This window comes from Streptomyces sp. NPDC048644 (genome assembly GCF_043199105.1).
Lineage (GTDB): Bacteria > Actinomycetota > Actinomycetes > Streptomycetales > Streptomycetaceae > Streptomyces.
On sequence record NZ_JBICVO010000016.1, the window covers coordinates 1 to 57671 of the forward strand.

Sequence of the window (57671 nt, forward strand, 5' to 3'; positions counted from 1 at the left end):
GCGACCCGTTACGACAAGACCGCCGAGTCCTACCAGGCAGCCGTCACACTCGCCTCGCTCCTGATGTGGGCGTGACAATTGAAGACACCGCCTAGGGCGCCGTACCTGACCAGCAGTACGCACAGCGCCGGGCCGCCGAGGCCCGGCGCTGCGTGTGTTTGGGCACACATGTACCCCTTCCGGTTTCGGTGGGACCATCGAAACCGGACCGCACGCACGATTCCGTCCGCGGATACTCGCGAGCGATAATCGGACGTGGGCCGCCGCCCACGGAGAACCCTGGATGTCCCGGTGACGCGGGGCGGCCCCGGGTTCCCGTATGCGCGCGGCGCATCAACCGCACCGGTGCCGCAACTCCGGGGCACCCCTCGGGCCGTCGGCCTCCTCGTGGAGGGCCGGACGGCGGCCCGCGGTATCGGAACACGCAGTGAAGGACATGCATTCATGACGACGCCCACGATCGAGCTCAAGCCCTCATCGAACCCGCTGTCCGACACCGAGCGGGAACAGCTCCTGAAGGCCCCCGGGTTCGGCCGGCACTTCACCGACCACATGGTGACGATCAAGTGGACGGAGGGCCGCGGCTGGCACGATGCCCAGCTGGTGCCGTACGCGCCGCTCTCCCTCGACCCGGCGAACATGACCCTGCACTACGCGCAGACGATCTTCGAGGGCCTCAAGGCGTACCGCCAGCCCGACGGTTCCGTCGCCACCTTCAGGCCGGACGCCAACGCCCGCCGTTTCCAGGACTCCGCACGCCGCCTGGGCATGCCCGAGCTGCCCGTCGACACCTTCGTCGCGGCCTGCGACGCGCTGGTCACCCAGGACAAGGCGTGGGTGCCGGCCAGCGGCGAGGAGTCGCTCTACCTGCGGCCCTTCATGATCGCCACCGAGGTGGGCCTGGGCGTCAAGCCGGCCAACGAATACCTCTTCCTCGTCATCGCCTCGCCGGCCGGCGCGTACTTCTCCGGCGGCGTCAAGCCGGTCTCGGTGTGGCTCTCCGAGGAGTACGTCCGTGCCGTCCCGGGCGGCACCGGCGCCGCCAAGACCGGCGGCAACTACGCCGCGTCCCTGGTCGCCCAGGCGCAGGCCGCCGAGCAGGGCTGTGACCAGGTGGTCTGGCTGGACGCGCTGGAGCGCCGCTGGATCGAGGAGATGGGCGGGATGAACCTGTACTTCGTGTACGGGAACCGCATCGTCACCCCGGAGCTGACCGGTTCGCTGCTGCCCGGCATCACCCGCGCCTCGCTGCTGACCATCGCCGCCGACCTGGGCTACGAGGTCGCCGAGGGCCGGATCTCGGTCGACGACTGGAAGGCGGCAGCCGCGGACGGCTCGCTGACCGAGGTGTTCGCCTGCGGCACCGCCGCCGTCATCACCCCCGTCGGCTCGGTGAAGTCCGCCCGCGCCTCCTGGGACGTGGCCGACGGTGAGCCCGGCGAGGTCACCATGAAGCTCCGCAGGGCGCTGCTCGACATCCAGACCGGTGCCGCCGCCGACCCGCACGGCTGGATGCACCCCCTCGGCTGAGCCGGGACACCCGACGACAGGACGCGGGGCCGCCACCGACCGGTGGCGGCCCCGCGTTGTGCTGTTCGGCCGGTCTTCGCGGACGGCATCCGGTGTGCCCGTACGGGCGGTGAGGAGGGGCGGTAACCGACCGTCCACGAATTAGAGCAATGCTCAATGTGATCCATGGAGTATCCCTAGTCAATACCTTCCCCCATTACCTTTCGGCCGTTAGAGTGCTGCTCTAAACGAGCTGGAGGTGCGAAGGATGCGGCTGACCCCGACGGAACGCGACCGGCTGCTGCTGTTCGGCGCGGCCGAGCTGGCGCGGGCCCGCCGCTCCAGGGGGCTGCGGCTGAACGTGCCCGAGGCGACCGCGCTGATCGCGGACACGGTCTGCGAGGCGGCGCGGGACGGGCGCCGCCTCGCGCAGGCCATCGAGGCCGCGCGCGGCGTGCTCGGCCCCGACGACGTCCTGCCGGGGGTGGCCGACGTGGTCACCGAGGTGCATGTGGAAGCGGTCTTCGACGACGGCTCCCGGCTCGCGGTGGTCACCGACCCGATACGCGGCGGCGGGGCGGGGGAGCGGGCGCCGGGCGCGGTGCTCCCCGGGCCCGCAGGACCCGAACCCGTACCGGCCCTGCGGCTCGCGGTGCGCAACACCGCCACCGTGCCGGTCAGCGTCACCTCGCACTTCCACTTCTTCGAGGCCAACCCGCGGCTGGAGTTCGACCGCGCCGCCGCCTACGGCATGCGGCTGTGCGTACCGGCCGGCTCGTCCGTGCGGTTCGACCCCGGCGGCGCGTCGGAGGTCGGCCTGGTGCCCATCGGCGGCGACCGGATCGCGATCGGCTTCGCCGGTCTCGTCGACGGGCCGCTGGACGCGCCGGGCGCCAGGGCCGAAGCGCTGCGGCGGGCCGCCGCCTGCGGCTACCTGGGAGCGGAGGAACAGGCATGAGCGAGCACTGCGCGCACACCAAGACCGTCAGCGGCGGCACCGACCCCCACGAGTACGCGTCGGTGCACGGCCCGCGGGCCGGCGACCGCGTCGTACTCGGCGACTCGGGCCTGGTCGTCCGCGTCGAGTCGGACTCCCAGAAGCCGGGCGACGAATTCCTGGCCGGCTTCGGCAAGACCGCGCGGGACGGGCTGCACCTCAAGGCCGCCGCCGTCCGCGAGACCTGCGACGTGGTGATCAGCAACGTCCTGGTCATCGACGCGGCATTGGGCATCCGCAAGGTGTCCATCGGCATCCGCGAGGGCCGGATCAGCGCGATCGGGCGGGCCGGCAACCCCGACACCCTCGACGGCGTGGACGTCGTCGTCGGCACCGGCACGTCCATCGTCTCCGGCGAGGGCATGATCGCCACCGCGGGCGCCGTCGACACCCACGTGCACCTGCTCTCGCCGCGGGTGATGGAAGCCTCCCTGGCCTCCGGCGTCACCACGATCATCGGCCAGGAGTTCGGGCCCGTCTGGGGCGTCGGCGTCAACTCGCCCTGGGCGCTGGGCCACGCGTTCGGCGCGTTCGACGCCTGGCCGGTCAACATCGGCTTCCTGGGCCGCGGTTCGTCATCCGGCGCGGCGCCGCTGGTCGAGGCGCTGGCCGAGGGCGGCGCCTGCGGCTTCAAGGTGCACGAGGACATGGGCGCGCACACCCGCGCGCTGGACACCGCCCTGTGGGTCGCCGAGGAACACGACGTGCAGGTGGCGCTGCACAGCGACGGCCTCAACGAATGCCTCTCCGTCGAGGACACCCTCGCGGTGCTCGAAGGCCGCACCATCCACGCCTTCCACATCGAGGGCTGCGGCGGCGGGCACGTCCCCAACGTCCTGAAGATGGCCGGCGTCCCGAACGTCATCGGCTCCTCCACCAACCCCACCCTCCCCTTCGGCAGGGACGCCGTCGCCGAGCACTACGGCATGATCGTCTCGGTCCACGACCTCAAGACCGACCTGCCGGGCGACGCCGCCATGGCCCGCGACCGCATCCGGGCCGGCACGATGGGCGCCGAGGACGTGCTGCACGACCTCGGCGCGATCGGCATCACCTCGTCCGACGCCCAGGGCATGGGCCGGGCCGGGGAGACCGTACGCCGCACCTTCGCGATGGCCGGGAAGATGAAGGCCGAGCTGGGGCCGATGGCAGGGGACGGCACGCACGACGACAACGCCCGGGTGCTGCGCTATGTCGCCAAGCTGACCGTCAACCCCGCCATCGCCCACGGCCTTTCGCACGAGATCGGATCGATCGAGGTCGGCAAGATGGCCGACATCGTGCTGTGGCTGCCGCAGTTCTTCGGCGCCAAGCCGCAGCTCGTCCTGAAGTCAGGATTTCCCGCGTACGGCGTCACCGGCGACCCCAACGCCGCCACCGACACCTGCGAACCCCTGGTGCTCGGCCCGCAGTTCGGCGCGCACGGCGCCACCCCGGCGGAGATCTCCGTCGCGTTCGTCTCCCGCGCCGCCGCCGAAGGGGGCGGCGACGGACTGCCCACCCGCCGCCGCCGGGTCGCGGTCCGCGGCACCCGCGGCATCGGACCCGGCGACCTCGTCCACAACTCCCGGGTCGGCGACGTCCAGGTGGACGCCCGCAGCGGTCTGGTCACCCTCGACGGCGACCCGATGCGCTCCGCGCCCGCCGACAGCGTGTCGCTCTCCCGCCTGTACTTCCTGTAACCCGCAGGACCCGCGCCCCACCCCCGTCACCGCGAACCCGTGAGGACCCCCGCATGAACACCCCCGCCGCCGACGGCTTCCGCATGCCCCCGGAGTGGGCCAGGCACGAGCGCACCTGGATGGCCTGGCCGGGCGCCAACTTCACGTTCGGCGATGAGGGCGAAGGGACGCTCGCCGACGCCCGCCGGGCATGGGCCGCGGTCGCCCGCGCCGTACGCCGCTTCGAACCGGTCACCGTCGTCGCGGGCCCCGGCCGGGCCGCGCACGCCCGCACGCTGCTCGGCCCGGACATCGAGGTCGTCGAACGGCCCCTGGACGACGCCTGGATGCGCGACATCGGCCCCACCTTCCTCACCGACGGCAACGGCGGGCTCGCCGCCACCGACTGGGTCTTCAACGGCTGGGGCGCCCAGGACTGGGCCCGCTGGGAGCACGACGCGGAGATCGGCTCGTACGTCGCGGGTCTGGCCGGCGCCCGCACGTACCGCACGCCGCTGGTCAACGAGGGCGGCGGCCTGCACGTCGACGGCGAGGGCACCGTGCTGCTCACCGAGACCGTGCAGCTCGACCCGGGCCGCAACCCCGGCCGCGACAAGGCGGCGGTCGAGGCCGAGATCCACGCGCACCTGGGCACCGCCAAGGCGATCTGGCTGCCGCGCGGACTCGCCGCCGACTACGGGCGGTTCGGCACCCGCGGCCACGTCGACATCGTCGCCGCCTTCGCCCGCCCCGGCACCGTCCTCGTGCACACCCAGCCCGACCCCCGCCACCCCGACCACGCCATCTGCCAGGACATCGCCGCCCTGCTGAGGGAAGCGACGGACGCCCGTGGCCGCCGCCTGGAGGTCGTCGAGGTGCCCGCGCCCACCGTCATCGAGGAGGACGGCGCCTTCGTCGACCACTCCTACATCAACCACTACCTCTGCAACGACGGCGTGGTCCTCTGCGCCTTCGACGACCCGCGCGACGAGCAGGCCGCCGCGATCTTCCGCGGGCTCTTCCCCGACCGCACCGTGACCCTGGTCGACGCCCGTACGATCTTTGCGTCGGGTGGCGGCATCCACTGCATCACCCAGCAACAGCCCGAGGTCTGAGAGCCAGGCCCGCACCACCAGCCGACCCCGGAGGCCCCCGTGCCCTCTCCCGCGCGCCGCCCGAGGCGGCGGCTCAGCCAGCCCCGCGAACAGGTGCTCGCCGCCGCGATGGCCACCATCGCGGCGGAAGGGCTCGACGGGCTGACGATGGCGGGCCTGGGCCGGGAGGTCGGCATGAGCAGCGGCCACATCCTGTACTACTTCGGCACCAAGGACGAGCTGCTGCTCCAGACCCTCCAGTGGAGCGAGGAGCAGCTCGGAGCCGAGCGCAGGGCCGCACTCTCCCGCCGCGTCCCGCCCCGCGAGCGGCTGGACGCGCTGATCGACCTCTACCTCCCCGACGGCCACCTCGACCCGCGCTGGACCCTGTGGCTTGAGGTCTGGAACCGCTCCAGGAACGCCGACGACGCGGCACGCCAGCGCCAGCTCGACCTCGAACTCGCCTGGCACCGCGACCTGGCAGCCCTCGTCGTCGAAGGCATCTCGCAGGGCGCGTTCAGGACCGTCGACGCCGAACGCTTCGCCACCCGCACCCGCGCCCTCCTCGACGGCTTCGGCACCCACCTCGTGGTCGGCCTGCCCGGTACCGACCGGGAGCAAGTACGGGCCCACGTAAGGGATTTCCTGGACGAATCGCTGTCCCTGCCGCCGGGCTGACCACCGGGGAAGGCCGCGGCCCGTGACCTCAAAGGACACAAGTACGCGTGATCGTTGCGGTGGCGGCTCTTGCCGAAGTCCCCCGCGTCCGCGACCGTGAGCGGCTATGGGACGAGAGCAATGGAAGAAGATCTGGGTCGGCTCGGCCGGCAACATGGTCGAGTGGTTCGACTGGTTCGTCTACGCCAGCTTCGCGGTGTACTTCGCGGACGCGTTCTTCCCGAAGGGAAATGACACCGCCAACCTCATGAACACCATGGGGATCTTCGCCGTCGGCTTCTTCCTGCGCCCGGTCGGCGGCTGGGTGCTGGGCCGGGTCGGCGACCGCAAGGGCCGCAAGGCGGCGCTCACGCTGACCGTCACCCTGATGTCCGCATCCGCGATCCTGATCGCCATCGCCCCCACATACGGCACCGCGGGCTACGGCGGCGTCGCGGTCCTGCTCATCGCCAGGATGCTCCAGGGCCTGTCGGTGGGCGGCGAGTACGCGGCCAGCGCCACCTACCTCACCGAGGCATCCGCGCCCGGCCGCCGGGGATTCGCCTCCAGCTTCCAGTACGTGTCGATGACCGCGGGCCAACTGCTCGGCCTCGGCCTCCAGATCGTGCTCCAGCGGACCCTGTCCGACGACGCGCTGCACAGCTGGGCCTGGCGCATCCCCTTCATCATCGGAGCGCTGGGCGCCGCCATCGTCTTCTACCTGCGCCGCACCATGCTGGAGACCGAGGTCTACGCGGCGGACGACCAGGCGGCGGCCGACCCCGACCGCGGCACCCTCAAGGCGCTGCTGGCCCACAAGCGCGAGGCGTTCCTCGTCATCGCGCTCACCATGGGCGGCACCGTCGCGTACTACACGTACACGACTTACCTCACCAAGTACCTGTCCAACAGCGCCGGGATGGACAAGTCGACCGCCTCGCTGGTCAGCTTCTGCGCGCTGTTCGTCTTCATGTGCCTCCAGCCGCTGGCGGGCAAGCTGTCCGACCGGATCGGCCGCCGCCCGCTGCTGATCACCTTCGCCGTCGGCTCGACCTTCCTGACGGTGCCGATCATGACCCTGCTGCGGCACGCCGGGACGTTCTGGCCGGCCCTCGGCCTGTCCCTGCTGGCGCTGGTCGTCGTCACCGGCTACACCTCGATCAACGCCTGCGTGAAGGCCGAACTGTTCCCCACCGGCATCCGCGCGCTCGGCGTCGCCCTGCCGTACGCCATCGCCAACGCCCTCTTCGGCGGCACCGCGGAATACGTCGCGCTGTGGTTCAAGAAGGGCGGCATCGAGTCCGGCTATTACTGGTACGTCGCCGGCTGCGCCGCCGTCTCGCTGGTCGTCTACCTCAGCATGCGCGAGACCCGCACCATCGACCTGCACCGGGTCGGCAAGGACGGCGGCGACGGCAAGGAAGGGGCCGGCGCACCGGGCGGCACGGAGACGGGCGCGGTGGCGGCCGGCTGACCTTTCCCCTCACACCCCGGGCCGGCGCCCCCGCAGCCGGCCCGGGGCACCGCCCGCCCGCATCGTGAGACCGGCTACCCGGCGCCGCCCCGGCCGTGCCAGACTGCGGCCGTGCTCTCGTTGGCCATGATTATTGGCAGCAGGCGCGCCGGTCCGCAGTGACCGCTCGTACGAACCGAGTACGACGCGGCCACCGTCGTCCCAGACCCGCGCGCAGACCTCTCGCACCCGCGAGAGGTTTTTTCGTTTCCGGCCCACCTGCCGCCGGAAGGGGAGCGCGAGGGAACATGGAGGGACGGTGGAGCCGGTCATTCCGGTAGACCGAGATCCCGACAGGAGTTCAGACCAGCATGACGGACGCACCCGAACCCGAATCGTCCCAGGACACCGAGGCCAACGGCCTGCCGTCCGACGACTTCCATGTGTTCGACACGACGCTGCGCGACGGTGCCCAGCGCGAGGGCATCAACCTGACCGTCGCCGACAAGCTCACCATCGCCCGGCACCTGGACGACTTCGGCGTCGGCTTCATCGAGGGCGGCTGGCCCGGCGCCAACCCCCGGGACACCGAGTTCTTCCAGCGCGCCCGCACGGAGATCGGCTTCCGGCACGCGCAGCTCGTCGCCTTCGGCGCCACCCGCAAGGCCGGTGTGCGGGTCGAGGACGACGCGCAGGTCGCCGCCCTCCTGGAGTCGCAGGCCCCGGTGATCACGCTGGTCGCCAAGTCCCATGTGCGGCACGTGGAGTTGGCGCTGCGCACCACTCCTGACGAGAACCTCGCGATGGTCGCGGACACCGTCGCCTACCTGCGCGCCCAGGGCCGCCGGGTCTTCCTCGACTGCGAGCACTTCTTCGACGGCTACGCGCTGGACCCGGCCTACGCCAAGCAGGTCGTGCGCACCGCGAGCGAGGCGGGCGCCGACGTCGTCGTGCTCTGCGACACCAACGGCGGCATGCTGCCCGCACAGGTCGCCGCCGTGGTGCGGACCGTCCTCGCGGACACCGGTGCCCGCCTTGGCATCCACGCCCAGGACGACACCGGCTGCGCGGTCGCCAACACCCTGGCCGCGGTCGACGCGGGCGCCACCCACGTGCAGTGCACCGCCAACGGCTACGGCGAGCGGGTCGGCAACTCCAACCTCTTCCCGGTCGTCGCCGCCCTGGAGCTGAAGTACGGCCGCGCCGTCCTGCCGCCCGGCAAGCTCGCCGAGACCACCCGGATCTCACACGCCATCGCCGAGGTCGTCAACCTCACGCCCTCCACCCACCAGCCCTACGTCGGCGTCTCCGCCTTCGCGCACAAGGCCGGGCTGCACGCCTCGGCGATCAAGGTCGACCCGGATCTCTACCAGCACATCGACCCGGCGCTGGTCGGCAACACCATGCGGATGCTGGTCTCCGACATGGCGGGCCGCGCCTCGATCGAGCTGAAGGGCAAGGAGCTGGGCATCGACCTGGGCGGCGACCGCGAGCTGGTCGGCCGGGTCGTCGAGCGGGTCAAGGAACGCGAGTCGCAGGGCTACACGTACGAGGCCGCCGACGCCTCCTTCGAGCTGCTGCTCCGTGACGAGCTGGAGCGGGACGGCGCGCTGGGCCGGGCCGCGAAGTTCTTCCGGGTGGAGTCCTGGCGGGCGATCGTCGAGGACCGCCCCGACGGCACCCACGCCAACGAGGCGACCGTGAAGCTGTGGGCCAAGGGCGAGCGGATCGTCGCGACGGCCGAGGGCAACGGCCCGGTCAACGCCCTGGACCGGGCGCTGCGCGTCGGCCTGGAGCGGATCTACCCGCAGCTCGCCAGGATCGAGCTGGTCGACTACAAGGTCCGCATCCTGGAGGGCCGCCAGGGCACAGGGTCGATCACCCGCGTCCTGATCTCCACCACCGACGGCAACGGCGAGTGGTCCACCGTCGGCGTCGCGGAGAACGTCATCGCCGCCTCCTGGCAGGCACTCGACGACGCCTACGCCTACGGCCTGCTGCGGGCCGGTGTGCAGCCGCAGGAGTAACGACCTGCACACGCCACGACCGCGGCCCCGCGCCACGGCCCCCGGGGGGAGGGGCCGGCGCGGGGCCGCGGTGTCCCGTGCCGCGACCGGTCAGCCCTGGGGGGCCGCCTTGACCGCGGAGATGTCGAAGGTGAGCTTGACCTTGTCGCTGACCATCACGCCGCCGGTCTCCAGCGCGGCGTTCCAGGTCAGGCCCCAGTCGGAGCGCAGGATCTCGGCGCGGCCCTCGAAGCCGACCCGCTCGGCGCCGTAGACGTCGGTGGCCGCGCCGTGGAACTCCAGGTCGATGGTGAGCGGCCTGGTGACGTCCTTGATGGTCAGGTCGCCGGTGATGCGGAAGCGGTCGCCCGCCACCTGCTCGGCCGCCGTGCTGCGGAAGCTCATCAGCGGGAAGGTCTCGGAGTCGAAGAAGTCGGCGCCGCGCAGGTGTGCGTCGCGGTCGGCGATGCCGGTGTCCACGCCGGCGGTCCTTACGTCCAGGGACGCGGTGGAGCGGGCCGGGTCGCTGCCGTCGAGGCGGAGGGTGCCCTCGTGCTCGCCGAAGGCGCCGCGGACGTTGGTGACCATGGCGTGCCGGACCGTGAAGCCGATGCTGCTGTGCGCGGGGTCGATGGTGTAGTCGCCGGTCAGCGCGGCGAGCGCGGGGTCCGCCTCGACGAGGGCGGTGGTGCCCGCGGTGGCGGGGGCTTCGGGGCGCTTGCGGTGGAACAGAGCCATGGCTCCTCCTCAAAGACGGTTTGTTTAACCTTCAACGAGATTCACCTTAGCCACATGTAGTTCAACATTCAACCTCTCTGCTCGATGCCGCTCCCCGCGCGCCCGTTGTCCCCGCCCCGCATGCCGTGCTAAACCGTCACAACACTCTCAAGTGCTCAGCGCCACAGGTCAGTTGACGCCATCGAGAGGACCGGCCGTGCCCCAGCCGCCCACCTGGTCCCGCAGAGGATTCCTCGCCGCCACCACCGGCGGCACGCTGCGCCTCACCGCCGCCCCGTCCCGCACCCCGGCACCCACCGGGCCCGCCGACCCCTTCGCCGCCCTGCGCGCCCGGTGGGCCGGCCTCATCCTCGGCACCGGCTTCGATCCGGCCGCCGAGCCGTACGCCACGGCCCTGAAGGAGACCGGCACCCTCGCCGCCGGATTCCGCGCCACGATGCGGCCCACCGCCACCACGCTCTGGCCCGGCCTGCCCCTCGACCCGTCGAGCGGCATCACCACGAGCTACGACCGCCTGCACACCATGGCCCAGGCGTACGCCCAGCCCGGCACAGGACTCACCGGTGACGCCGGTCTCGCCGCCGCCGTCGTCACCGGCCTCGACCACATCGACGCCACCGTCTACCACCCCGCCACCACCCCCTACGGCAACTGGTGGGACTGGCAGATCGGCAGTCCGAAGCTCCTCCTGGACACCGTCGCCGTCCTCGACGACCACCCCGCGGGCAGCCCGCTCACCGACCGGCGCCGCGCCCGCTACCTCGCCGCCGTCCACCACTTCGTCCCGGACTCCGCGCTCGGCGACTACACCGGCACCAGCACCGGCGCCAACCGCGTCGACCTGTGCCGCGTCGTCGCCCTCCGCGGCGTCATCGGCCGCGACCCCGCCCAGCTCGCCCTCGCCCGCGACGCGCTCTCGCCGGTCTTCCCCCACGTCACCAAGGGCGACGGCCTCTATGCCGACGGCTCCTTCATCCAGCACAGCTGGGTCGCCTACTCCGGCACCTACGGCTACGTCCTGCTGGACGGCATCGGCCGCCTCTTCACGCTGCTCGACGGGTCACCCTGGGCGGTCACCGACCCGGCAGGGCAGCTCGTCATCGACAGCGTCGAGCACGCGTACGCGCCGCTGCTGTACAACGGCCTGATGATGGACATGGTCAACGGCCGGGCCATCAGCCGCGGCGCCCTGCGCGGCGACGCACACGGGACACCGCGCAGCGACCACTACCACGGGCACGCCCTCATCGCCGCGATCACGCTGCTCGGGCAGACCGCGAGCCGCGCCGAGCGCACCCGCTGGCACGCCATGATCAAGGGCTGGGCCGAGCGGGACCGCACCCTGCAGGTCCGCACCGACCGGCAGTACCCCGTCGCCGACCTCGCCCGCGTCGCCGCCGCCCTCGACGACCCGGCCCCCGCCACCCCCGAACCCGTCGGCCACCGCCTCTTCCCCGCCATGGACCGCGCCGTCCACCGCCGCCCCGGCTGGGCCGCGGGCCTGGCCATGGCGTCCGACCGCATCACGTACTACGAGAACGGCAACGGAGAGAACCACCGCGGCTGGCACACCGGCGCCGGAATGCTCTCCTGGTGGGGCGCGGACTTCGGCGGCGGCCAGTACACCGACGCCTACTGGCCCACCGTCGACCCCTACCGGCTGCCCGGCACCACCGTCTCCACCAAGCGCCTCGCCGACGACGAGGGCGGCGGCTGGGGCGAGCCGAAACCGGACGTGCGCTGGGTCGGCGGCACCACCGACGGCACCTACGCGGCCGTCGGACAGCACCTGCGCGGCCTCGCCTCCACCCTCACCGCCAGGAAATCCTGGTTCTTCCTCGCCGACACCGTCGTCTGCCTCGGCGCCGGCATCACCGCACACGACGGCGTCCCGGCCGAGACCGTCATCGACAACCGCGCACTGGGCACCGACCTCCAGGCCACCCTCACCGTCGACGGCCGCGTGCAGCAGCCCCGCACCGGCCGCACCGCCACCTTCCCCGCCGCCCGCTGGGCCCACCTCACCGGCCACGGCGGCTACGTCTTCCCCGACGGCGCCCCGCTGCACACCCTGCGCGAGGACCGCACCGGCTCCTGGCACGACATCAACTCCGGCTCGTCCACCGCCGCCCTCACCCGCCGCTACCTCACCCTCTGGCACGACCACGGCACCGACCCCGCCGACGCAAGCTACGCCTACCTCCTCATGCCCGGCGCCACCCCACGCGCCATCGCAGCCCGCGCCGCCGACCGCCACTGGCTCACCGTCCTCGCCAACTCACGGGCCCAGCAGTCCATTCACGTCCCCACCCTCGGCCTGACCGCCGCCAACTTCTGGCAGCCGGGCCACGCGGGCCCGCTCACCGCCGACGGCCCGGCGAGCGTCCTGCTGCGCGAGACGCGCCGCGGCGACGCCCGCCTGTACCTCGCCGCCCCGGACCGTTCCGGCGCCCCGCTGGAGATCACCTGGCACCACCCGGTGCGCGCGGTGCCCGCCCACGACCCGGCCGTCGAGGTACTGGCCACCGGCCGCACCCTGCGGCTACGGGTCACCCCCGGCACCGCCTGCGCGACCCACAGCTGCACCGTCACCCTGCCCTGACCGCCAGGAACACCCGCCGACGCCGCCCCGCACAACCCGCGAGACCGCCACACCTCCCGTCGGGGATTTGTCGGCCCCATACAGACCACAGGCCCCCGGCACACCCGATCGGACGAGTGCCCGCCCCCACGTACAGGACGCTTCCCTTCCTCTTCTGTGCTGCCTGCCCACCAAATCGCACCCGACGTTGTGAGAATCCGACATCGGTCCCCGGGCCCTCAGCCACGTACCGTCGATACATGACCACTGTCGAAGATGTGCCCGCCGGCGCGACCGACGCCCGCGGGCGCGTCGCCGAGCTGCACGCCATCCGTGAGCAGGTTCGGCGAGGCCCCAGCGAGCGTGCCACCGAAGCTCAGCGTGCGAAGGGCAAGCTGACCGCCCGGGAGCGGATCGAGCTGCTCCTGGACGAGGGTTCGTTCAACGAGGTCGAGCCGCTGCGGCGGCACCGTGCGACCGGCTTCGGGCTGGAGTCCAAGAAGCCGTACACCGACGGTGTCATCACCGGCTGGGGAACCGTCCACGGGCGGACGGTCTTCACCTACGCCCACGACTTCCGCATCTTCGGCGGCGCGCTCGGCGAGGCCCACGCCACCAAGATCCACAAGATCATGGACATGGCCATCCAGGCCGGTGCGCCCCTGGTCTCGCTGAACGACGGTGCCGGCGCCCGCATCCAGGAAGGCGTCTCGGCCCTGGCCGGCTACGGCGGCATCTTCCAGCGCAACACCAAGGCGTCCGGCGTCATCCCGCAGATCTCCGTCATGCTCGGCCCCTGCGCGGGCGGCGCGGCCTACAGCCCCGCGCTGACGGACTTCGTCTTCATGGTCCGCGAGACCTCGCAGATGTTCATCACCGGACCCGACGTCGTCCGCGCCGTCACCGGCGAGGAGATCACCCAGAACGGCCTGGGCGGCGCCGACGTGCACGCCGAGACCTCCGGTGTCGCGCACTTCGCCTACGACGACGAGGTGACCTGCCTCGAAGAGGTCCGCTACCTCCTCTCCCTCCTGCCGTCCAACAACCGCGAGAACCCGCCGACGGTCGTCTGCGAGGACCCCGCCGACCGCAGCGGCGACGCACTCCTGGACCTCGTCCCGGCCGACGGCAACCGCCCCTACGACATGCGCAAGGTCATCGAGGAGATCGTCGACGACGGCGAATACCTCGAAGTCCACGAGCGCTGGGCGACCAACATCATCTGCTCGCTGGCCCGCCTGGACGGCCGCGTCGTCGGCATCGTCGCCAACCAGCCGCAGTCGCTGGCCGGCGTCCTGGACATCGAGGCGTCCGAGAAGTCGGCCCGCTTCGTCCAGCTCTGCGACGCCTTCAACATCCCGATCATCACCCTCCTGGACGTCCCCGGCTTCCTGCCCGGCGTCTCCCAGGAGCACGGCGGCATCATCCGGCACGGCGCCAAGCTGCTCTACGCCTACTGCAACGCCACCGTCCCGCGCATCTCCATCGTGCTGCGCAAGGCGTACGGCGGCGCCTACATCGTCATGGACTCGCAGTCCATCGGCGCCGACCTCACCTACGCCTGGCCCACCAACGAGATCGCGGTGATGGGCGCAGAGGGTGCGGCCAACGTCATCTTCCGCAAGCAGATCGCCGAGGCGGACGACTCCGAGGCGATGCGGATGCGCATGGTCAAGGAATACAAGTCCGAGCTGATGCACCCGTACTACGCGGCCGAGCGCGGCCTGGTCGACGACGTCATCGACCCCGCCGAGACCCGCCACACCCTCATCCGCTCCCTGGACATGCTGCGCACCAAGCACGCGGACCTGCCCGCCCGCAAGCACGGCAACCCGCCGCAGTAGCCACCGCACCCGCACTGCGCCCACCGCGACGACGGAGACACACGAACGTGAACCCTGCCGACACTCTCAGGAACGACCCGATCCGCGTGGAGAAGGGCCAGGCCAGCGAGGAAGAACTCGCCGCTCTGACCGCCGTCCTCCTGGCCCGCGCCGCCCACCAGCCGGCCACCACCCCGACCGGCCCCCGCGCCACGGCCGCCCGCTGGCGCCGCCTGGAGCGCCAGTACGGCTTCCACGGCGCCACCAGCTGGCAGCGCTGACCCACACCCGCACCAAGGCCCCGCATCCCCCGAGGAGGCGGGGCCTCGGCGTTCCCTCCCCACCCGCGCACGAGGCCCGAAGGGCGAGCCACAGGCCGGACCACCGCCCCGCAGCCCCCCCCCCGAGGCCCGAAGGGCGAGGTGAGGGAGCGCCCACCGGCGGTCAGCCGCGCACGATGCCCGAAGGGCGAGGCACAGGAGACGGGACTCACCGGCGGTCAGCCGCGAACGAGGCCCGAAGGGCGAGGCACAGGGGACAGGGCCAGGCCCACCGGCGGTCAGCCGCGTACGAGGCCCGGGTGGGTCGGGGGGGGGCCGCACCGGGTCGCTCCCCGCAGCGACAGGTGCCAACGCCGGCAGCTTCTTGACTGGTAGCCGAGGGCACATGCGTCGAGGAGACGACCCGGTGCGGCCCCTCCGACCCACCCCACCCACCAACCGCCCGCACACACCGAAGGCCCACCCGCAAAAGCAGATGGACCTCCGTACACACGCCCCACGGCCGGCCAAGAACCGTCAGGCACGCACCGGTTCCGCAGCCACCCCCGGCCCCGGCTCCGCAGCGCCCCCTTCCCCCTCATCGGGAATCTTGAGATACAACGTCAGCAGCGCAGCGACGACATACAGCGCAGCGAAGATGATCACGACACCGGACGGCCCGAGCGGCCCCAGGAAGATGCTGACGATGGCGGGCCCGACAAAGGCCGCCCCACCCGCCCCCAGGTTCAGCAGCGCCATAGCCCCGCCCTTGTTTTCGGGGGCGAGCGCCGGGATGAGGGCGGAGATGGACACGAAGCCGGCCAGCGTCACGCCGTAGAGCATGCCGACGACGATGGCGACCCAGTAGTGGCTGCCGACCGCCTTCGGCACGAAGTACAGGGTCAACGTCGTGACCGCACAGCCGACGCCGCCGAAGCTGGCGATCGTCTTGCGCCAGCCGATCTTGTCGCCGATCACGCCGAAGAGCAGGTTGCAGAAGACGTTGGTGCCGTAGATGACGGCGAGCAGGGTCAGCCAGCGGCCCTCCCCGAAGCCCAACTCCTTGGAGAAGAAGGTGGGGAGAAAGACCAGGAAGCCGAACTCCGGCGCGGTGTTGATGATCCGTACGACGCAGCCGACAGCGACCTTCGGGTGCGTCCAGGCGATCGAGAGGCTGGAGAGCAGCGACTGCACGGGCCGGACCTCGGCCGGGGCCAGCCGCGAGTAGCCGGTGCGCTCACGGACGCCCAGCATGCAGAACGCGCCGCCGATGGCGATGATGCCGAGCGCGACCCACAGCGTGCCGAAGCGGCCGAACATCGGGTTGGTGACGCCGGCGACGAGCGAGCCGAGGGTGGGCAGACCGCCGGTGAAGGCGACGTAGAACCAGCCGACGGCGGTGCCCATGCGGGCCTTCGGCGCGGTGGCGGTGATCCAGACGAGGAAGCCGAAGGCGAACAACGGATACCCGAAGCCGCGCAGACCGTAGAAGACCAGCATCAGCGTGTAGTTCTGCGGCCCGAGCGCCAGAGTCAGGAAGAGGATGTCGAAGACGACCCAGACGGCCAGGCCGAGTTGCATGACCCGCCGCGGGCCCCACAGGTCGGAGAGCGCGCCGGACAGCCAGGACGCGAGCATCACGGTCACGCCGTACGCGGTGATCACGTACGAGGCGTGCACCTCGGTGCCCGCGCCGTGATCGGCCATGTACGGCGCGATGAAGCCGGACTCGACGCCGTCGCCCACCATGAACAGCAGTACGCCGATGTAGCCGAAGACCAGCGGCTTGGGGATGCCGATCCGGTCGAGGAAGGGTGGTGGGGCCATGTCGCGCCTCCGTGGGGCGGGTGCCGTCGCCAGGGGCCGACGGCGGGTCGGGGAGGGGGTGGTGTCGGGACGGGGGGCTGTGATGCGGTAGGCGGGGGGCGCGGTGACGCTCCGGTATCGCGGGCGTGAACAAGGGTGATGCGAGCATCATGAATCCTGAGAACTTCACATGCAAGATGTGATGCCAGGGATTTTTGCGGGCCATTCTCACAAGCGGTGGTGAGATTTACGCCGCAAGGGGTGACGAATCTGTGATGTGCGTGTTAAATCAAACAGGCACGAAACAAAAGGAGTGTGCCCAGATGACCACCACCCCCGCCGGCCTCGGACACCACCCCGAGACCTTCCGTGAGGACTGGCTGGAAGGACTGGCCGACGCCTACGCGCGCACGGTCCGCCGGGTGCCGGGCGCCTTCGGCGTCGTCGGGCGCCACGCACCCCGCACCGGTAAGGTCGCCGTCGTCATCGGCGGCGGTTCCGGTCACTACCCCGCTTTCGCCGGACTGGTCGGCCCCGGCCTCGCCGACGCCGCGGCCATAGGTGACGTCTTCGCCAGCCCCAGCGCCGAACAGGTCTACCGCACCGCGCGGGCCGCCGACGGCGGCGCGGGCGTGCTGCTCAGCTACGGCAACTACGCAGGCGACGTCATGCACTTCGGCCTCGCCGCCCGCCGTCTCGCGGCCGAGGGCATCGACACCCGCACGGTGCTGGTCACCGACGACGTCGCCAGCGGCCCGCCGCCGGTAGAGGGCCAGGAGATCGACCCGTCCCGTGACCGCCGCGGGGTGGCGGGCGACTTCTTCGTCTTCAAGGTGGCGGGCGCGGCTGCCGAGCGCGGCGACGACCTCGAAGGCGTCGCGCGGGCCGCCGCCCACGCCAACGCCATGACCCGCACCTTCGGCGCCGCCTTCGCCGGCTGCACACTCCCCGGCGCCGCGGAGCCGCTGTTCACCGTCAACGCCGGCACCACCGAACTGGGCATGGGCATCCACGGCGAGCCCGGCCTGCGCACCACCCGCAGCCTGACCGCCGCCGAACTCGCCGACGAACTGGTCGACAACCTCCTCGACGAACTGCCCACGCCCGCAGGCGGCACCGGCCGCGTCGCTGTCCTGCTCAACGGCCTGGGGCGTACCAAGTACGAGGAGATGTTCGTCGTCTACCGGCAGGTCAACCGGCGTCTGCGGGCCGCCGGACTCCAGCCGCACCGCCCCGAGGTGGGCGAGTTCGTCACCTCCTTCGACATGGCAGGCGTCTCGCTGTCGGTGATGGTCCTCGACGACGAACTGACCGAGCTGTACGACGCCCCCTGCGACACCCCCGCCTTCCGCAGCCTGCCGGGCACCCACGTGGCCGCCGACGACGACCGCACGGACACCGCCGTCGTGGCCGAGGCCCGGGAAACGGCGGCCGGTGACAGCGACCTGCCGGCGACCGCCGCGCTCCAGGCCGCGTTCGACCTCGTCGCCGCCAACGAGGACGAGCTGGGCAGGCTGGACGCGGTGGCGGGCGACGGCGACCACGGCATCGGCATCGTCCGCGGGCTGCGCGCCGCCGTCGCCGCGGCCCGCGCGACCGAGGCGGGAGCGCCTGGCGACCCGCGCGCGGCGGGCGGCGCCCTGATGACCGCGGGCCTCGCCCTCGCCGACGCGTCAGGCGGCGCGTCGGGCGCCCTGTACGGCGCGCTGCTCACCGAGACCGGCGCCGTCCTGTGCAAGGCCGCGGCCAGGCCGGGCGGCGCGTACGCCGAACGGCCTTGTGACACCGCGCTGTTCGCCGAAGCGGCGGACGCCGCCCAGCGGGCCGTCGCCGAACTGGGCGGCGCCGAGGTGGGCGAGAAGACCATGCTCGACTCGCTCGACCCGTTCCGCCGCGAGCTGCGGGCACGCGCGGGCGAAGGGCTCGGCAAGGCGTGGCGGGCGGCGGCCGAGGCCGCGACCCGGGCCGCCGCCGACACCGCCGAACTCACCCCGGCCCGGGGCCGCGCGGCCCGGATGGGCGCGCTCGGCTACGGCCACCCCGACGCCGGCGCCGTCTCCCTCGCTCTCATCCTGACCGCGGTCGGCGACACCCTGGGCGACTGACCCGGCGCCTCCCCGCGCATACCGAAGGCCCCCGCACCTGGCAGGTGTGCGGGGGCCTTTCGGTATGGCGCGGACGCGAGGCGCGTCCCGGCCTGGTCAGCGCAGCCGTGCCATCAGGGCGTGCTCGACGAGCGTGATGAGCGCGCTCTTGGCCTCGCTGCGGTGCCGGGCGTCGGTGGTGATGATCGGTGCGTCGGGGCCGATCTGCAGGGCCTCGCGCACCTCGTCCGGCGTGTAGGGCTGGTGTCCGTCGAAGCCGTTGAGGGCGATGACGAACGGCAGGCCGCTGTTCTCGAAGTAGTCGACGGCCGGGAAGCAGTCGGCGAGTCTCCGGGTGTCGACCAGTACGACGGCGCCGATCGCGCCGCGTACGAGGTCGTCCCACATGAACCAGAATCGGTCCTGCCCCGGTGTACCGAAGAGGTACAGGATCAGGTCCTGGTCCAGGGTGATCCGGCCGAAGTCCATCGCCACGGTCGTGGTTGTCTTGTCCGGAGCATGCGTGAGATCGTCGATGCCCGCCGACGCTGACGTCATGACGGCTTCGGTGCGCAGCGGGTTGATCTCTGAGACGGCCCCGACGAACGTGGTCTTGCCCACGCCGAAGCCGCCCGCCACCACGATTTTCGCGGAGGTGGTGGAGCGGGCTGCACCGCTAGAGCTTGCGAAGTCCACTGAGCACCCTTTCGAGCAGTGTCACATCTGGCTGTCCGCCGGCGGTGTCGTCCCCGCCGGGCTGATGGATGGCGACGAGCCCGGCCTCTGCCAGGTCGGCGACGAGGATCCGGGCGACGCCGAGGGGGATGGAGAGAAGCGCGGAGATCTCGGCGACTGACTTGATCTCGCGGCAGAGGTGGCAGATGCGCTGGTGCTCCGGCAGCTGGCCCTGTAGCCGGGAAGGGTCGGCGGTCGTGCTGACCAGCGCCTCGATGGCGAGCTGGTAGCGCGGCCTGGTCCGGCCTCCGGTCATGGCGTACGGGCGCACCAGCGGGTTGTGCGCGCCGCCCACGGGCGACGGCTCAGGTGCCTGCCGCTGCGGCTGCACCGGCTGGATGCGCGGTGCCTGCGGCTGTTCGTACACCGACGGCTCGTACGGCTGGGAGTCGTACGAGCGGTGCTGGGGCCGTTCGGGACGCTGCTGCTGCGGCGGCTGGGGCCGCTGCGGCCGACGGCTCGGCGCGGACGGGAAGTTGAAGCGGTTGTGATGGGTCTCGCCCTGTGGCCCGGACTGCTGTCCGGAACCGTACGGGTATCCGCTAGGGGGCGTAGCCACGTCTCCTCCTCCAACTTGCCTGTCTGACGCCGGTCGCGCCACCGAACCCTAATGGGCGGGCGGCGGGAAACGCACTGCTTGTCTGCTAGTTGAGAAGGCTGCCCTGGAGTTCGGCGCGCAGGTCCGGCGTGAGGACGCTGCCTGCGCGGTCGACGAGCAGGGCCATCTCGTAACCGACGAGGCCGATGTCGCACTCGGGGTGCGCGAGAACGGCCAGCGACGATCCGTCGGAGACGGACATGATGAAGAGGAAGCCGCGCTCCATCTCCACCACGGTCTGGTTGACGCTCCCGCCTTCGAAGATGCGGGAGGCGCCGGAGGTCAGCGAGGTCAGGCCGGAGGCCACCGCCGCCAACTGATCGGCTCTGTCCCGAGGGAAGCCCTCGGACATGGCGAGGAGAAGACCGTCCGCGGAGACCACGACCGTGTGGGAGACACCGGGGGTGTTGTCCACGAAGTTGGTGATCAACCAGTTCAGGTTCTGCGCCGCCTGGCTCATCGGGCTCACACTAACGCTCCTGATCGTAGGTGCTGCCGGGGCCGAAGCCCTGTTGGTCATTGTGGGGGACCTCCGAGCGGTCCGTCCCCGCGTTGCGGCCCTGCTGGACACCACGGCGCAGATTGCTCAACCTGCCGCGGACGTCCTCCGGAGCCCGGGAGACCTGGGGGCCGCCCTGCGAGGTCTGCTCCGCCGTGCCCTCGACCAAATTGGCCTTGGGCACCCGTCGCGGGAGGCCGGACGGGGTGACCCCGCCAGCCTTCGGCTCGCGCAGTGCTTCCGCCCGCTCCCAGCGCTCGTCGTTGGAGCTGCGCCATTCGGAGCCGTCCTGGCCCGATTCCGATGTGCTCCGCTGCTGCGGAGGCGCCACCGGCTCCTCGGGCTGCGCCCACTGCTGATGAGCCTGCTGTGCCTGCTCGGTGCGGCCTCCGCGGCGCGGAAGGCCGGCGTCGGTCAGCGAGTGGATGTCGCTCGGGGAGGGGCCCGGATGGTCGAATGTTACGCGCTCGGACGCATCGGCGGGAGCGGCAGGTGTATTCCGGTCAGATTCCGCTTCGGTGCCGAAGTGCCCATCGTACGCGGTGGGTTCGTACCCGTCGCCGTGCGCAGCCGGATCGAAGGCGGCGTACGGCTGCTGGCCGGTGGCCTCCGGACCGGTCGGCGGCTGGAAAGCATCGGTACCGAACGAGCGGTCGTCGTACAGCGGTTGATCGGCTTCCGCATATGCCGTCGGCGCGGAGCTGCCGGCAAATCCGTCACCGGGCGTCAACTCGTCGCGGAACAAGGGGCGCTCGTCCGGCTGCCCGCCGCCCGACCTGTCGTCGGGCGCCGCACGGTGCTCGCCGCGCGGCAGCGGGCCGCCGCCGGCGGAATCGGCGGCCTGGCCGTGCCGGAACTCGTCGAAGCCCAGCTCGGCAGCGGTGCGGTGGCCGGCCTCGTACGCCGCCTGCTCGTGCTCGGGAACGATCCGCGACACCGTGAAAGCGTCCTGGAACTGCTCCTCGCCGCCACCGCCGTGGGTGAGCGCCTCGGGCAGCATGACCAGCGACGTGGTGCCCGCCTGCTCGCCCGACGGGCGCAGCTGGACGCGGATGCCGTGCCGGTCGGAGAGGCGGCCGACCACGAACAGGCCCATGCGCTGGGAGACCGTGACATCCACGCTCGGCGGGTTCGCCAGCTTGTGGTTGATGTCCGCGAAGTCCTCGGGGGTGAGCCCGATGCCCTTGTCGTGGATCTCGACCATGACGCGGCCGTCGGGCAGCCGGGTCGCGGACACCCGCACCTTGGTCTGCGGCGAGGAGAACGTCGTGGCGTTCTCCAGCAGTTCGGAGAGCAGGTGCACGAGGTCGGTCACGGCGGTGCCGTGGATCTCGCTCTCGGGGACGCCGGTCAGCTCGATGCGCTCGTAGGACTCCACCTCGGACGTGGCCGCGCGCAGCACGTCGATCAGCGGCACCGGCTGGGTCCAGCGGCGGCCGGGCTCCTCGCCCGCGAGGATGAGGAGGTTCTCGCCGTTGCGCCGCATGCGCGTGGCGAGGTGGTCCATCCGGAAGAGGTTCTCCAGCTGGTCCGGGTCCGCCTCGTTGTTCTCCAGGTCGGTGATGAGCGTCAACTGCCGCTCGATCAGGCCCTGGTTGCGGCGCGAGAGGTTGGTGAAGATCGCGTTGACGTTGCCCCGTAGCAGGGCCTGCTCGGCGGCGAGCCGGACGGCCTCGCGGTGCACCTGGTCGAAGGCGCGGGCGACCTCGCCGATCTCGTCCGTGGTGGCGATCGGGATCGGCTGCACCCGGGTGTCGACCCGGCCGGGCTCGGCGCGCGAGAGCTGGTCGACCAGCATCGGCAGCCGCTGCTCGGCGATGCCGAAGGCCGCGGTGCGCAGCGTGCGCATGTTGCGGCTCATCCGGCGGGCCATCAGACCGGCGACGAGGAAGGCGACGATCAGGGCGGCGAGCACGATCGCCGAGTCGGCGAAGGTGGACCGCTTGGCGTCGGCGGAGATCTGCGCCGCTTCGTTCACGGCCTTGTCGGCCAGGTCCTTCTCGATGGACCGGTACATGTCGAATTTGCCGGTAGCGGCGGCGAACCAGGCATCGGGTGTGATGCCCTTGGCGGCCAGCTGCGCCGGTGTGGCGCCGGAACCGATCTCGGTGGCCATGGCGTCCATGGAGGGCGGGGCACGGAACTCCCGTCCCGCCGCTGCCGCTTCCTGCCCGGCCCGCTCGGACTTCGCCTTCGCGGTCTTCTCCAGCTTCGCGGCGTCCTGCTTCAGCCGCTGCACGTCCTCGGGGGTGCCGCCGGACGTGTACTCACCGATGGCGATGCCTTCGAGGTACTTGTACGAGGCGAACGCGGTCAGCTGGAGCTTGTGCTCCTTGCCGCCCTGCGGGGACGCCGGGTCGACCAGCAGGTGGGTGCCGATCGAGCGCTCCAGCGACTCGGCGGCCTTGGCCAGCGAAACGGCGTAGACGGTACGTCCGTAGGAGGTGATGTTGCCGGTGCCCAGGCCGAGTTCGTTGGCGAACTCCATCAGCGCGTGCTGGATCTCGACGTAGCCCTCTTCGGTCCGCACGCCGTGCAGCTTCGGGGTGTAGGCGGCCTCCCGCAGCTCGCCGAGGCCGGGCTCCGCCTTCCGGAAGGCGGCGAGGCGGCGCTGCAGGCCCTCCTTGGCAGGCATGGACTTCACGGCGTCGTGGAAGGCGTCCGCAGCGGAGTCGGTCGCCGAGCGCGCCTCCTCGACGACCGGGTCGTCCTTCTTGCCGTTCAGGAGCAGTTCCGCGGTGCGGTCGCGTTCGTCGATCAGGGCGTTGCTGTAGGAAAGGGCCGCGCGCACGAGCTTCGCGGTCTTCTCGGCGTCCTGGGCGTCCTGCCAGGTCGCGAACGAGCTGTTGACCCGCAGCCCGCCGAAGACCAGGGCGGCCAGCACGGGGATCAGCAGGATGGCGTTGAGGCGGGTGGCCACCCGCCAGTTGCGCGGCGTGAACCGTCCGCCGCCGGCGTCCGGAGTGACGACCGGGTGTGCGGGCGCGCCGGAAGCCGGCGCCGTACTTCGCGACGGCGGGGTGAAGTTGCCCCGCCGCGGTTCCTGCGGCTCGGGGCTCGACGTGCTTCGCCTCACTCGACCAACAACCTCTCGGCGCGGCACGGTCTGCTGTGCCGTTTCTTCTTGGCGTCACTACTCCGGAGTTCAGCGAATTTCAGCACGTCAGGGTGGTGCGTTCCAAACACTGAGCAAAACCTGAGCAAGACCTGAGAGGCGTCACATAAAAGGGGCGTTAAGGGCGAGCCGCGGCAAAAGGCGGGGTGAAGGTGAGCGCAGCGAAACCGGGCGTGCGCAAGGGGTGTTGACGGCGGGCCGATTCACTGTCGAAACGTTATGAACGCCATCGACAGCGTGTCCAAGGACACAGATCCACTGGGGAACCGTGAACCGGCCCGCCCGTTGAGCACGCGGCGCGGACGGCTACCGCAGCCGTGCCATCAGGGCGTGCTCGACGAGCGTGATGAGCGCGCTCTTGGCCTCGCTGCGGTGCCGGGCGTCGGTGGTGATGATCGGCGTACCGGGCCCGATCTGCAGCGCCTCGCGCACCTCGTCCGGCGTGTAGGGCTGATGGCCCTCGAAACCGTTGAGGGCGATGACGAACGGCAGCCCGCTGTTCTCGAAGTAGTCGACGGCCGGGAAGCAGTCCGCCAGCCGCCGGGTGTCGACCAGCACGACGGCACCGATCGCGCCGCGTACGAGGTCGTCCCACATGAACCAGAAACGGTCCTGCCCCGGCGTACCGAACAGGTACAGGATCAGGTCCTGGTCCAGGGTGATCCGGCCGAAGTCCATCGCCACGGTCGTGGTCGTCTTGTCCTGGACGTGGCTCAGGTCGTCGATACCGGCCGAAGCGGAGGTCATCACGGCCTCCGTGCGCAGCGGGTTGATCTCCGAAACGGCGCCCACGAACGTGGTCTTGCCCACGCCGAACCCGCCCGCCACCACGATCTTGGCGGACGTGGTCGAGCGGGCCGCGCCCTCGCCCGAGCCGCCGTCAGAGCTTGCGAAGTCCACTGAGCACCCTCTCCAGCAGCGTCACGTCGGGCGTGCCGCCGGCCTCGCCGCTGCCACCGGGCTGATGGATCGCCACCATGCCGGCCTCGGCCAGGTCGGCGACCAGAATCCGTGCCACGCCCAGTGGTATGTGCAGCAGTGCGGAGACCTCGGCGACCGACTTGACCTCCCGGCACAGGTGGCAGATCCGCTGGTGCTCCGGCAGCAGTCCTGGCAGCTGGGAGGGGTCGGCCGTGGTGCTGACCAGCGCCTCGATGGCGAGCTGGTAACGCGGCCTGGTACGGCCGCCCGTCATGGCGTACGGGCGGACCAGCGGCTGGTCGCCTTCGCCGCCGTACGACGCCTGGCTATAGGAGTCGTACGGTCCTGACGTGGGTGGCGGGGTCATGAGTCCTCCGGGCGGGACAACTGACAGTCGTCGGGTTGGGCCGGTGGGGGGTGCGGCACGATGGACGGTGGGCAGCTCGTTCGGTGTACGGGGGAAGTGCTGCGGCGTATCTCAGTGCAACAGGCTGCCCTGGAGTTCGGCGCGCAGGTCCGGCGTGAGGACGCTGCCTGCGCGGTCGACGAGCAGGGCCATCTCGTAACCGACGAGGCCGATGTCGCACTCGGGGTGCGCCAGTACGGCCAGCGACGATCCGTCGGAGACGGACATGATGAAGAGGAAGCCGCGCTCCATCTCCACCACGGTCTGGTTGACGCTCCCGCCTTCGAAGATGCGGGAGGCGCCGGAGGTCAGCGAGGTCAGGCCGGAGGCCACCGCCGCCAACTGATCCGCGCGGTCACGCGGAAAACCTTCGGACATCGCGAGGAGCAGCCCGTCCGCGGAGACCACCACTGTGTGGGACACCCCCGGGGTGTTGTCCACGAAGTTGGTGATCAACCAGTTCAGGTTCTGCGCCGCCTGGCTCATCGGACTCAACTAACGCTCCTGCTGGTGAGTGGGGTCAACAATGCCGTGGTTGCCGGTGTCCGTGCCACCGGCCTGGCGGCCCTGCTGGATACCCCGACGGAGATTGGTCAGCCGGCCGCGTACGTCACTGGGCGCACGCGAGACCTGCGGACCGCTCTGGGCGGACTGCTGCTGTGCGGTACCCGCGACGAGATTCGCGCGCGGGACACGGCGGGGCAGTCCTGAGGTCGTGATGCCGCCGGCGGCGGGCTGACGGATCTGCTCCGCCTGCCGCCAGCGCTCGTCATTGGGCGAGCTGCGCCACTGCGAGCCGCCAGGGTTCTCGACGGAGGCGCCGTTGACCGGCGCGTTCTCCTGGCCGTCGGCTGCCGGGACGCGGCCCGGCAGCGGCACGTCGCCTTCGTCGGCCGGCTGCTGCGGGACACCCGCTGCGGCGGCCTCCGGCGTGTGGAACCAGTTCGACTCGATGGTGTCGAAGATCGGGGTGCGGCCGTCGCCGGGACCGGCAGGTGTCTCGCCGAGCCAGTCCGACGACGGGCCGGCCGCGCCGTCCTGCGCCTGCCGCACCGGGAACTGCCCGGTGTCCTGCGGCTGCGCGGGACGCCCGCCGAACAGGTCGGCCTCGCCCTCGGGACGCGCGAACTGCCCGGTACGCGAAGCGGGTTGCTCGAACTCGCCGGTACGGGAAGCCGGTTGCTCGAACTGCCCGGTCTCGGACGCCGGCCGCTCGAACTCGCCGGTGCGGGAGGCGGGTTGCTCGAACTCGCCGGTACCGGAAGCGGGTTGCTCGAACTGTCCGGTCTCCGACGCGGGCCGCTCGAACTGCCCGGACCCGGATGCGGGGCGGGCGAACAGACCGGGCTCGGCGGAGCCGCCGTCGCGTCCCGACGCCGGCAGCGCGAACTGTCCGGTGTCGCCGGGCGCCTGGGCGCCGGCCTGCGGGGCGGACCCGTCGGCGGCGGCCGGGCCGCGGTTCGCCTCGGGGGAGCCGGGCGGCGGGCCGTTGAAGTCGGGGCGGGCGAAGGCCGTGGTGTCACCGGGACCGCCGCCGGGCGCCGGGCGCTCGAAGCTGCCGGTGGTCTCCGGCTCGTCGTGGCCGCGCGGCACGTCCTGGGTGTCGCGCGGTGCGAGCGGCCAGTCGTCGGACGCGCCGCGCTCGCGGCGGACGCCCCAGCTGGTGGTGCCGGCCGGCTGGCCGCCACGGCCGTCGGCGGGCGCACCCGAGCCGGGCAGTTCCGCCGGGGAGTTCCGGGGCGGCAGCTGCGGACGCTCGCCCTGGGGCGCGCCGGTGGGCGGCGCCACGGTCGGCGTCCGGCCGGACGCGTCACGGGTGTTCTCGCCGCGTGCGCCGACGTCACGGGTGGGCAGCGCGGGACGGCCGCCGCCGGACGGCGCAGCCGCCGGACGGGACTCGCCCCTGGCCGGTGCGGCGGGCGCGCCGGGAGTCTGCGGACGTCCGCCCGCGGGGGCCGGCGCCCCGAACGCGTTCTGGCCGCCGCCGGGTCCGCCGCGGCCGGGCAGCGCGGGCCGCCCGTTCGCGCCAGGACCCGAGCCGACCTGGCCGCGCGGCTGGAGCCCGGCGAGCCTGCTGGAGGACGAGGGGCCGCCGACATCCGAACCGCCCGCACTCTTGGCGGTGCTCGGCGCCGGCTTCTTGCCGCCCTGCGCGACGTCAACGGGCAGCATGACCAGGGCGGTGGTGCCACCCGAGTCGGACGGACGCAGCTGGATGCGGATGCCGTGCCGCAGCGACAGCCGGCCGACCACGAACAGGCCCATCCGGCGGGAGACCGAGACGTCCACGGTCGGCGGGCTCGCCAGCCGCTCGTTGATCGCCGACAGGTCCTCGGGCGACAGGCCGATACCGGTGTCGTGGATCTCGACCAGCACCCGGCCGTCGGGCAGCGCGTGACCGGTGACCTTGACCTTGGTCTGCGGCGACGAGAACGACGTGGCGTTCTCCAGCAGCTCGGCGAGCAGGTGCACGAGGTCGTTGACGACCCGCCCCGCGACCTCGGTCTGCGGAACGGCGTTCAGCTCGATCCGCTCGTACTGCTCCACCTCGGACGCCGCCGCACGCAGGACGTCGACCAGCGGCACCGGACGGGTCCAGCGGCGGCCCGGCTCCTCGCCCGCGAGGACGAGGAGGTTCTCGCCGTTACGGCGCATGCGGGTCGCGAGGTGGTCGAGCTTGAAGAGCGAGGACAGCTGGTCCGGGTCGGCCTCGCGGGACTCCAGTTCGGAGATCAGCGACAGCTGGCGCTGGATGAGGCCCTGGCTGCGGCGCGAGAGGTTGGTGAACATCGCGTTGACGTTGCCCCGCAGCAGCGCCTGCTCGGACGCCAGCCGGACGGCCTCGCGGTGCACGTCGTCGAAGGCCGCGGCCACCCGGCCGATCTCGTCCTTGCTGTGCACACCGACCGACTCGACGGAGGTGTCCACGTCCTGCGGGTCGGTGTCCGACAGCTGCTTGACCAGCTCGGGCAGCCGGTCCTGGGCGACCTTCTGCGCGGTGTCCTGGAGGCGGCGCAGCGAGCGGACCATGGACCGGGCCACGACGAAAGCGCCGACCAGCGAGACGCCGAGCACCAGCAGGATCAGCGCACCGTTGATGATCGCTTCCCGGGTGGCCGCGTTGCGCAGCTCGCGGGAGTTCTGCTCCATCTCGGTGAGCAGCGAGGTCTCGATGCGGGACATCTCGTCGATCTTGACGGTGTCGGAGTCGTACCAGTCGAGGTACTTGTACTCCTGGCTGCGGATGCCGCTGCCGGTCCCGAAGGCGCGGTGCGCGAAGGCGACCGCGGCCTTGATCTCGTCGTTGTTGCCGTCCAGACCGCGGGTCAGCGCACCGGCGTTGTTCGCGTAGATCTGCGAGAAGCGGTCCCTGGCGGCCTTCTCGTTGTCCTCGGCGGTACGGCCGGCGAGCCGGTCGTTGGCGGAGAGTTCGGGGCCGCCCTTGTGCGCGAGACCGGCGCTGACCAGGGCACGCTGCATCGACGCGTACTCCTTGGCGGACGAGAACGCCGCCAGGGCACGGGTGCTGCGGATCATCTCCGGGTTGCTGGTCGCCTGCGCCATGTCCTGGGAGAGCGAGAGCAGCGAGTCGATCAGCTGGTTGTAACTGGTGATCGTCCGCGCGGTGTTGTCGTCGTCCTTGTAGGCGTTGCCGCGGATCTCGTTCAGGGTGTTGAGCTGGCGCCCGATCTCCACGATGGTGGCCCGGACACCGGTCATCGTGGCGTCTTCGCCCTGGATGTCGCCGGTGGCCTGGTCGAAGGAGGTGCGGGCGCGGTCAGTGGCCTCCCGCGGCGCGACGACGTTCGTGTCGTCCTTGGTGTTGCCCGAACCGGCCAGCGGGCCCGCGGACTTGTCCCGCTCCGTCTGCAGCGCGTCGGCGAGTTCGGTCGCCTGCCGCGTCATCTCGGTGAGCATCTCCATCTTTTCCAGCTGGTCGATGTTCTCCATCGAGTCCTGGATACGGATGGCGCCCAGCGAGGTCGCAGCGACCACGGGAAGCGCGAGCAGGGAGATCAGGCGGGTGCTGATGCGCCAGTTGCGCAGCGCCATACGGGAGCCGGGGCCACTGGGGCCCTTCGACTCCTTGGGCGTGCTGCGCTCGGCGGATTCGGCAGCCTGGCCGCCCCGGTCGGACGGCGTCGTGCCGCCCGCCGGACCGTTGCCCTGGGCACGCTGGGCAGAGGAGGCGCGGTCGGTCCCGCCGCGCAGCTCCGGCTCCGCAGCAGCTTCCCCGCGCCCCTTGCGGGCCTGGGGAGGCTCCATGCCATCCCTCTTGAAACGTCCCTGCACTAGCGTCGCAACCTCTGGACCAGGCGTCCCTCCGCGCGAACGGCGGGACGGTGTCGAGTCGTGGGGGACCGCAAGTCCCCCGTGGCGGTCGTGAGTGACCGGCGGGCTTCCCTCTCTGGCCGAGAGAGCAACACCACCGCGCTGCGCTACATCGCGCCCTGCGCGCCGGCTGAAACGTGCGGCGGTCCGTGGAATTCCAGCACAGTGCCGGATCTCCAACAAGAGCGGAGCCGTGCCCTGTGACATGGGTGACGCAATGTGCGGACCGTGTCACGACACGTAGAGGGTTCTGCTGCTGATAACGGACTTATGCCCTCGAATCGTTGGCCCGACCCAGCTGTCCCAGGTGCGGTGATCAGGGGCGGAATGGCGCCTTTAATCGCCTTACGTCTCATTTACCCACGGATGTTGATCATGGGAAATGCGGCTTTTGTCACACCCTCAGTGAGGAAACTCACAGGAAGATCGTCGACTTTCCCACGGCATCGCAGGGAATAGCCCGCTTAGCCTGACGCTTTACACAGGTGCCCACAATGACAAGGGCGACTCTCCGTGAGCTCCCCTTTTCCCATCCCCGACATACGCGAGGCGTGAAGCAGTGAAGACCACGATGATGTTCCGCAACATAGCCAACCCGCGGCGCACCACGCTGGCGCACCTCAAGGACGCCGACGAGCTGAACACCGCGGCGGCCGAGGCCCCGGAGCACACCGTCGAACTGCCGACGCAGACCGCCAACCCCCGCCGCACCGTCCTCATGGACGCGCCGCAGCAGGACGTCACGGCGTAAATCCGCAGCGGAACGGCCGCCGCCCCGCGTTAGCCTGGAGTGTCAACTCCGGCCAGTGATCAATGAGGGGCAGCGGCACCCGTGCGCATCGCCAGATTCTCCATCGACGGCAACGTCGGCTTCGGCGTCCTAGAGGGCGACGAACTCGACGTCATCAAGGGCCATCCGTTCGCGGAATTCGAGCGCTCCGGCCAGAAGGTCCCGCTCGACAAGGTCCGTCTGCTGCCCCCGGTGCTCCCCAACAAGGTCGTGGCGGTCGGCCGCAACTACGCCGAGCACGCCGCGGAGCTGGGCAACGACGTCCCCGACATCCCGGTCGTCTTCTTCAAGCCGTCCACCTCCGTGACCGGCCCCGGCGACCCCATCGCGTACCCCTCCTTCTCGCAGGAGGTGCACCACGAAGCGGAACTCGCCGTCGTCATCGGCCGGATGTGCCGCGAGGTGCCCAGGGAGCGCGTCAAGGACGTCATCCTCGGCTACACCTGCGCCAACGACGTCACCGCACGGGACATCCAGCGGCGCGAGAAGCAGTGGACGCGCGCCAAGGGCTTCGACAGCTCCTGCCCGCTCGGCCCCTGGATCGAGACCGACCTGACCCCCGGCGACATCGCCGCAGGACTCACCGTCCAGTGCACGGTCAACGGTGAACAGCGTCAGCTCGGCCGCACCAGCGACCTGATCCGCCCGATCGAGGACCTGATCGTCCACATCACCGAGGCGATGACTCTGCTCCCCGGCGACGTCATCCTCACGGGCACCCCGGCCGGAGTCGGCCCGCTCAACGTCGGCGACGAGGTCGCCGTCACCATCGAAGGCATCGGCACTCTCACCAACAAGGTGATCAAGCGTGGCTAACGCGACCCCCGTCCGCGTCCGTTTCTGTCCCTCCCCGACCGGCAATCCCCATGTGGGCCTGGTCCGCACCGCCCTGTTCAACTGGGCGTTCGCCCGGCACCACCAGGGCACCCTGGTCTTCCGCATCGAGGACACCGACGCGGCCCGTGACTCCGAGGAGTCCTACAACCAGCTGCTGGACTCCATGCGCTGGCTGGGCTTCGACTGGGACGAAGGCCCGGAGGTCGGCGGCCCGCACGCGCCGTACCGCCAGTCCCAGCGGATGGACCTCTACAAGGACGTCGCCGAGAAGCTGCTCGCCGCCGGCCACGCGTACCACTGCTACTGCACCACCGAAGAGCTGGACGCGCGCCGCGACGCCGCCCGCAAGGCCGGCAAGCCCTCCGGTTACGACGGCACCTGCCGCACCCTGACCGACGAGCAGAAGGCCGCCTACGAGGCCGAGGGCCGCAGCTCCATCGTCCGCTTCCGGATGCCCGACGAGACGATCACCTTCACCGACCTCGTCCGCGGCGAACTGACCTTCACCCCGGAGAACGTCCCGGACTACGGCATCGTCCGGGCCAACGGCGCGCCCCTCTACACGCTCGTCAACCCCGTCGACGACGCCCTGATGGAGATCACCCACGTCCTGCGCGGCGAGGACCTGCTCTCCTCCACCCCCCGCCAGATCGCCCTCTACAGGGCGCTGATCGAGCTGGGCTTCGCCAAGGAGATCCCCGCCTTCGGGCACCTCCCGTACGTCATGGGCGAGGGCAACAAGAAGCTCTCCAAGCGCGACCCGCAGGCGTCCCTCAACCTCTACCGCGAGCGCGGCTTCCTCCCCGAGGGCCTGCTCAACTACCTGGCGCTGCTCGGCTGGTCGTTCTCCGCCGACCAGGACATCTTCTCGGTCGCCGAACTCGTCGAGAAGTTCGACATCGCGGACGTCAACGCCAACCCCGCCCGCTTCGACCTCAAGAAGGCCGAGGCGATCAACGCCGACCACATCCGGCAGCTGGACATCAAGTCCTTCATCGCCGCCTGCGAGCCGTGGCTGAGCGCCCCGCACGCCAACTGGGCCCCCGAGGACTTCGACGAGGCCGCCTGGCAGGCCATCGCCCCGCACGCCCAGACCCGTGTGACGGTCCTCTCGGACATCACCGCCAACGTCGACTTCCTCTTCCGCAAGGAGCCGGTCGAGGACGAGGCGTCCTGGACGAAGGCGATGAAGGGCGACCCGGTGGCCCTGCTCACCACCGCCCGCGCCAAGCTGCTGGACGCCGACTGGACCAGCCCCGAGTCCCTCAAGAACGCGGTGCTCGCCGCGGGCGAGGAGCACGGTCTCAAGCTCGGCAAGGCCCAGGCTCCGGTCCGGGTGGCCGTCACCGGCCGCACGGTCGGTCTGCCGCTCTTCGAGTCCCTGGAAATCCTCGGCAAGGAGCGCACCGTCCAGCGCATCGACGCGGCCCTGGCCAAGCTCGCCGGCTGAGCCTGCCCGCCCGTGTACGAGGGCCCGGAAGCCACCACGGCTTCCGGGCCCTCGCTGTATCCGGCCGCACACGCCCTCTGCGGGGCCCTGGGGGGCGCACGGGCACGAGGAGGGGCGAGCGGGCCGCTGGGCTGGTGCACGCCACGTCAGGCCGGTACGGAGCGCCTCACGAGCCCGGCCGGCCGTCCCGCCTGCTGGGCGGGCATATCGGTTTTGGAGCCCCGTCCACCTTCAGGTAATGTTCTTCCTGCGCCGCCCGAGAGGGCCGAGAGGCCCAACAGGAAAGCGCAAGCCGAACAAACTCCCCCCGGGGGGTTGTGTTTTGGTGGGCTATGGTGTAATTGGCAGCACGACGGTTTCTGGTTCCGTTAGTCTAGGTTCGAGTCCTGGTAGCCCAGCAAGAGATCTTCCTCAATTCGAGGATCTGTAGGTCTCTTGAAATAGCAGCATCAGGCCCCCGTTGTGTAGCGGCCTAGCACGCCGCCCTCTCAAGGCGGTAGCGCCGGTTCGAATCCGGTCGGGGGTACAGATCCTTTCTTTCCGTCATCTTCGGGTCGCTCCCGGATGTGCCGATGCAAGGATCGCTAGGGCCCCCGTTGTGTAGCGGCCTAGCACGCCGCCCTCTCAAGGCGGTAGCGCCGGTTCGAATCCGGTCGGGGGTACTGGTCTAAACCACCATGGGCTATGGTGTAATTGGCAGCACGACGGTTTCTGGTTCCGTTAGTCTAGGTTCGAGTCCTGGTAGCCCAGCGCAGAGTGTTGTATTGCGCAGCTCAACTGCAAGAAAACAGGCCCCCGTTGTGTAGCGGCCTAGCACGCCGCCCTCTCAAGGCGGTAGCGCCGGTTCGAATCCGGTCGGGGGTACAGAAAAGAGAAAGGCCCTTGCTTCGGCAAGGGCCTTTGTCGTGTCCGGAAAATGTGTGACCACCATCCCCATCTCCCGTGCGTACGGCGTGAGTTCGGCCACGAGGGCCGCCTGCGCCGCCGCGCGTCCCGTTGCGCATCAGGGCGCGGATACGGCGGGATCCGGGGTGGGGGAGTGTCAACGGGCCGCGGCCCGCGGATCCGCCCTCCACTGCGGGTCCGCGGGCCACGGCCCGGTGGTGAGGTGTGCGGGGACTCAGCCGGTGCGGCGCAGGCCCTCGGAGAGGCGGGCGGCGGCGTCGATGACCGCCTGGGCGTGCATCCGGCCCGGGTGGCGGGTCAGCCGCTCGATCGGGCCGGAGACGGACACGGAGGCCACCACGCGGTTCGAGGGGCCCCGTACGGGCGCGGAGACGGACGCCACCCCCGGTTCCCGCTCGCCGATCGACTGGGCCCAGCCACGGCGCCGTACGCCGGAGAGCGCGGTGGCGGTGAAGCGGGCCCCCTGGAGGCCGCGGTGCAGCCGCTCCGGCTCCTCCCAGGCCATCAGGATCTGGGCCGCGGAACCGGCCTTCATGGGGAGCGTGGAGCCGACCGGGACGGTGTCCCGCAGTCCGGACAGCCGTTCCGCCGCCGCCACACAGATCCGCATCTCGCCCTGCCGCCGGTAGAGCTGGGCGCTCTCGCCCGTCACATCGCGCAGGTGCGTGAGTACCGGTCCGGCCGTCGCCAGGAGGCGGTCCTCGCCGGCCGCTGCGGCCAGTTCGGACAGCCGGGGGCCGAGAATGAACCGGCCCTGCATGTCCCGCGCCACCATCCGGTGGTGCTCCAGAGCCACGGCGAGCCGGTGTGCCGTGGGTCGTGCAAGCCCTGTCGCCGCGACCAGCCCGGCGAGGGTGGCCGGACCGGACTCCAGAGCGCTCAATACGAGAGCCGCCTTGTCGAGAACGCCGACGCCGCTAGAGTTGTCCATGCAACGATACTCGCGTCTCACAGTGTGAAACGCAAGTTCAATTTTCCCGCGAAGTCGTCAATCTGTAGACGCGGCCCTCGACCAGGGTCCGGCGAGCGGCCCGGCACGGGGGTGCGGGGTCTCGCACCAGTTCGAGTTGGGCCGGCAATGCGGCCGGCCGGAGGGAAAGCGATGGGACGGACACTCGCGGAGAAGGTCTGGGACGACCACGTCGTCCGGCGCGCGGAAGGCGAGCCCGACCTCCTCTTCATCGATCTGCACCTGCTGCACGAGGTCACCAGCCCGCAGGCGTTCGACGGCCTGCGCAAGGCCGGGCGCCAGGTGCGCCGCACGGACCTGACCATCGCCACCGAGGACCACAACACCCCGACCCTCGACATCGACAAGCCGATCGCCGACCCGGTCTCGCGCACCCAGCTGGAGACGCTGCGCAAGAACTGCGCGGAGTTCGGCGTCAGGCTGCACCCGCTGGGCGACGTCGAGCAGGGCGTTGTCCACGTCGTGGGACCGCAGTTGGGACTGACCCAGCCCGGCACCACCGTGGTCTGCGGTGACAGTCACACCTCCACCCACGGAGCCTTCGGCGCCCTGGCGTTCGGCATCGGCACCAGCCAGGTCGAGCACGTCCTGGCCACCCAGACGCTGCCGCTGGCCCCGTTCAGGACGATGGCGATCACCGTCGATGGCGAGCTGCCCGACGGCGTGACCGCCAAGGACCTGATCCTGGCGATCATCGCCAGGATCGGCACCGGCGGCGGCCAGGGCTACGTCCTGGAGTACCGCGGCTCCGCCATCGAGAAGCTGTCGATGGAAGCCCGGATGACCATCTGCAACATGTCGATCGAGGCCGGTGCGCGGGCGGGCATGATCGCCCCCGACGCGACCACCTTCGACTACCTGCGCGGACGCGACCACGCCCCGGCCGATGGCGCGGACTGGGACGCGGCCGTCGCGTACTGGAAGACGCTGCGCACCGACGACGACGCGGTCTTCGACGCCGAGGTCGTCATCGACGCGTCCGAGCTGGCGCCGTTCGTCACCTGGGGTACCAACCCCGGTCAGGGCGCACCGCTTTCCGCCAGTGTCCCCGACCCCGCTTCGTACGAGGACGTCTCGGAGCGCTTCGCCGCCGAAAAGGCCCTGGAATACATGGGGTTGACGGCGGGTCAGCCGCTGCGCGAGATCGCCGTCGACACCGTCTTCGTAGGTTCGTGCACCAACGGCCGCATCGAGGACCTGCGCTCCGCCGCCTCGATCCTGGAGGGGCGCAAGGTCGCCGACGGCGTACGGATGCTGGTCGTTCCCGGCTCGGTCCGGGTGTCGCTGGAAGCCGTGGCCGAGGGCCTGGACAAGGTCTTCACCGCGGCCGGCGCCGAGTGGCGGCACGCGGGCTGCTCGATGTGTCTGGGCATGAACCCCGACCAGCTGGCGCCGGGCGAGCGCTCCGCTTCCACCTCCAACCGCAACTTCGAGGGCCGGCAGGGCAAGGGAGGCCGTACGCACCTGGTCTCGCCCGAGGTTGCCGCCGCAACAGCGGTTCTCGGCCATCTGGCCTCACCGGCCGACCTGTCCGACGCCGACGTTCGTACGCCCGCGGGAGTCTGAGAACCATGGAAGCTTTCACCACCCACACCGGCCGGGCCGTCCCGCTGCGCCGCAGCAACGTCGACACCGACCAGATCATCCCGGCGCACTGGCTGAAGAAGGTCACCCGCGACGGATTCGAGGACGGATTGTTCGAAGCGTGGCGCAAGGACCCCGCCTTCGTCCTCAACCAGGAGGCGCACAAGGGCGCCACGGTCCTGGTGGCCGGCCCCGACTTCGGTACCGGCTCCTCGCGTGAACACGCCGTCTGGGCGCTGCAGAACTACGGCTTCAAGGCCGTCATCTCCTCGCGGTTCGCGGACATCTTCCGTGGCAACTCCCTCAAGAACGGGCTGCTGACGGTGGTCCTGCCGCAGGAGACCGTCGACCGGCTGCAGAAGCTCGCCGAGACCGACCCCACCGCTGAGGTGACGGTCGACCTGGTGGGCCGGCAGGTACGGGCCGAGGGCATCAGCGCGGACTTCGAGTTGGACGAGAACGCCCGCTGGCGGCTGCTGGAAGGGCTGGACGACATCAGCCTCACTCTTCGGGAGGAGTCCTCCATCGTGGAGTACGAGGCGAACAGGCCGTCGTTCAAACCGCGTACAGTGGAGGTCTGACCTCGGGCTTTTGGCTCAAAGACATATTGCGTACGATGCGCCCCCTGTGAAGTTGGCAGGGGGCGCATCGGCTTGTCGAGGCAGCTGTTGAGGCCCCGTGAAGCGACAACTCGCCGCAGATGGCACAATTAGCGCATGGAACGCGACGGCCAACTCGAGCTCTACGGCCACGTCGCCGACCGGCTCAAGGACGCACACGCAAGAGTGCGGACACTGCAAGTCCCGGAGGGCGTACGGATGGCGCTGACCCGGAAGCTGCTCGTCATCACGTCCGCGGCAAAACACGATCTTGCGGACGCGGCAAGGCGTCTGGAGTGGTTCATGGCCGACCTCGATGAAGGTCGTTATCCCGAAGACGTGCACACCGACGGAAGTACGTGAGGTTCGAGTTCGTTGCGGCACAAGGGTGATTAGCCCGTTTCGTGTTTGATTTGCGGTATATATCTGCCTAACGTGCGAAAAAGCTTGGAATCTTTCGTTCCAGCAATGTCTCCGAAGGGGAAGACGTGAACAAGGCGCAGCTCGTAGAAGCCATTGCCGACAAGCTCGGCGGCCGTCAGAACGCCGCGGACGCGGTGGACGCCGTACTGGACGCAGTCGTCCGTGCAGTTGTCTCCGGCGACCGCGTTTCGGTCACCGGATTCGGGTCGTTCGAAAAGGTCGACCGCCCGGCCCGCTACGCCCGTAACCCGCAGACGGGTGAGCGGGTGCGGGTCAAGAAGACCTCTGTGCCGCGATTCCGCGCGGGCCAGGGGTTCAAGGACCTGGTGAGCGGCTCGAAGAAGCTCCCGAAGAACGATGTGGCCGTCAAGAAGGCCCCCAAGGGCAGCCTTTCGGGCGGTACTTCCACCCGTACGACGGTCAAGAAGGCCGCCGCGAAGAAGGCCACCACCGCCAAGAAGGCCGCGGCGAAGAAGACCACGGCCACCGCCAAGAAGGCGACGGCGAAGAAGACCACCACCGCCAAGAAGGCGGCACCGGCGAAGAAGGCGACCGCCACCGCGACCGCCAAGAAGGCCGCGGCGAAGAAGACCACCGCCAAGAAGGCGGCACCGGCGAAGAAGGCCACGGCCACCGCCAAGAAGACCACCGCCAAGAAGACCGCCCCCGCCAAGAAGGCGACGGCGAAGAAGGCACCGGCCAAGAAGGCCACGGCGCGCAAGACCACCGCCAAGAAGACCACCGCCCGCAAGCGGTAATTCCAGCAGCGGCGACGCCACGCGTCGGGCCGGTCTCCCTTCGGGGAGCCCGGCCCGCGGCGCGTTCAGGGGCGGTTCGCCGCGGACTGCACGGGCGGCCGGTCCGCCCCGGACGCGCTGCCTTAGGCTCTGTCCCATGCAGGCCACCGCGTACACCTACGACTCCGACTCCCGCTCCGGCAGCGTCCTGCTGGACGACGGCACCCCGGTGCCCTTCGACGCCGCCGCCTTCGACGCGGGCGGACTGCGCCTGCTGCGGCCGGGGCAGCGGGTACGGATCGAGGTCACCGGCGAGGGCGAGGCCCGCCGGATCACGCTCGTCACCCTTCAGACGCTCTGAGACGGACGCACAGCCCGCTCCGGCCCGCATCCCCGGCGCCGTCCGCCGCACCGGCCAGCAGCGCGGTGTGCGCCCCCACGCCGAGCGCCAGCGCCGCCCGCAGGTCCTCGCCGGTGTCCACGTCCCTGCGGACCGAAGCGGTGTCCGCCGCGGTGATCTCGCGCGCACCCGACGCGAGGTGACGTGCCCGTGAGCAGCCACCGAATGCCGGTGCCAATTCCACGCCGGAACTCGCGGTGAGAAGTGTGGTGCCGATATCCGCGGCATCGGCGAGAAATGCGCGGGGAAATAGCGCGGCGCAATGGAGTACCCGTGCCAGTTCCGCGGTCCGCAGCGCGGGGAGATCCGCGTTCAGGGCGGCGACCGCGGCGTCAGGGCGGCGGGCCCGTATCGCACTCGCGCCGTGGGCGAGTGCGGCGTTGAGCCCGCGGGCCGGTGTGTCAGGCACGATGCGCGCCCCGAGCGCCGCGAGCCGCTCACCGGCCAGCGGATCGTCCGTGACAACCGCCACATCCGCGACGTCGGCGCAGGCCAGCGCGGCGGTCACGGTGTCCAGTGCGAAAGCGAGCGCCAACCGCGGCCGGAACTCCTCACCGGCGGCCCGGGAAAGCCTGCTCTTGGCCCGCACCAGCGGTTTCAGCGGTACGACCAGGCTCCAGACCACATCCGCTCCGTCTCTTCGCATCGGCTTCATTTTCCCCTGCTGCCGCAGCTCTCCGGGAGCCGCGGGGTTACGGTGTTCTCGACATAGCGGGTACCTGGGGCGACACTTGTGCGGCTGCCGGCTCGCAGCAGCTCAGCAGGTCCCCACAAGGAGGGTGTCCCAGTGTCCCGCCGCAGAATCGGCTTCTGGTACCGCTTGGCCGCGGTCATCTGCAAACCGCCGCTCTTGGTTCTGTTCAAGCGGGACTGGCACGGAATGGAGAACATTCCGGCCGACGGCGGATTTATCACCGCGGTCAACCACAACTCGTATCTCGATCCGCTGTCGTATGCGCACTATCAGTACAACACCGGCCGGGTTCCCCGATTCCTGGCCAAGGCCGGGCTCTTTCGGAGCGGCTTTGTCGGCCTGATGATGCGCGGCACCGGACAGATCCCCGTCTACCGCGAAACCACCGACGCCGCCACGGCCTTCCGCGCCGCGGTCGCCGCCATCGAGAAGGGCGAATGCGTCGCCTTCTATCCCGAGGGCACCCTGACCCGCGACCCCGCGATGTGGCCGATGCAGGGCAAGACCGGTGCCGCGCGAGTGGCGTTGCTCACCAAGGCGCCGGTGATTCCGGTCGCACAGTGGGGCGCCAACGACGTGATGCCGCCGTACGCCAAGGAAAAGAAGCTCCGCCTCCTGCCGCGCAAGACGCTGCGGGTGCAGGCGGGGCCGCCGGTCGACCTCAGCGCGTACTACGGCAAGGAGCCCACGGCCGAGGTGCTGCGCGAGGTCACCGACGTCATCATGGCCGCGATCACCGTGCAACTGGCGGAGGTTCGCGGCGAGGACGCCCCCGCCGAGCCGTACGACCACCGCAAGACCATCGCCCGCGAGCGCCGCGCCGCCCGCGAGGCGGCGAAGGCCGCGAAGGCCGCGACGCCGGCCGTCGCGGGCCCGGCCGCCGCACCGCAGCAGGCCCGAAGCACCCAGCAGGCACAGGAGGATGAAGGCAAGTGACGCGCTGCGCCGTCTACGGCACGGGGTCCTGGGGCACCGCATTCGCGATGGTGCTCGCCGACGCGGGCTGCGAGGTGACCCTGTGGGGACGCCGCCAGGGCCTCGTCGACGCCGTCAACAACGGCCGGACGAACCCCGACTACCTGCCGGGGGTCGAGCTGCCCGCATCGGTACGGGCCACCACCGACCCGGCGGAGGCGGCCGACGGCGCGGACTTCACCGTCCTCGCCGTTCCCTCCCAGACGCTGCGCGCCAACCTCGCCGACTGGGCGCCGCTGCTGCCCGCCGACACGGTCCTGGTCTCCCTGATGAAGGGCGTCGAACTGGGCACGGCCAAGCGGATGAGCGAGGTCATCGAGGAGGTCGCCAAGGCCCCGGCGGAGCGCGTCGCGGTGCTCACCGGACCCAACCTCGCCAAGGAGATCGCCGCCCGGCAGCCCGCCGCCGCCGTCGTCGCCTGCGCCGACGAAGCGGTCGCCCGCCGGCTCCAGACCGCCTGCCACACCCCGTACTTCCGCCCGTACACCAACACCGACGTGATCGGCTGTGAACTGGGCGGCGCGGTCAAGAACGTCATCGCGCTGGCCGTCGGCATCGCGGCAGGCATGGGGCTCGGCGACAACGCCAAGGCGTCGCTGATCACCCGCGGTCTCGCGGAGACCACCCGGCTCGGCCTCGCCATGGGAGCCGACGAGCACACCTTCGCCGGCCTCGCCGGCATGGGCGACCTCGTCGCCACCTGCTCATCGCCGCTGTCGCGCAACAACACCTTCGGCCGCAACCTCGGCCGCGGCATGTCGCTGGCGGAGACCATCGCGGTCACCAAGCAGACCGCCGAGGGCGTCAAGTCCTGTGAATCCGTGCAGGATCTGGCCCGCAGGCACGGCGTCGAGATGCCGCTCACCGACACGGTCGTCGACATCGTGCACGCGGGCAAGCCGCCGCTGGTCGCCCTCAAGGACCTGATGTCGCGCAGCGCCAAGCCCGAGCGGCACTGACGGCACCTCCCGCCCGCCGGGCCCCGGCGGGCGGCTCGGACACCGCGTCCCGGGCCGCGTGCGGACACAGCGCCGCCAACGGCCGCAGCCGCACCGACTCCGTGTCCGACAGCAGGTACCCTCAACCCGATATGAGCAGCCAGACACCTCCCCACAAGCCCCGTGTCGCCGTCGTGTTCGGTGGCCGCAGCTCCGAGCACGCGATCTCCGTGGTCACCGCGGGAGCCGTCCTGCGCGCCATCGACCGTGAGAAGTACGACGTGCTGCCCATCGGCATCACCGTCGACGGCCGTTGGGCGCTGACCGCCGACGATCCCGAGCGGATGGCCATCGCGGACCGGAAGCTGCCGAGCGTCGCCGAACTCGCCGAGTCCACCGACGGCGGCGTCGTGCTGCCGGTCGACCCGACCAACCGCGAAATCGTCTACAGCGAACCGGGCTCGGTCCCCAAGGCGCTCGGCGAGGTCGACGTCGTCTTCCCCGTCCTGCACGGCCCGTACGGCGAGGACGGCACTCTCCAGGGACTGCTGGAACTGTCCGGCATCCCCTACGTCGGCTCGGGCGTGCTCGCCTCTGCCGTCGGCCAGGACAAGGACTACATGAAGCGGGTGTTCACCTCCTTCGGGCTGCCGGTCGGCCCGTACGAGGTCATCCGCCCGCGCGAGTGGGAGCTGGATCCCGCGGCGGCCCGCAAGAAGATCGTGGACTTCGCCGCCGAGCACGGCTGGCCGCTGTTCGTGAAGCCCGCCCGCGCCGGCTCGTCGATGGGCATCACCAAGGTCGACGACCTCGCAGGACTGGACGATGCGGTCGAGGAGGCACGCCGCCACGACCCCAAGATCGTGGTCGAATCGCTGCTGTGTGGCCGCGAGATCGAGTGCGGGGTCCTGGAGTTCGACGACGGGCCGCGGGCCAGCGTGCCGGCCGAGATCCCGCCGGTCACCGCGCACGACTTCTACGACTTCGAGGCGAAGTACATCGACTCGGCCGCCGGCCTGGTGCCGGCCCCGCTGACCGCCGAAGAGACCGCCGAGGTCCAGGAACTGGCCGTCGCGGCTTTCGAGGCGGCGTCCTGCGAGGGGCTGGTCCGTGCGGACTTCTTCCTTCAGGACAACGGCGAGTTCGTGATCAACGAGATCAACACGCTGCCCGGCTTCACGCCCATCTCGATGTACCCGCTCATGTGGCAGAAGAGCGGAGTGGACTACGCCGAGCTGATCGACCGGCTGATCCAGGCGGCGCTGCGCCGCTCCACCGGCCTGCGCTGACACCGCAGGTACGGCGCCGGGCCCCGACGGAGGGGCCCGGCTCAGACCCCTTCGGGGACGGTCTTCTTCACCGCGGCGGCGAGATCGGTGAGCGTATTGACCTCAGGTGCGTACTTCCCGGGGACGTCCACCTCGACGTACGTCTTCCGCAGCACCGTCGTGAAGCGGTACCCGTCGTCCTGCTTCTCGAAAAACCATTTGACGCCGTTGACTTCCGCGGCAGTGGAGTCGGGGTTGTAATGTTCACTCCCGGGCATCAAGGTGCCGGGCTTCGGCACCCCACAGCGCAGTTGCACGGCAGGATCGCCCCATGCGGCAGTGAAGTCCGATGCGGGCTCCGTGCTCGTCCGCGTCAGCCCGTCGACGGTCTGCGGCAACTCCTTGTGGAGGGCCCGGCAGTGCCGGACGGACGCGCCTTCGGGCGTGGGAGGTGTGACCTCGGCCGCAGTGGAACAGCCCACCGCGCAGCACAGCACGGTGAGCGAGGGAAGAACCAGGGACCAGCGGCGCGAAGAGATCACCCGGCCGAGCATACGGGAGCTAGATATGGACGACCGGGCAGGTCAGGGTGCGCGTGATGCCGTCCACCCGCTGCACGTTGGCCACCACCATGCGGCCCAGCTCATCGACGGTGTCGGCCTGTGCGCGCACGATGACGTCGTAGGGGCCGGTCACGTCCTCGGCCTGGATCACTCCAGGGATCTTCGCGATCACCTCGGCAACCGCCGAAGCTCTGCCGACCTCGGTCTGGATCAGGATGTACGCCTGTACCACGGCACCTCCAGGGCGGCTTCGAGGATCATGTGGGAAGAGAAGAGACGCCACGGTACCGCGTCACCGGGCGGAGCGGGGAGACCCGCGCGGTGAACGCGGCAGGTGCGGCGCAGTCGTCAGCGGAGTACGGACCGTCCGTACGCATGAGAAGGGCAACAGCATGAAGGGCACCGTGGGCGAGCTGGGGGAATTCGGGCTGATCAGGGAGCTGACCTCCCGGCTCACCTCCACCCCGGCGGTACGGATCGGTCCTGGCGACGACGCCGCCGTGGTCACCGCACCCGACCGCAGGGTCGTGGCCAGCACCGACATCCTGCTGGAGGGCCGGCACTTCCGCCGCGACTGGTCCACCGCATACGACGTCGGCCGCAAGGCCGCCGCCCAGAACCTCGCCGACATCGCGGCCATGGGCGCGGTGCCCACCGCGATCCTGCTGGGCCTGGTCGTCCCCGCCGAACTCCCCGCCACCTGGGTCACCGAGCTGATGGACGGGCTGCGCGACGAGTGCCAGGTCGCGGGTGCGGCGGTGGTCGGCGGCGATGTCGTACGCGGTGACACCATCACGGTCTCGGTCACCGCGCTCGGGGATCTGCGCAACGCCGAACCGGTGACCCGGGCGGGCGCCCAGCCCGGCGACGTGGTCGCGGTGACCGGCTGGCTCGGCTGGTCCGCCGCCGGATTCGCGGTGCTCTCCCGCGGCTTCCGCTCCCCGCGCGCCTTCGTCGAGGCGCACCGCCGCCCGGAGCCGCCGTACCACGCGGGCCCCGCGGCGGCCGGGCTCGGCGCCACCGCCATGACCGATGTCAGCGACGGTCTCGTCGCCGACCTCGGGCACATCGCCGAGGCCAGCAAGGTCCGCATCGACCTGCGCTCCGCGAAGATCGACATCCCCACGCAGATGTCCGACATCGGCACGGCCGTCGGCGTCGACCCCATGCAGTGGGTGCTCAACGGCGGCGAGGACCACGCGATCGTCGCGACCTTCCCCGCCGACGTGAAGCTGCCCGCCCGGTGGAAGGTCATCGGCGAGGTGCTCCATCCGTCCGCGCTGCCGCAGGTGACGGTGGACGGCGCTCCCTGGGCGAAGGCCGGCTGGGACCACTTCGGGGACAACGGCGACGCCGAATAGGCCGCAGGGGCCGGGCCCGTCCGGCGCACGACGGGCTTGTAGATTCGGCGGCATGCAGACCCCACCACGCGCGTTGACCATCGCCGGCTCCGACTCCGGGGGCGGCGCGGGCATCCAGGCCGACCTGAAGACGATGCTCGCGCTGGGCACGCACGGCATGAGCGTGCTCACCGCCGTCACCGCGCAGAACTCGCTCGGTGTGCAGGGCGCGTGGGACCTGCCGGCCGAGGCCGTACGGGCCCAGTTCCGCAGCGTCGTCGACGACATCGGGACGCAGGCAGTGAAGACCGGGATGCTCTCCTCGCCCGAACTGGTGGGGACCGTCGCCGGGCTGCTCGCGGAACTCGACGTGCCCGTCGTCGTCGACCCGGTCGGCGTCTCCAAGCACGGCGACGCGCTGCTCGCCGCCACCGCCCTGGACGCGGTCCGCACCAAGCTGCTGCCGACCGCGACCGTCGCCACCCCCAACCTCGACGAGGTGGCCCAGCTCACCGGCATCCGCGTCCGGGAGGAAGACGGCATGCGGCGGGCGGCCGACGCGATCCTCGCCTTCGGGCCGCGCTGGGCACTCATCAAGGGCGGCCACCTGCCGACGGGCCCGGACCACGCGGGCAACAGCGCCGTCGACCTGCTCACCGACGGCAGCGAGGAACACTGGCTGCGCGCCCCGCGGTACGACAACCGGCACACGCACGGCACCGGCTGCACCCTCGCCAGCGCCGTCGCCGCCCGCCTCGCCCACGGCGACACCGTCCCGCAGGCGGTCGCCGCCGCCAAGGACTACGTCACCGGCGCCCTCGCGGCCGGCTTCCGGCTCGGCGCCGGCATCGGGCCCGTGGACCACGGCTGGCGGCTGCGCGGCGACGGCTGAGGACGCGGCGGCAAAGGGCGGACTCCCGGGGCGGCGACGCCGTTCACCTCACCGGCAGCAGCCGCCCCTTTTCCGCACCCCAGGGAACGCGGAAAAGACGGAAGCCGGCCCACCTTTCGGTGGACCGGCTTCCGTCAAGCAACCGGCTTGGCTGCGCTACGGCTAAGACGTCAGCGCGAGACCTTGCCGGCCTTGATGCACGAGGTGCAGGCGTTCAGCCGCTTCGGCGTGCGCCCGATCACTGCACGCACCGTCTGGATGTTGGGGTTCCAACGACGGTTGGTACGGCGATGCGAGTGCGAGACACTCTTGCCGAAGCCCGGCCCCTTGCCACAGACGTCGCAGTTGGCAGCCACGGGTCACTCCAAAGACTTCAGATGCACTTACGGTAAATCCCGACGAGCCGAGTGCATTGACCGACCGGCGCCGCCAGGAGAGGAATGGCCCGATTCTCATCGGGCAACCGGAGCAGCATACAACGGCCGCTCCCGTAGAACGAAACTACCACGGTCCCCCCGGCCCCCGCCCCGGCCTCCCGGTGTGACCGCGGCTACTGTGCGGGACACCCCAAGCCCCAGGAGGACACCGTGCCGCACCCGCTCGACGCCGCCGCGGTCCGCGCCTGGTGCGGGCTGGCCCTGGAGGCGCTCGGCCGGGAGCGCGCACGGATCGACGCGATCAACGTGTATCCCGTGGCGGACGGCGACACCGGCACCAACCTCTACCTGACCGTCGAATCCGCGGCCCGCGCCGTGGAGGCCGCCTTCGAAGGACACGCATCGGCGGACACCACCCCCTGCCTCGCCGACGCCATCGGCGCCATGGCGCACGGCGCCCTGATAGGGGCCCGCGGCAACTCCGGCACGATCCTCGCGCAGCTGCTGCGCGGCATGACGGAGGTGCTGGCCGCCGACGAGCCCGGCCACGGCTGCCCGCCCGCCACCCTGAGCCGGGCGCTGCGCCGGGCCGCCGCCGCCACCTACGAAGCCGTCGCCCACCCCGTCGAGGGCACCGTGCTGACCGTCGCGACCGCCGCCGCCGACGCCGCCGAGCGGGACGCGGGCACCGCACCTGACACCGCTACGGTGGCGCGGGCCGCCCACGACGGCGCCCGCACCGCGCTGCGGGCCACCCCCGGGCAGCTCGCCGTGCTGGGCAGGGCCGGTGTCGTGGACGCGGGCGGCTGCGGCCTGGTCGCGCTCCTGGGCGCGCTCGCCGACGCCCTGTCCGGAGAGGTGACAGCGGCGCCGGTGACCGTACGGGCCGACGCGCCGCTCCCCGAGGCGGCGGGCGCCGCCACGGCGGCCGATGGCTGCCCCGCCACCGAGCACGCGCACGCACCGGGGCCCGCCTTCGAAGTGATCTACCTCCTGGAGGCGGGCGACGCCGAGGTGACCAGGCTGCGCGCCAGGCTCGACGGTCTCGGTGACTCCCTGGTGGTGGTCGGCGGGGACGGCCTGTGGCACGTCCACGTGCACGTCGACGACGCGGGCGCCGCCGTCGAGGCCGGCATCGAGGCGGGCCGCCCGTACCGGATCCGCATCACCCACTTCGACGGCGCCGGGGGCGTCCGGGAGGCCGCGCCCGCGATGGCGGCCCGCGCGGTGGTCGTCGTGGTGTCGGGGGAGGGGCTCGCCGTGCTGTGCGAGGAGGCCGGGGCGCGGACCGTCTCCGTGCGCCCGGGGGAGCCGCCCGCGTCGGGCGAACTGGTGCAGGCCATCCGCCAGGCGCACGCCCGCGAGGTGATGCTGCTGCCCAACGACCCCGAACTGCGGCACACCGCTGCCGCCGCCGCGGAAGCGGCCCGCACCGAGGGCGTACGGGTCGCGCTCATCCCCACCCGCTCCGCGGTCCAGGGCATCGCGGCGCTCGCCGTGCACGAGACGGACCGCAGCTTCGACGAGGACGCCGTGGCGATGACCTCGGCCGCCGGCGCCACCCGCTACGCCGAACTCGCCGTCGCCGAGCGGCAGGCATGGACGATGGCCGGCGTCTGCCAGGCGGGCGACGTACTCGGCCTGATCGACGGCGACGTCGCGGTGATCGGCGGCGACCTGACCTGGACCGCGCTGACGGTGCTCGACCGGATGCTGTCGGCGGGCGGCGAAATGGTCACCCTGGTACTCGGCGCGCACGCTCCCGAAGGGCTCGCCGACGACCTGGAGCGCCACGTACGCGAGCGTTTTCTCGCCGTGGACACCGTCGTCTACGAGGGCGGCCGGTACGCGCCGCCGCTGCTCATCGGCGTCGAATAGCGGCCGGAAAGGCGGCGCCGGACAGCGGCGGCGAGAACCGCGCACACGGACCCCGGCATTCCGTGCCGCGCGCATTCCGCGCGTATTACCAGCGGTATTCCCCCGCATTCCGCGGCGTGCGGTACGGCGGCGAGGTGGTCCGTTGTCAGAGGCATGGTGTGCAATGGATCCCGTGGCCGCGCTCGAAGAATCCCTGAAGAAAGCCCTCGGTGGCACCACCGCGAAGGTGCTCGCCGAGCACCTCGGCCTGCACACCGTCGGCGATCTCCTGCATCACTACCCCCGCCGCTATGCCGAACGCGGCGAGCTGACCCGCCTCGCCGACCTCCCGCTGGACGAACACGTCACGGTCGTCGCCCAGGTGTCCGACGCCCGCGTGCTGACGTTCAACGGCGGCCGGGGCAAGCGTCTCGAAGTCACGCTCACCGACGGCAGCGGACGGCTCCAACTGGTCTTCTTCGGAAAGGGCGTCCACAAACCGCACAAGGAACTGCTGCCCGGCCGCCGCGCGATGTTCGCGGGCAAGGTCTCGGTCTTCAACCGCAAACTCCAGCTCGCCCACCCCGAATACGCACTCCTCGACCAGGAGGCGGACAGTGAGGCCGTCGACGCCTTCGCCGGGCAGCTCATCCCGATCTACCCCGCCTGCCAGCAGATGGCGTCCTGGAAGCTCGCCAAGGCCGTCGACGCGGTGCTGCCCAGCGCGCAGGAGGCCGTTGACCCGCTCCCCGACGCGCTGCGCGAGGGCCGGGCCCTGGTGCCGCTCCCCGAGGCACTGCTCAAGATCCACCGGCCGGGCACCAAAGCCGATGTCGCGGACGCGCGCGCCCGGCTGAAGTGGGACGAGGCGTTCGTCCTCCAGGTCGCGCTGGCCAGGCGCCGCCTCGCCGAGACCCAACTCCCCGCGGTACCCCGCCCGTTGAGCAAGGACGGCATCCTCGACGCGTTCGACGCCAAGCTGCCTTTCACCCTCACCGAAGGCCAGCAGAAGGTCAGCCGGGAGATCTTCGACGACCTGGCGACCGACCACCCGATGCACCGCCTCCTCCAGGGCGAGGTGGGTTCGGGCAAGACCATGGTGGCGCTGCGCGCGATGCTCGGCGTGGTCGACAGCGGCGGGCAGGCCGCGATGCTCGCGCCGACCGAGGTGCTCGCCCAGCAGCACCACCGCTCGATCACCGAGATGATGGGGGAGCTGGCCGAAGGCGGCATGTTGGGCGGCGCCGAGCACGGCACCAAAGTGGTGCTGCTCACCGGCTCCATGGGGACGGCCGCCCGCCGCCAGGCGCTGCTCGACCTCGTCACAGGCGAGGCCGGCATCGTCATCGGGACGCACGCCCTGATCGAGGACAAGGTGCAGTTCCACGACCTCGGCCTGGTGGTTGTCGACGAACAGCACCGCTTCGGCGTCGAACAGCGGGACGCCCTGCGCGGCAAGGGCCAATCCCAGGGGGAGAAGCGCATGCCGCACCTTCTGGTGATGACCGCGACCCCCATCCCGCGCACGGTCGCCATGACCGTGTTCGGCGATCTGGAGACCTCCGTCCTGGACCAACTCCCCGCCGGACGCTCGCCGATCGCCAGCCACGTCGTGCCCGCCAAGGACAAGCCGCACTTCCTCGCACGGGCCTGGGAGCGGGTCCGCGAAGAGGTGGCGGCGGGACACCAGGGCTACGTCGTGTGCCCGCGCATCGGCGACGAGGAAGAACCGGCCAAGGGAAGCGGGAAAAAGGGCGCGGCGGGCAAGGAGGAACCGCCGCCGGAGGGCGAGGAGAAGCGCCCTCCGCTCGCGGTGCTCGACATCGCGGCCCAGCTCACCGCGGGACCGCTGGCCGGACTGCGGGTGGCCGCGCTGCACGGCCGGATGGCGCCCGACGACAAGGACGACGTGATGCGCAGGTTCGCCGCCGGCGAGCTGGACGTCCTGGTCGCCACCACCGTCATCGAGGTCGGCGTCAACGTCCCGAACGCCACCGCCATGGTGATCATGGACGCCGACCGCTTCGGCGTCTCCCAGCTGCACCAGCTGCGCGGCCGGGTCGGCCGCGGCACGGCGCCGGGACTGTGCCTGCTGGTGAGCGAGATGCCCGAGGCCAGTCCGGCGCGCGCCCGGCTCGCCGCCGTCGCCGGCACCCTCGACGGCTTCGAACTCTCCCGCATCGACCTCGAACAGCGCCGCGAGGGCGACGTCCTGGGGCAGGCCCAGTCCGGCGTCCGGTCCTCGCTGCGGATGCTCTCGGTCATCGACGACGAGGAAGTCATCGCCGCCGCCCGCGAGGAGGCCACCGCCGTCGTCACCGCCGATCCCGCGCTGGACGGCCATCCGGAACTGCGAACGGCGCTGTCCGCGCTGCTGGACGCCGAGCGGGAGGAGTACCTCGACAAGGGCTGAGACGCGAAGGGCCGGGGCGCGGTGTCCGGCGGCCGGGCGGAGCGGGGCCGCGGGCGAGGGCCGCGGCGCCCGCCGGCCTCGGCGGGAATATCGTGGGGGAGCGGAGCCGTACCCCGGCCGCCGCCCCACCACCGACCCGCACACCACGTAAGGACAGGCCCCATGACCCGCGTGATCGCCGGTACGGCCGGCGGACGCCGCCTGGCCGTGCCACCAGGAAACGGCACCCGCCCGACATCCGACCGCGCGCGCGAGGGCCTCTTCTCCACCTGGGAATCACTGGAAGGACCGCTGGCCGGCGCCCGGGTGCTCGACCTCTACGGCGGCTCCGGCGCCGTCGGCCTGGAGGCGCTGTCCCGCGGCGCCGCGCACGTCCTGCTCGTCGAGGCCGACCCGCGCGCCGTCCGCACCCTCCGCGAGAACGTCCGCACGGTCGGCCTGCCGGGCGCCGAAGTCCGTTCAGGCAAGGCCGAACAGACCGCCGCCGCCCCGCCGCCCGGCGACCCGTACGACATCGCCTTCCTCGACCCGCCGTACGCCGTCACCGACGCCGAGCTGTGCGAGATCCTGCTCACACTCCGTGGTCAGGGCTGGTTTGTGGACGACGCACTCGTCACCGTGGAACGGAGCACCAGAGGCGGCGCGTTTCCCTGGCCGGACGGTTTCGAAGCGATCAAGGCCCGTCGCTACGGCGAGGGGACGCTTTGGTACGGTCGCGCCGCTCCGGCGTCCGCTGACGAGACGGCGGAACGCGTGTCATGAACGCATCGGAGAGCGAGGAACCAGAGTTGCGCCGCGCCGTCTGTCCGGGGTCCTTCGACCCCATCACCAATGGTCACCTGGACATCATCGCCCGTGCCTCCAAGCTGTACGACGTCGTCCACGTCGCCGTGATGATCAACCAGTCCAAGCAGGGCCTGTTCACGGTCGACGAGCGGATCGAGCTGATCCGCCGGGCCACCGCCGAATACGGCAACGTCGAGGTCGAGTCCTTCCACGGACTGCTCGTGGACTTCTGCAAGCAGCGCGACATCCCCGCGATCGTCAAGGGGCTGCGCGCGGTCAGCGACTTCGACTACGAGTTGCAGATGGCCCAGATGAACAACGGACTCTCCGGAGTGGAGACCCTGTTCGTCCCCACCAACCCCACCTACAGCTTCCTCTCCTCCAGCCTCGTCAAGGAGGTTGCGGCCTGGGGCGGCGACGTCGCCCACCTCGTCCCGGGGTTCGTCCTCGAAGCGCTGACCGAGCGGCTCCGGCAGCAGTGAGACCGCCGCGCGGGCCGCGCAGGCCGTGACGAAGGGCTGACGGGGCGTCAGTAGGTGTCGGTCCTGCGGTCCGTGGCCGTACAGTCGTCCCGTCCCTCGTTCCATCCCTTCAGAGAGTGGCGAGTCCAAGGTGGACGTGCAGAAGAAGCTCGACGAGATCGTCGAGGCCATCGGCAGCGCCCGTTCCGTGCCCATGTCGGCGTCCTGCGTGGTCAACCGCGCCGAGTTGCTCGCCCTGCTGGAAGAGGTGCGCGGCGCGCTGCCCGGATCGCTCGCGCAGGCCCAGGAGTTGCTCGGCGGGCGGGAGCAGATGGTCGAGGAGGCACGCGCCGAGGCGGAGCGGATCATCGAGTCCGCGCACGCCCACCGCGGCTCGCTGATCTCCGACACCGAGGTCGCCAGGCAGTCCCAGGACGAGGCCGACCGCATCCTGTCCGAGGCCCGCAGGGAGGCCGAGGAGATCCGCGCCGAGGCCGACGACTACGTCGACAGCAAGCTCGCCAACTTCGAGGTCGTCCTCACCAAGACCATCGGATCCGTCGACCGCGGTCGCGAGAAGCTGCTCGGCCGGGGCCCGGGGCTCGACGAGCAGGGCTACGCGGACACCGAGGCGCCCGAGCGCAGCGCCGACCCGGCGACCCTCACCCAGCGCGCCGACGCCTATGTGGACGCCAAGTTCGGCGCCTTCCAGGCCGTGCTGACCAAGACGCTCGAAGCGGTCGGCCGGGGCCGCGACAAGCTCCAGGGCGCGCGGGCGATCGACGAACTCGGCGCCCACCTCGCGGCCCAGGACGACGCGCAGAGCGCGGGCCACCAGGCCGACGCGGACTACCTCGCCGGGCTCGCCGGCATCACCCCCGCGCAGCCGCCGCAGCAGGCCCCCGCCCAGCCCCAGGCGCCGCAGCAGGAACAGCAGCCCTACCCGTCCCAGCTCCAGCCGCAGCAGGACTACTACCAGGACCAGGGCTACACCCAGCAGCAGGAGGCATACGCCTACCAGCAGGCGCAGTACGCCCAGCAGCAGGACCCGTACGGCTACGGCTGGCAGCAGCCCCAGCAGCAGGGCTACGACCCCCAGGCCGGCTACGTCCCGCAGCAGGCCCCGCCGCAGCCCCAGCAGGCCCCGCAGGACCACCCCGCGCAGGGGCACGCCCCGCAGGCCGGCGCCCTGGACGAGACCAGCCTGTTCGACACCAGCATGATCAACCTCGACCAGCTGCGGCAGTACGAAGAGGGCCGCCAGTAGCGGGTCCGACGGCCGAAGGGGAGCGGATTGGGCCTATCGGGGCCCGTCCAGTATCCTGGCTGTTCGGTCGCGTGTACATCCGCGATCGATGCTGCCCACTCGCCGATCCGGTGACGGGTGGCTCCTCCGCAGTACAGAAAGCAGGAAGCCATCAACGCCCGCCTCGACCACCGTTCCCCGCTTGTGTTCGACACACGCGAGCTGGGCCGTCGTCCCGGCGCGCTCAAGCGGCTCTCCCGCTCCGCCGAGGCCCCCAGGGACCTCGGCAACGAGGTCATCGGAGTGCCCGAGGGCGCCCCGATCGCCATCGAACTCCGCCAGGAATCGGTCATGGACGGGGTGCTTGTCACAGGCACCGGCCGTGCAACCGTGAAGGGGGAGTGCGTAAGGTGTCTGGAGCCGCTGGAGCGAGAGCTCGAAGCGGACTTCCAGGAGATGTTCGCCTACCCCGACGCCGACGCCCGGACCCGCCCCGCGGAATCCGGCGACGACGCCGAGGACGAGGAGGACACCCTCTCCCTCGAGGACGACATGTTCGACCTCGAACCCGTGCTGCGGGACGCGGTGGTGCTCGCACTGCCGTTGCAGCCGGTGTGCCGGGAAGACTGCCCGGGTCTGTGCTCCGAATGCGGAGTGCGGCTCGCGGACGACCCGGACCACCACCATGAAGCCGTCGACATCCGTTGGGCGGCATTGCAGGGACTCGTCGGGTCCGACCAGGACGGCGAGATCGACAATGACCCCCGCGTCGGCGGGGATGAACCTCAGGAGAAGTAGCCGTGGCTGTTCCGAAGCGGAAGATGTCGCGCAGCAACACGCGCCACCGCCGGTCGCAGTGGAAGGCTGCGGTCCCCACCCTGGTGGCGTGCGAGCGCTGCCACGAGCCGAAGCAGCAGCACATCGCGTGCCCGAGCTGCGGCACCTACAACAAGCGCCAGGTCCTCGAGGTCTGAGCGGCTGGTGACAGGCACTGTGTCTAGCCCCAAAAAGGCGGAAGACGCCCATTCGTCGTCCCGTAAGCGGGATGAACCGACTCCGGCGGACACGGCCTCGTCCCACACGCTTCTGGAAGGGCGGCTCGGGTACCACCTCGAGTCCGCCCTTCTGGTGCGTGCGCTGACGCACCGCTCGTACGCATACGAGAACGGCGGTCTGCCCACCAACGAGCGGCTCGAATTCCTCGGGGATTCAGTGCTCGGGCTGGTGGTCACGGACACGCTGTACCGCATCCACCCCGATCTCCCGGAAGGCCAGTTGGCCAAGCTCCGGGCCGCGGTGGTCAACTCGCGTGCACTCGCCGAGGTGGGCCGCGGCCTCGACCTCGGTGCCTTCATCCGCCTCGGACGGGGCGAAGAGGGCACGGGCGGCAGGGACAAGGCATCGATCCTCGCCGACACCCTCGAAGCGGTGATCGGCGCGGTCTATCTCGATCAGGGACTCGACGCGGCAGGCGAGCTGGTGCACCGGCTCTTCGACCCGCTCATCGAGAAGTCCTCCAGCCTGGGCGCCGGCCTCGACTGGAAGACGAGCCTCCAGGAACTCACCGCGACCGAAGGTCTCGGCGTCCCGGAGTACCTGGTCAGTGAGACCGGCCCCGACCACGAGAAGACGTTCACTGCTGCTGCCCGCGTCGGTGGTGTCTCGTACGGCACCGGCACCGGCCGCAGCAAGAAGGAAGCCGAACAGCAGGCGGCGGAGTCCGCGTGGCGTGCCATTCACGCCAAGGCGGAGGAGGCGGCCAAGGCCGAGGAAGCGGTTTCCGCCGGCGAGACGTCGCCGGCCGCCGCCGACGAGGCCCCGGCTTCCGGCGACTCCGCGTCGTCGGCAGGCTGAACAACCCCTTTCTGACCCCGTCCGGAGCGGTGCCGCCGCTCCGGACGGGGTCAGAAGTCTTTCCCGAGACGTGAGGAGCCCCTGTGCCCGAGCTGCCCGAGGTCGAGGTCGTACGCCGCGGACTGGAGCGCTGGGTCAGCGGACGCACCGTCGACACTGTCGACGTGCTGCATCCGCGCGCCATCCGCCGGCACACCGCGGGCGCGGCCGACTTCGCGGCCCGGCTGAAGGGGCTGCGGATCGGCGTCGCACGCCGCCGCGGCAAGTACCTCTGGCTGCCGGTGACCGGCGGCGGCCCCGCCGCGCAGACCGCCGCCGAAGGCATCGCGCCGACGGTCACCACCTCCGTCACCCACGGACTCGCCGTCCTCGCCCACCTCGGCATGAGCGGCCAACTGCTGGTCCAGCCGCAGGACGCCCCCGACGAGAAGCACCTGCGCATCAGGATCCGCTTCGACGACACGGACACCCCGGTGCCCGACGAGGCGGCCGGCACCGAACTCCGCTTCGTCGACCAGCGCACCTTCGGCGGCCTCTCACTGCACGACACCGTCCCGGGCGACGCCGACCAGCTCCCGGACGCCATCGCGCACATCGCCCGCGACCCGCTCGACCCGGCTTTCGACGACGACGCCTTCCACGACGCGCTGCGCCGCAAGCGCACCACCATCAAGCGCGCCCTGCTCGACCAGTCGCTGATCAGCGGCGTGGGCAACATCTACGCCGACGAGGCGCTGTGGCGCTCGCGCCTCCACTACGAGCGGCCGACCGCTCCCTTCACCCGCCCCCGCACCGCCGAACTCCTCGGCCACGTACGGGAGGTGATGACCGCCGCCCTCGACGTCGGCGGCACGAGCTTCGACAGCCTCTACGTCAACGTCAACGGTGAATCGGGCTACTTCGAGCGCTCGCTGGACGCGTACGGCCGCGAGGACGAGCCCTGCCGCCGGTGCGGCACCCCGATCCGCCGCCGCCCCTGGATGAACCGCTCCAGCTACTTCTGCCCGCGCTGCCAGCGACCGCCGCGGCCGTGACCTGCGCCGGGCCCCGCCTGACGCGGCACAAGGAGGCGGGCCGGGATAGCGGCCCGCCCGGTCAGAACCCGAAGTCCTGCGTCCACCAGGGGCCGCCGGGGCCCGTGTGGATGCCGACGCCGAGGGTCCGGTAGTCGCAGTTGAGGATGTTGGCGCGGTGCCCCGGGCTGTTCATCCAGGACTCCATGACCGCGTGGGCGTCGGTCTGGCCGCGGGCGATGTTCTCGCCGCCGAGGTCGGATACGCCGGCCTTGCGGGCGCGGTCCCAGGGGCTCGCGCCGTCCGGGTCGGTGTGGTCGAAGAAGTCGCGCGCGGCCATGTCGTCGCTGAACGCCTGTGCCAGGGAGGCCAGTTCACCGTCCGCGCGGACCGGCGAGCAGCCCGCCTGCGCTCGCTCCTGATTGACCAGGGACAGCACCTGCGCCTGCGCGGAAGACCCGGCGGCCGGGGCCTTCTTGGGGCTCGCGGACGCGGTGGTCCCCGGCGTCGCGGATGCGGTGCCGGGGGAGCTCGCACCGTGCCGCCCGGCGTGCGGCGAACCGTCACGGGCCGGTGCGGAGGCGGTGGAGTGCCCGGGGGACGGGGTGGCGGACGGGGCGGCGGCGGAGGCCGGACGGTCGGCGCCGGGGGCCGCCGACCGGGTACCGCCGCGGCTCGCGGGGTCCGTGGCGCGCTCGGTGGGCGTCGCCGATTCGGTGCCCTGCGGCCCGGCGTCAGGCAATGCGTCGGCGCGCACCCGCTCGCCGCGGTCACCGCCGCCCACCTCGAACGGCCCGCCCCCCGGGAGCAGCCCGGAGGCGACCGCCACGGTGCCCATGGCGACCGCGGCGGATGCGCCGAGCAGCCCGGTGCGTACCGGTGCGGTGCGCCGCCCGCGCGCCGCACGGCGTCCGCGCGCGGACGTCACGGGCTCGGCCGGGTGCGGTGCGCCAACAGGCGGCGCTCCCACGGGTTCCGGGGCGTGGGGAGCAGAGCGTCGATGGCGGCCCATCCGCTGACTTCCTTCCGTCCTCAGCGTCAACATGGTTCACCCATACGGGTGAACGCGATTGCCGGGCGACTGTACGCCATGGGCTACGGGGGTGATGTGCTCGGTGGGCAATTGGCCGGTTACCGTGCACACATGAACGAAGATGTCCGTCTGACCGCCTGGGTGCGCGGCCAGGTCCAAGGCGTCGGGTTCCGCTGGTTCACCCGCGCCAACGCGCTGCGCATCGGGAGCCTCGCCGGATTCGCGCTGAATCTCGGGGACGGCCGGGTCCAGGTCGTCGCCGAAGGCCCCAAGGACCATTGCGAGCAGTTGCTGGAATGGCTGCGCACCGGAGACACGCCCGGCCGGGTCGACGGCGTCACTGAGATATGGGACACCCCGCGCGGGGGTTACGACGGCTTCGCGATCCGCTGAGCGATCCCGGGAGATCCCTCCGCGCCGTGCGAAAAGTGATCTTCGCGGCCCGTTCCTGGCGCCCGCTCACGGGAGATTTCAGCTGGTGGTTGCCAACTCGGCCGACCCGTGCAAGGCTGCCGCTGTACGGATGATCTCCACACCCGACGGGGCCTTTCTGGGGAGTCGGCGCCATGCCTTCGAGGCGGCGCACTCTCGGGCGCCCGTGGATACGCGGTGTGATCGTGTTGACCGTCAAAACTTTTGGTGAGACTCTGGAATCCCCGCGCACCTTAGCTGTTTGGCATTCAGAACCCCATAAATGACAAGCACCGCGGGTGCGAATCCCTCACGACCCAACCGCTTCGGTCGGTCACTCATTGTGGAGGACCATCCATCATGGCAAAGGCGCTTCTCGGTTACGTCGGCGGCTCCGACCCCCGAGTCCTCTCCGAGATGCGACGGCTTCAGCAGCGCGTTCAAGACCTGGAATCCGAACTGATCCGGATGCAGGCCGAAAACGACATGCTGTCCGCTGCCGCACGTCACGACGACTCGATGCTCGACGGCATCGACGTACCCCAGGCGGAGCCCGCGCTCACCTGACCCCGTCCTCAGGGCCGGCGAGCCGCACCAGCCGCCTGAGGCATCACTCAGCAAGATCTGCAAGGGACGCTTCGGCGTCCCTTCGTCGTTTCCGCTCCCCGTTCCCGTTCCGGCCCTCCCTTACCGCATGATGTGCCCTGCGCCACACTCGGTGAAACCGAAAGGAAACGGCGGCCCGGTACGCGGCGGTCGCCGGGGGCGGAATGTTGGGACGGCCCGCCCGGAGGCGGCCGGTAGAGTCCAACGGCGTGCATCTCAAGAGTCTGACCCTGCGGGGATTCAAATCCTTCGCCTCCGCCACGACACTCCGGTTCGAACCGGGCATCACCTGCGTCGTGGGCCCCAACGGCTCCGGCAAGTCCAATGTCGTGGACGCGCTGTCCTGGGTCATGGGCGAGCAGGGCGCCAAGTCGCTGCGCGGCGGCAAGATGGAAGACGTCATCTTCGCCGGCACCACCGGGCGGCTGCCGCTGGGCCGCGCCGAGGTCTCGCTGACCATCGACAACTCCGACGGGGCGCTGCCCATCGAGTACGCCGAAGTCACCCTCACCCGGATCATGTTCCGCAACGGCGGCAGCGAGTACCAGATCAACGGTGACACCTGCCGGCTGCTGGACATCCAGGAACTGCTCAGCGACTCCGGCATCGGCCGGGAGATGCACGTGATCGTCGGCCAGGGCCAGCTGGACGGCGTGCTGCACGCCGACCCGATGGGGCGCAGGGCGTTCATCGAGGAGGCGGCCGGTGTACTCAAGCACCGTAAGCGCAAGGAGAAAGCGCTGCGGAAGCTGGAGGCGATGCAGGCCAACCTCGCCCGGGTGCAGGACCTGACCGATGAGCTGCGCCGTCAGCTCAAGCCGCTCGGCAGGCAGGCGGCGGTCGCCCGGCGGGCCGCCGTGATCCAGGCCGATCTGCGCGACACCCGGCTGCGGCTGCTCGCCGACGACCTCGTCACGCTGCGCCGCGCGCTGCACGCCGAGATCGCGGACGAGGCGGCGCTCAAGCAGCGCAA

At 71.0% G+C, this 57671-nt stretch carries 52 protein-coding genes and 5 tRNA genes (1 of these 57 running past the window's edge); 41 read left to right on the plus strand and 16 right to left on the minus strand.

Features of this window, described 5'->3' with window-relative positions:
- Window positions 1–444 precede the first annotated feature (444 nt).
- From ACGFNI_RS28635 to cimA, 7 genes are all read left to right on the plus strand, one after another.
- The gene (locus tag ACGFNI_RS28635; RefSeq protein WP_393687571.1) at window positions 445–1530 is read left to right on the plus strand and encodes a branched-chain amino acid aminotransferase; all 1086 of its coding nucleotides are present in this window, start codon (window positions 445–447) and stop codon (window positions 1528–1530) included.
- A gap of 247 nt (window positions 1531–1777) precedes the next feature.
- Complete coding sequence (ureA, locus tag ACGFNI_RS28640; RefSeq protein WP_393687572.1) at window positions 1778–2467, plus strand: urease subunit gamma; 690 nt, start codon at window positions 1778–1780, stop codon at window positions 2465–2467.
- The gene (locus ACGFNI_RS28645; protein ID WP_393687573.1) at window positions 2464–4188 is read left to right on the plus strand and encodes an urease subunit alpha; all 1725 of its coding nucleotides are present in this window, start codon (window positions 2464–2466) and stop codon (window positions 4186–4188) included. Before ureA ends, ACGFNI_RS28645 begins: the two co-directional genes overlap by 4 nt.
- 53 nt (window positions 4189–4241) lie before the next feature.
- Entirely contained in the window at window positions 4242–5282 is a 1041-nt protein-coding gene (locus ACGFNI_RS28650) for an agmatine/peptidylarginine deiminase (RefSeq protein ID WP_393687574.1), read from the plus strand.
- Window positions 5283–5321: 39 nt separating this feature from the next.
- Window positions 5322–5939, plus strand: coding sequence for a TetR/AcrR family transcriptional regulator (locus ACGFNI_RS28655; RefSeq protein ID WP_393687575.1), 618 nt, complete (start codon window positions 5322–5324; stop codon window positions 5937–5939).
- A gap of 106 nt (window positions 5940–6045) precedes the next feature.
- Complete coding sequence (locus ACGFNI_RS28660; protein WP_393687576.1) at window positions 6046–7392, plus strand: MFS transporter; 1347 nt, start codon at window positions 6046–6048, stop codon at window positions 7390–7392.
- A 350-nt stretch (window positions 7393–7742) separates the two neighbouring features.
- A complete protein-coding gene (cimA, locus tag ACGFNI_RS28665; RefSeq protein WP_393687577.1) occupies window positions 7743–9398 on the plus strand; it encodes a citramalate synthase in 1656 nt (551 codons plus the stop codon).
- A 90-nt stretch (window positions 9399–9488) separates the two neighbouring features.
- Here the strand turns inward: cimA and ACGFNI_RS28670 are convergent, their stop codons facing one another.
- A complete protein-coding gene (locus ACGFNI_RS28670; protein WP_393687578.1) occupies window positions 9489–10115 on the minus strand; it encodes a YceI family protein in 627 nt (208 codons plus the stop codon).
- A 196-nt stretch (window positions 10116–10311) separates the two neighbouring features.
- Between ACGFNI_RS28670 and ACGFNI_RS28675 the strand changes: the two genes are divergently transcribed.
- The 3 genes from ACGFNI_RS28675 to ACGFNI_RS28685 all read left to right on the plus strand — a co-directional run bounded on the left by ACGFNI_RS28675 (window position 10312) and on the right by ACGFNI_RS28685 (window position 14800).
- The gene (locus tag ACGFNI_RS28675; RefSeq protein ID WP_393687579.1) at window positions 10312–12717 is read left to right on the plus strand and encodes a polysaccharide lyase 8 family protein; all 2406 of its coding nucleotides are present in this window, start codon (window positions 10312–10314) and stop codon (window positions 12715–12717) included.
- A 239-nt stretch (window positions 12718–12956) separates the two neighbouring features.
- Window positions 12957–14540, plus strand: coding sequence for an acyl-CoA carboxylase subunit beta (locus tag ACGFNI_RS28680; protein ID WP_393687580.1), 1584 nt, complete (start codon window positions 12957–12959; stop codon window positions 14538–14540).
- A gap of 47 nt (window positions 14541–14587) precedes the next feature.
- Window positions 14588–14800, plus strand: a complete 213-nt coding sequence (locus ACGFNI_RS28685; protein ID WP_393687581.1) for an acyl-CoA carboxylase epsilon subunit — start codon at window positions 14588–14590, stop codon at window positions 14798–14800.
- 516 nt (window positions 14801–15316) lie between these two features.
- Here the strand turns inward: ACGFNI_RS28685 and ACGFNI_RS28690 are convergent.
- A complete protein-coding gene (locus ACGFNI_RS28690; RefSeq protein WP_393687582.1) occupies window positions 15317–16606 on the minus strand; it encodes an MFS transporter in 1290 nt (429 codons plus the stop codon).
- Between the two features lie 302 nt (window positions 16607–16908).
- Between ACGFNI_RS28690 and ACGFNI_RS28695 the strand changes: the two genes are divergently transcribed.
- A complete protein-coding gene (locus ACGFNI_RS28695) occupies window positions 16909–18690 on the plus strand; it encodes a dihydroxyacetone kinase family protein (protein ID WP_393687583.1) in 1782 nt (593 codons plus the stop codon).
- 96 nt (window positions 18691–18786) lie between these two features.
- Here the strand turns inward: ACGFNI_RS28695 and ACGFNI_RS28700 are convergent, their stop codons facing one another.
- From ACGFNI_RS28700 to ACGFNI_RS28735, 8 genes are all read right to left on the minus strand, one after another.
- On the minus strand, window positions 18787–19365 hold the full coding sequence (locus ACGFNI_RS28700; protein ID WP_073447656.1) for an ATP/GTP-binding protein: 579 nt from the start codon (window positions 19363–19365) through the stop codon (window positions 18787–18789).
- Entirely contained in the window at window positions 19346–19963 is a 618-nt protein-coding gene (locus tag ACGFNI_RS28705; RefSeq protein ID WP_393687584.1) for a DUF742 domain-containing protein, read from the minus strand. The genes ACGFNI_RS28700 and ACGFNI_RS28705 overlap by 20 nt, the downstream gene beginning before the upstream one ends.
- A gap of 85 nt (window positions 19964–20048) precedes the next feature.
- Window positions 20049–20462 carry a roadblock/LC7 domain-containing protein gene (locus tag ACGFNI_RS28710; RefSeq protein ID WP_030257992.1) on the minus strand — a complete coding sequence of 138 codons (414 nt, stop codon included), beginning with the start codon at window positions 20460–20462 and terminating at the stop codon, window positions 20049–20051.
- A 10-nt stretch (window positions 20463–20472) separates the two neighbouring features.
- The gene (locus ACGFNI_RS28715) at window positions 20473–23577 is read right to left on the minus strand and encodes a nitrate- and nitrite sensing domain-containing protein (RefSeq protein WP_393687585.1); all 3105 of its coding nucleotides are present in this window, start codon (window positions 23575–23577) and stop codon (window positions 20473–20475) included.
- 345 nt (window positions 23578–23922) lie between these two features.
- Window positions 23923–24516 (minus strand): ATP/GTP-binding protein, encoded by a 594-nt coding sequence (locus tag ACGFNI_RS28720; RefSeq protein ID WP_393687586.1) that lies wholly within the window; start codon window positions 24514–24516, stop codon window positions 23923–23925.
- Entirely contained in the window at window positions 24497–24904 is a 408-nt protein-coding gene (locus tag ACGFNI_RS28725) for a DUF742 domain-containing protein (protein ID WP_393687587.1), read from the minus strand. The genes ACGFNI_RS28720 and ACGFNI_RS28725 overlap by 20 nt, the downstream gene beginning before the upstream one ends.
- A gap of 111 nt (window positions 24905–25015) precedes the next feature.
- A complete protein-coding gene (locus ACGFNI_RS28730; protein WP_227050197.1) occupies window positions 25016–25429 on the minus strand; it encodes a roadblock/LC7 domain-containing protein in 414 nt (137 codons plus the stop codon).
- A gap of 9 nt (window positions 25430–25438) precedes the next feature.
- Window positions 25439–29236: a nitrate- and nitrite sensing domain-containing protein gene (locus tag ACGFNI_RS28735; RefSeq protein ID WP_393687588.1), complete on the minus strand. Its 3798-nt coding sequence runs from the start codon at window positions 29234–29236 to the stop codon at window positions 25439–25441.
- Window positions 29237–29834: 598 nt separating this feature from the next.
- Between ACGFNI_RS28735 and ACGFNI_RS28740 the strand changes: the two genes are divergently transcribed.
- From ACGFNI_RS28740 to ACGFNI_RS28775, 8 genes are all read left to right on the plus strand, one after another.
- The gene (locus ACGFNI_RS28740) at window positions 29835–30026 is read left to right on the plus strand and encodes a hypothetical protein (RefSeq protein WP_227050193.1); all 192 of its coding nucleotides are present in this window, start codon (window positions 29835–29837) and stop codon (window positions 30024–30026) included.
- Window positions 30027–30107: 81 nt separating this feature from the next.
- Complete coding sequence (locus ACGFNI_RS28745) at window positions 30108–30881, plus strand: fumarylacetoacetate hydrolase family protein (RefSeq protein ID WP_393687589.1); 774 nt, start codon at window positions 30108–30110, stop codon at window positions 30879–30881.
- Window positions 30874–32352 carry a glutamate--tRNA ligase gene (gene gltX / locus ACGFNI_RS28750; protein ID WP_393687590.1) on the plus strand — a complete coding sequence of 493 codons (1479 nt, stop codon included), beginning with the start codon at window positions 30874–30876 and terminating at the stop codon, window positions 32350–32352. Before ACGFNI_RS28745 ends, gltX begins: the two co-directional genes overlap by 8 nt.
- A 326-nt stretch (window positions 32353–32678) precedes the next feature.
- A tRNA-Gln gene (locus ACGFNI_RS28755) sits at window positions 32679–32750 on the plus strand.
- Window positions 32751–32805: 55 nt separating this feature from the next.
- Window positions 32806–32878, plus strand: a tRNA-Glu gene (locus ACGFNI_RS28760).
- A gap of 63 nt (window positions 32879–32941) precedes the next feature.
- Window positions 32942–33014: transfer RNA gene (locus ACGFNI_RS28765), tRNA-Glu, on the plus strand.
- A 16-nt stretch (window positions 33015–33030) separates the two neighbouring features.
- Window positions 33031–33102 (plus strand) — tRNA-Gln (locus ACGFNI_RS28770).
- Window positions 33103–33143: 41 nt separating this feature from the next.
- Window positions 33144–33216, plus strand: a tRNA-Glu gene (locus ACGFNI_RS28775).
- A 256-nt stretch (window positions 33217–33472) separates the two neighbouring features.
- On the opposite strand, the gene ndgR is transcribed toward ACGFNI_RS28775, so the two are convergent.
- The gene (gene ndgR / locus ACGFNI_RS28780) at window positions 33473–34189 is read right to left on the minus strand and encodes an IclR family transcriptional regulator NdgR (RefSeq protein WP_227049296.1); all 717 of its coding nucleotides are present in this window, start codon (window positions 34187–34189) and stop codon (window positions 33473–33475) included.
- Between the two features lie 171 nt (window positions 34190–34360).
- On the opposite strand from ndgR, the gene leuC reads away from it, so the two are divergent.
- From leuC to ACGFNI_RS28805, 5 genes are all read left to right on the plus strand, one after another.
- Window positions 34361–35794 (plus strand): 3-isopropylmalate dehydratase large subunit, encoded by a 1434-nt coding sequence (leuC, locus tag ACGFNI_RS28785; protein ID WP_393687591.1) that lies wholly within the window; start codon window positions 34361–34363, stop codon window positions 35792–35794.
- Between the two features lie 5 nt (window positions 35795–35799).
- Window positions 35800–36393, plus strand: coding sequence for a 3-isopropylmalate dehydratase small subunit (gene leuD / locus ACGFNI_RS28790; protein ID WP_393687592.1), 594 nt, complete (start codon window positions 35800–35802; stop codon window positions 36391–36393).
- 135 nt (window positions 36394–36528) lie between these two features.
- Window positions 36529–36774 carry a hypothetical protein gene (locus tag ACGFNI_RS28795; RefSeq protein ID WP_393687593.1) on the plus strand — a complete coding sequence of 82 codons (246 nt, stop codon included), beginning with the start codon at window positions 36529–36531 and terminating at the stop codon, window positions 36772–36774.
- Window positions 36775–36899: 125 nt separating this feature from the next.
- Entirely contained in the window at window positions 36900–37592 is a 693-nt protein-coding gene (locus ACGFNI_RS28800) for an HU family DNA-binding protein (protein WP_393687594.1), read from the plus strand.
- A 136-nt stretch (window positions 37593–37728) separates the two neighbouring features.
- Entirely contained in the window at window positions 37729–37932 is a 204-nt protein-coding gene (locus ACGFNI_RS28805) for a hypothetical protein (protein ID WP_393687595.1), read from the plus strand.
- Here ACGFNI_RS28805 and cofC read toward each other — a convergent pair.
- The gene (cofC, locus tag ACGFNI_RS28810) at window positions 37913–38617 is read right to left on the minus strand and encodes a 2-phospho-L-lactate guanylyltransferase (protein ID WP_393687596.1); all 705 of its coding nucleotides are present in this window, start codon (window positions 38615–38617) and stop codon (window positions 37913–37915) included. The genes ACGFNI_RS28805 and cofC overlap by 20 nt on opposite strands.
- 141 nt (window positions 38618–38758) lie before the next feature.
- Between cofC and ACGFNI_RS28815 the strand changes: the two genes are divergently transcribed.
- From ACGFNI_RS28815 to ACGFNI_RS28825, 3 genes are all read left to right on the plus strand, one after another.
- A complete protein-coding gene (locus ACGFNI_RS28815; protein ID WP_393687597.1) occupies window positions 38759–39601 on the plus strand; it encodes a lysophospholipid acyltransferase family protein in 843 nt (280 codons plus the stop codon).
- Window positions 39598–40599 (plus strand): NAD(P)H-dependent glycerol-3-phosphate dehydrogenase, encoded by a 1002-nt coding sequence (locus ACGFNI_RS28820; protein ID WP_393687598.1) that lies wholly within the window; start codon window positions 39598–39600, stop codon window positions 40597–40599. Before ACGFNI_RS28815 ends, ACGFNI_RS28820 begins: the two co-directional genes overlap by 4 nt.
- 131 nt (window positions 40600–40730) lie before the next feature.
- Complete coding sequence (locus ACGFNI_RS28825) at window positions 40731–41867, plus strand: D-alanine--D-alanine ligase family protein (RefSeq protein WP_393687599.1); 1137 nt, start codon at window positions 40731–40733, stop codon at window positions 41865–41867.
- A gap of 41 nt (window positions 41868–41908) precedes the next feature.
- On the opposite strand, the gene ACGFNI_RS28830 is transcribed toward ACGFNI_RS28825, so the two are convergent.
- Window positions 41909–42400, minus strand: a complete 492-nt coding sequence (locus tag ACGFNI_RS28830; RefSeq protein WP_393687600.1) for a DUF3515 domain-containing protein — start codon at window positions 42398–42400, stop codon at window positions 41909–41911.
- Between the two features lie 7 nt (window positions 42401–42407).
- Window positions 42408–42641, minus strand: a complete 234-nt coding sequence (locus ACGFNI_RS28835) for an Lrp/AsnC family transcriptional regulator (protein WP_393687601.1) — start codon at window positions 42639–42641, stop codon at window positions 42408–42410.
- A 160-nt stretch (window positions 42642–42801) separates the two neighbouring features.
- Here ACGFNI_RS28835 and ACGFNI_RS28840 point away from each other — a divergent pair, with 160 nt between their 5' ends.
- Entirely contained in the window at window positions 42802–43770 is a 969-nt protein-coding gene (locus ACGFNI_RS28840; protein WP_393687602.1) for a thiamine-phosphate kinase, read from the plus strand.
- A gap of 52 nt (window positions 43771–43822) precedes the next feature.
- Complete coding sequence (gene thiD, locus ACGFNI_RS28845; protein WP_393687603.1) at window positions 43823–44641, plus strand: bifunctional hydroxymethylpyrimidine kinase/phosphomethylpyrimidine kinase; 819 nt, start codon at window positions 43823–43825, stop codon at window positions 44639–44641.
- Between the two features lie 170 nt (window positions 44642–44811).
- On the opposite strand, the gene rpmB is transcribed toward thiD, so the two are convergent.
- Window positions 44812–44997, minus strand: coding sequence for a 50S ribosomal protein L28 (gene rpmB, locus ACGFNI_RS28850; RefSeq protein WP_018087178.1), 186 nt, complete (start codon window positions 44995–44997; stop codon window positions 44812–44814).
- A 231-nt stretch (window positions 44998–45228) separates the two neighbouring features.
- Here rpmB and ACGFNI_RS28855 point away from each other — a divergent pair, with 231 nt between their 5' ends.
- From ACGFNI_RS28855 to mutM, 9 genes are all read left to right on the plus strand, one after another.
- Window positions 45229–46896 (plus strand): DAK2 domain-containing protein, encoded by a 1668-nt coding sequence (locus ACGFNI_RS28855; RefSeq protein WP_393687604.1) that lies wholly within the window; start codon window positions 45229–45231, stop codon window positions 46894–46896.
- 163 nt (window positions 46897–47059) lie between these two features.
- Window positions 47060–49288: an ATP-dependent DNA helicase RecG gene (gene recG, locus ACGFNI_RS28860; RefSeq protein ID WP_393687605.1), complete on the plus strand. Its 2229-nt coding sequence runs from the start codon at window positions 47060–47062 to the stop codon at window positions 49286–49288.
- 162 nt (window positions 49289–49450) lie between these two features.
- Complete coding sequence (gene rsmD, locus ACGFNI_RS28865) at window positions 49451–50050, plus strand: 16S rRNA (guanine(966)-N(2))-methyltransferase RsmD (RefSeq protein ID WP_393687606.1); 600 nt, start codon at window positions 49451–49453, stop codon at window positions 50048–50050.
- 26 nt (window positions 50051–50076) lie between these two features.
- Entirely contained in the window at window positions 50077–50556 is a 480-nt protein-coding gene (gene coaD, locus ACGFNI_RS28870; RefSeq protein WP_393687727.1) for a pantetheine-phosphate adenylyltransferase, read from the plus strand.
- Between the two features lie 130 nt (window positions 50557–50686).
- Complete coding sequence (locus ACGFNI_RS28875; RefSeq protein WP_393687607.1) at window positions 50687–51802, plus strand: ATP synthase F0 subunit B; 1116 nt, start codon at window positions 50687–50689, stop codon at window positions 51800–51802.
- A gap of 183 nt (window positions 51803–51985) precedes the next feature.
- Complete coding sequence (locus ACGFNI_RS28880; RefSeq protein WP_393687608.1) at window positions 51986–52579, plus strand: YceD family protein; 594 nt, start codon at window positions 51986–51988, stop codon at window positions 52577–52579.
- 2 nt (window positions 52580–52581) lie between these two features.
- Window positions 52582–52755, plus strand: coding sequence for a 50S ribosomal protein L32 (gene rpmF / locus ACGFNI_RS28885; RefSeq protein ID WP_003951102.1), 174 nt, complete (start codon window positions 52582–52584; stop codon window positions 52753–52755).
- A 7-nt stretch (window positions 52756–52762) separates the two neighbouring features.
- Window positions 52763–53635 (plus strand): ribonuclease III, encoded by an 873-nt coding sequence (gene rnc / locus ACGFNI_RS28890; protein ID WP_393687609.1) that lies wholly within the window; start codon window positions 52763–52765, stop codon window positions 53633–53635.
- Between the two features lie 83 nt (window positions 53636–53718).
- Window positions 53719–54669: a bifunctional DNA-formamidopyrimidine glycosylase/DNA-(apurinic or apyrimidinic site) lyase gene (gene mutM, locus ACGFNI_RS28895; RefSeq protein ID WP_393687610.1), complete on the plus strand. Its 951-nt coding sequence runs from the start codon at window positions 53719–53721 to the stop codon at window positions 54667–54669.
- A gap of 61 nt (window positions 54670–54730) precedes the next feature.
- Here the strand turns inward: mutM and ACGFNI_RS28900 are convergent, their stop codons facing one another.
- Window positions 54731–55660, minus strand: coding sequence for a CAP domain-containing protein (locus ACGFNI_RS28900; RefSeq protein ID WP_393687611.1), 930 nt, complete (start codon window positions 55658–55660; stop codon window positions 54731–54733).
- 132 nt (window positions 55661–55792) lie between these two features.
- On the opposite strand from ACGFNI_RS28900, the gene ACGFNI_RS28905 reads away from it, so the two are divergent.
- The 3 genes from ACGFNI_RS28905 to ACGFNI_RS28915 form a co-directional block, all read left to right on the plus strand.
- Window positions 55793–56074, plus strand: a complete 282-nt coding sequence (locus ACGFNI_RS28905) for an acylphosphatase (protein ID WP_393687612.1) — start codon at window positions 55793–55795, stop codon at window positions 56072–56074.
- A gap of 378 nt (window positions 56075–56452) precedes the next feature.
- Window positions 56453–56659 carry a hypothetical protein gene (locus tag ACGFNI_RS28910; protein ID WP_030018387.1) on the plus strand — a complete coding sequence of 69 codons (207 nt, stop codon included), beginning with the start codon at window positions 56453–56455 and terminating at the stop codon, window positions 56657–56659.
- Between the two features lie 248 nt (window positions 56660–56907).
- Window positions 56908–57671, plus strand: the start of a protein-coding gene (locus ACGFNI_RS28915) for a chromosome segregation SMC family protein (RefSeq protein ID WP_393687613.1). The gene runs 2929 nt beyond the window's last position; 764 of the gene's 3693 nt are visible here — the first part of the coding sequence; the start codon lies at window positions 56908–56910; its stop codon lies off the right edge, out of view.

Bases quoted from the DNA above. Each gene is read 5' to 3' on its own strand.
- ACGFNI_RS28840 (WP_393687602.1), top strand. From the start codon at position 42,802: ATGAAGGGCACCGTGGGCGAGCTGGGGGAATTCGGGCTGATCAGGGAG.
- ACGFNI_RS28730 (WP_227050197.1), bottom strand. From the start codon at position 25,429: ATGAGCCAGGCGGCGCAGAACCTGAACTGGTTGATCACCAACTTCGTG.
- ACGFNI_RS28795 (WP_393687593.1), top strand. From the start codon at position 36,529: ATGGAACGCGACGGCCAACTCGAGCTCTACGGCCACGTCGCCGACCGG.
- rsmD (WP_393687606.1), top strand. From the start codon at position 49,451: ATGACCCGCGTGATCGCCGGTACGGCCGGCGGACGCCGCCTGGCCGTG.
- ACGFNI_RS28660 (WP_393687576.1), top strand. From the start codon at position 6,046: ATGGGACGAGAGCAATGGAAGAAGATCTGGGTCGGCTCGGCCGGCAAC.
- leuC (WP_393687591.1), top strand. From the start codon at position 34,361: ATGGGACGGACACTCGCGGAGAAGGTCTGGGACGACCACGTCGTCCGG.
- leuD (WP_393687592.1), top strand. From the start codon at position 35,800: ATGGAAGCTTTCACCACCCACACCGGCCGGGCCGTCCCGCTGCGCCGC.
- cofC (WP_393687596.1), bottom strand. From the start codon at position 38,617: ATGCGAAGAGACGGAGCGGATGTGGTCTGGAGCCTGGTCGTACCGCTG.
- thiD (WP_393687603.1), top strand. From the start codon at position 43,823: ATGCAGACCCCACCACGCGCGTTGACCATCGCCGGCTCCGACTCCGGG.
- ACGFNI_RS28825 (WP_393687599.1), top strand. From the start codon at position 40,731: ATGAGCAGCCAGACACCTCCCCACAAGCCCCGTGTCGCCGTCGTGTTC.
- ACGFNI_RS28650 (WP_393687574.1), top strand. From the start codon at position 4,242: ATGAACACCCCCGCCGCCGACGGCTTCCGCATGCCCCCGGAGTGGGCC.
- ACGFNI_RS28905 (WP_393687612.1), top strand. From the start codon at position 55,793: ATGAACGAAGATGTCCGTCTGACCGCCTGGGTGCGCGGCCAGGTCCAA.
- ACGFNI_RS28805 (WP_393687595.1), top strand. From the start codon at position 37,729: ATGCAGGCCACCGCGTACACCTACGACTCCGACTCCCGCTCCGGCAGC.
- ACGFNI_RS28900 (WP_393687611.1), bottom strand. From the start codon at position 55,660: ATGGGCCGCCATCGACGCTCTGCTCCCCACGCCCCGGAACCCGTGGGA.
- cimA (WP_393687577.1), top strand. From the start codon at position 7,743: ATGACGGACGCACCCGAACCCGAATCGTCCCAGGACACCGAGGCCAAC.
- recG (WP_393687605.1), top strand. From the start codon at position 47,060: ATGGATCCCGTGGCCGCGCTCGAAGAATCCCTGAAGAAAGCCCTCGGT.
- ACGFNI_RS28910 (WP_030018387.1), top strand. From the start codon at position 56,453: ATGGCAAAGGCGCTTCTCGGTTACGTCGGCGGCTCCGACCCCCGAGTC.
- ACGFNI_RS28695 (WP_393687583.1), top strand. From the start codon at position 16,909: ATGACCACCACCCCCGCCGGCCTCGGACACCACCCCGAGACCTTCCGT.
- ndgR (WP_227049296.1), bottom strand. From the start codon at position 34,189: ATGGACAACTCTAGCGGCGTCGGCGTTCTCGACAAGGCGGCTCTCGTA.
- ureA (WP_393687572.1), top strand. From the start codon at position 1,778: ATGCGGCTGACCCCGACGGAACGCGACCGGCTGCTGCTGTTCGGCGCG.
- ACGFNI_RS28725 (WP_393687587.1), bottom strand. From the start codon at position 24,904: ATGACCCCGCCACCCACGTCAGGACCGTACGACTCCTATAGCCAGGCG.
- ACGFNI_RS28635 (WP_393687571.1), top strand. From the start codon at position 445: ATGACGACGCCCACGATCGAGCTCAAGCCCTCATCGAACCCGCTGTCC.
- ACGFNI_RS28645 (WP_393687573.1), top strand. From the start codon at position 2,464: ATGAGCGAGCACTGCGCGCACACCAAGACCGTCAGCGGCGGCACCGAC.
- ACGFNI_RS28690 (WP_393687582.1), bottom strand. From the start codon at position 16,606: ATGGCCCCACCACCCTTCCTCGACCGGATCGGCATCCCCAAGCCGCTG.
- ACGFNI_RS28710 (WP_030257992.1), bottom strand. From the start codon at position 20,462: ATGAGCCAGGCGGCGCAGAACCTGAACTGGTTGATCACCAACTTCGTG.
- ACGFNI_RS28670 (WP_393687578.1), bottom strand. From the start codon at position 10,115: ATGGCTCTGTTCCACCGCAAGCGCCCCGAAGCCCCCGCCACCGCGGGC.
- ACGFNI_RS28680 (WP_393687580.1), top strand. From the start codon at position 12,957: ATGACCACTGTCGAAGATGTGCCCGCCGGCGCGACCGACGCCCGCGGG.
- ACGFNI_RS28830 (WP_393687600.1), bottom strand. From the start codon at position 42,400: ATGCTCGGCCGGGTGATCTCTTCGCGCCGCTGGTCCCTGGTTCTTCCC.